This window comes from Hydrogenophaga sp. UC242_50 (genome assembly GCF_042697355.1).
Classification (GTDB): Bacteria; Pseudomonadota; Gammaproteobacteria; order Burkholderiales; family Burkholderiaceae_C; genus Hydrogenophaga.
This window is the reverse complement of record NZ_CP170553.1, coordinates 1,977,284-2,032,130: the sequence shown is the minus strand read 5'-3', so window position 1 is coordinate 2,032,130 and position 54,847 is coordinate 1,977,284. Positions and strand designations below refer to the sequence as shown.

Below are 54,847 nucleotides of genomic sequence, written 5' to 3'. Positions count from 1 at the left end.
CAGCTCGCCGCTGGCGAGGGCGATGTGCGCGAGGTGCCGACCCTGGCGATCAGCCTGGAGCCCAAGGGCGGCGTGCCGAGCGAGCGCGGCCCCACCGGGCCGGTGCTGTTCAAGGGCGCGCTGATCCAGAAGATGCTCTGAACCAGCCGGCTCACTGCCGCGCGGTGCGCACGTTGGCCGGCGGCGATTGCGGGTGGCTGCTGCGCCAGGGGTTGATGTCCAGCCCGCCCCGGCGCGTGTAGCGCGCGTAAACCGTGAGCTTGGCCGGCTTGCAGCGCTGCCAGACATCCATGTAGATGCGCTCGACGCACTGCTCGTGGAATTCGTTGTGGTTGCGAAAGCTCACGATGTACTGCAGCAGGCCGGCCTGGTCGATCTGCGGGCCGCTGTAGCTGATCTGCACGCTGCCCCAGTCGGGCTGGCCGGTCACCAGGCAGTTGCTCTTGAGCAGGTGGCTCACCAGGGTCTCGGTCACGGGCTGCTCATCGAGCGCGGCCGAGAGCAGCTCGGGCGCGGGCTGGTACCGCGTGCACTCCACGTCGAGCCGGTCGATGGACAGGCCGCTGAGTTCGTGCACCGGCTCGCGGTCGAAGTGCTCGGGCAGCAGCAGCTTCACGCCGGCGCTGGCCTGGATCGGGCCGCCGTGCCAGATCGCGGCGCTCACGTCGGCGCGGATGCGGTCGCGCACCGCGTCGGCGCTCGGAAACGGCGTGTTGTTGAAGCTGTTGAGGTAGAGCTTGAACGACTTGCTCTCCACGATGTGCGTGCTCTCGCAGGGCACGGTGATGTGAGCCAGCGCGACCATGGGCTTGCCGCGCGGGTTGAGCCAGCTCAGCTCGAAGGCGGTCCAGAGGTCGGCGCCCAGAAAGGGCACGCTGCCGGTGATGCCGATCTCGCGCCGCTTGGTTTCGCGCGGCAGCGGAAACAGCAGCGAGGCGTCGTACTGGTCGACGTAGGCCGAGGCGCGGCCGAGCTGGGACTGTTCGGGGGTGTTCTGGGACATGAGAGTGTCAGATGAATTCGCGTTCGCGCAGCCACTTGGTGGCGACCCATTTTTCGCCCTCGATCACGGGCGCGCCGCCGTGCAGCGTGCGGGTGGAGGGGTGGGGCCGGTCGTAGCTGAAGAAGACGGCGTTGCCGCGCACCGGCGCCACCTCGAAGCCCACGTCGGGGAAGGTGGTGCCGCCGCCGCGCGCGGGCTCGTTGAGGTACATCACCAGCGTTGCGCAGCGCGCTGGCCGCCGCGCCGCAGGATGGTGGGCGTGCCCGGCTCGGCGGGATCGAAGTAGTCGTAGTGCGGCTTGTACTCGGCGCCGGGCTTGTAGTTGAGCACCTGGAAGCCCTCGCCGTTCTCCAGCGGCCAGTTCAGCAGCCGCGCGATGCGCGCCTCCACGGCGGCCACCTCGGGCGTCTGGCCCCGGGTGAAGAACATGCCGCTGCTGGTGCGGTCGGGGTTGAGCTCTTCGCCGCCGGTCTTGGTTTCCACCGTGAGCGAGCGCGCCAGGTGCGGGCGCGCGGATGCGATCAGCGCCTCGCACTCTTCGGCGCTCAGCAGGTTGCCCAGCACCACCACGCGCGGGTGGTTCAGCGTGGCGATCACGTCCACCAAACGGTCGCCCGCGTCGATCTGGCGCGGGGACTGGCTCAGAGCGAAGTCGGGCACCGGCACGCCCGCCGCGGTGGAAGCCGCATCGGGCTGGGCCGCAGGCGCGACCACCGGGGGCTTGGCGGCCTGGGCGCGCAGGTGCTCGCGCAGCGTACTCTCGAGCGCCGCCACGGCCACCGACTCCTGCCAGCCGGAGGACACCATGGAGGCCAGCACCACCTCGGGGGTGAAGCCGGCGGACGCCTGCTCGATGATCCAGCGGCGCAATTCGGGGGTGATGGTCTGGCTCATGTGTGTGTCGAGGCGGTCAGGCCTTCTGTTCGCGGCGGAACACCAGCCGGTCGGGCAAGGACGCGGCGGGCACGAAACGGTAACCCTCAAGGTCGAAGCCCTTGAGCTGTTCGGGCGTGGTGGCCCGGTGCGTCACAGCGTACCGCACCATCAGGCCGCGCGCGCGTTTGGCCATGAAGCTGATGACCTTATAGCCATCGGCCTTGCGCTCCTCGAAGGCGCAGGTGACCACACGCGGCAGCAGGGCCTTGCGGTCCACGGCCTTGAAGTACTCCTCGCTGGCGAGGTTGATCACCACCGGGCTCAGGTCGGCCTTGGCGCGCTGGTTGAGGTACTCGGCGATCTGGCGGCCCCAGAACTCGTAGAGGTTCTTGCCCCGGGCCGTCTTCAGGCGCGTGCCCATCTCCAGCCGGTAGGGCTGCATCCAGTCGAGCGGGCGCAGCACGCCGTACAGGCCGCTGAGGATGCACAGGTGCTGCTGCAGCCAGTCGAGTTCGGCCTCGCCCAGGGTCTTCGCGTCCAGCCCGCCGTACACGTCGCCGTCGAAGGCGAGCACGGCCTGCTTGGCGTTCTTCGCGGTGAATTTCGGGCGCCAGGCCTGGTAGCGCGCGACGTTCAGGCCCGAGAGCGCGTCCGACAGGTCCATGAGCTCGCCGATCTGCAACGGCGTTTTTTCGCGCAGCACCTCGATGAGTTCGGTCGAGTGTTTCACGAACAGCGGCTGGGTGTGGGTGGGCACGTGCGGGGGCGTCTCGTAGTCGAGCGCCTTGGCGGGCGAGATCAGGAAGAGCATGTCGGGCTGGAGGCGGGCAGGGCCGCAGAGGGAGGCGAACACGGAAGCGGCAAGGCTTCCCGGGGGAAGCCCTGATTATCCCCAACGGGCCGTGTTACTTCAGGTCACCGGCGAGAGACGCCAGCGTTTCCGGGGGCACTTGCAGGTGCGCCGGGTAGTGGGTGTGGTCGCAACCCAGCTTGACGGCCGCGCCGGCCAGCACCGCCGCGCGCATCGGGGCCGTGAGCTCGAAGCGCACGAAGTGCACGGCCGAGGTCTTTTCGTCGTTCTCGCGGTCCAGGTCCTCGTCGGCGATGGCGTACACACGGGCATGGCCCTCGACCTCGACGAACATGCGGTCTTCCACCCCGATGAGCCGCGCGAGTTCGCGCTTGCGCTCGTTGATGTCGATGTACTCGATCATCATCGTGGCCTTCCAGTTCGTGCCATCGGGCACCAGCGGCGCGTAGGCATCGATCTCCTGCTGGATGCCCTCCTCCTCGAAGATCTTCTCGATGCGCAGCATCTCCTGGATCTGGTAGCGCATGGTGGTCTCGCACTCGAACTGCAGGTGCAGGTGTTCGCCCAGCTGCACGCTGCGCAGCCGGCGGTGCGCCATGATCTCGGGCTTGTGCACCTTGCGCCACTTGGTGTAGGCCTCCAGGCTCATGAGGGAGTCGGCGGTGATGCGGCCGGTGAGTTGCATGGTGGGTGCTCCTTGCTTTCTTACTTCAGGCCATAGGCCCGGGCCACCAGGCTCAGCGGGTGCAGCAGTTCCGGCGCACCCAGGCCGTTGACCTCGAAGCCCTGCGCGATGTGGTGACCACCGAGCGGGCAGTCCGAGCTGATGACGTCGGGCTTCGCGCCGTCCTTCATGGTGGCCATGGCCTTGAACACCGGTTTGCCGATCTTCATGGCCTGCTGGTGGTGCGCCTTCTTCACGCCGAAGGTACCGGCGTGGCCGGAGCAGCGCTCGATGGTGTTCACCGTGGTCCCGGGCACCATCTTCAGCATCTCCTCGGTCTTGCGGCCGATGTTCTGCACCCGGCCGTGGCAGGGGATCTGGTAGCTCACGTTGCCCAGCGCTTGCGGGAACTCGGTCTTGAGCAGGCCGTCGCGCTTGCGCGCCATCAGGTACTCGAACGGGTCCCACACGCTCTCCTTCACGAGCTGGGTGTCGGCATCGTCGGGGAACATCAGCGGGATTTCCTGCTTGAACATCAGCGCGCAGCTGGGCACGGCCGCGAGGATCGCGTAGCCGTCCTTCGCGTACTTCGCGAGCACCGGGATGTTGGCCTCCTTGCTTCGCTGCACCGAGTCCAGGTCGCCCAGCTCCAGCTTGGGCATGCCGCAGCATTTTTCCTTCTCGACCAGGGTGTAGGGAATGCCGTTGTGGTCGAGGATCTTGAGCAGGTCCAAGCCGATGCCGGGCTCGTTGTAGTTGATGTAGCAGGTGGCGAAGATCGCGACCTTGCCCGGTGTCTTCTCCCCATCGACCACCTTCGAGGCGTTGGCTTCGGGCGCGCCCGAGCGGAACTTCTTCGTCGCGAGTTCGGGCAGCCAGGCGTCCTGGTCGACGCCGGCCACGCGCTCCATCAGGCCGCGCGCGGTCCTGGTGCGGTTCACCGCGTTGCGCACCTGCACCACGATCGGAATGCCGGCGAACTGGCCGTGCACGTCGGTGGAGGCGAGGAAACGCTCGGCCAGGCCCACCTCGCCCTTCTTGAACTGGATCGCCTTGGCGCGCAGCATGGTGTGCGGAAAATCCAGGTTCCATTCGTGCGGCGGTGTGTAGGGGCACTTGGTCATGTAGCAGAGGTCGCACATGTAGCACTGGTCGACCACCTTCCAGTAGTCCGCCTTGGCCACGCCATCCACCTCCATGGTGCTGCTCTCGTCGACCAGGTCGAACAGCGTGGGGAAGGAGCCGCACAGGCTCACGCAGCGCCGGCAGCCGTGGCAGATGTCGAAGATGCGCTCCATCTCGTGCAGGCACTTGTCCTCGTCGTGGAAGTCGGGGTTCTTCCAGTCGAGCGCGTGCCGCGTCGGTGCCTGCAGATTGCCTTCTGTGGCCATGGGGATGTCTCCTCGTCTGGTGCGAGTCGTTTCGTGGGTTTTTGAAAGGGCTCGGCCAAGCCCTTTCAAAAACGCTGTGCCGGTGGCACAGCGAGGGAATGGGGGCTTGCTCAGTCCACGAGTTCGTTCAGGGCCTTTTGATAGCGGTTGGCGTGCGAGCGCTCGGCCTTGGCCAGGGTCTCGAACCAGTCGGCCACTTCGTCGAAGCCTTCCTCGCGCGCGGTCTTGGCGATGCCCGGGTACATGTCGGTGTACTCGTGGGTTTCGCCGGCCACGGCGGAGGCGAGGTTGTTGCGGGTGGAGCCGATCGGCAGGCCGGTGGCCGGGTCGCCCGATTGCTCCAGGAACTCCAGGTGGCCGTGCGCGTGGCCGGTTTCACCTTCGGCGGTCGAGCGGAACAGGGCCGCCACGTCGTTCTGGCCTTCCACGTCGGCCTTGTTCGCGAAGTACAGGTAGCGGCGATTGGCCTGGGATTCGCCGGCGAAGGCGTCTTTCAGGCACTGCTCGGTTTTCGAGCCTTTCAATGCGGGCATGTGGTATCTCCTTGCTTGCGTGGGTGGAAGAAACGCCCATGAGGCCCGGACAACAGGCGCCGAACCTGACAGGACCTCCGCAACATACGCCCGCCGGTCAGCCAGCGTCCAATAGTTCTGGGCTATGCGGGGAATTGCCCTCGCCTATCCGTGAACGGGCGTTGATATCGGCGCTCAACAGGATCGACACCCTCGGTCGAAAGCATCAAACTGGAGTGCGCCGCAGGCCTATTGAATTACGATAAGAGAAATGCGTTGCATAATGGTGAATCACAGGCCCCGCTTTCGCCCATCCAGGAGACCGACATGCCGACCACCGCCACCCTGCCCCCGCCCGCGCCGATCCAGCAGCTGCACCACTATGCGTACCGTGCGAAGGACGCCGAGGAAACGCGCCGGTTCTACGAGGACATTCTGGGCCTGCCGCTGTACCACATCATCCAGAGCGACCATGTGCCGAGCACGGGCGAGTACTGCCCGTACACGCACTTCTTCTTCCGGCTGCAGGACGGTTCCTTCATCGCCTTCTTCGACCTGGGCGACGACGAGGCCGCGCTGCCCAGCCCGAACACGCCGAAGTGGGTGAACCACATCAGTTTCCGCGTGGACACGGTGGAGGAGCTGGAGAACACCAAGGCGCGCCTGGAAGCCGGCGGCATCGAGGTGCTGGGGGTGACGGACCACCACATCTTCAAGAGCATCTACTTCTTCGACCCGAACGGCATCCGCCTGGAACTCACGGCGCAGCTGGCCGACGAGTTCGAGATGCTCAAGGAGAGCAAGACCGCGCATGCGCGCCTGGCCGAGTGGACGGCGCGCAAGGAGCAGTGGCGCAAGGAACGCGCCGAGGGCAAATCCGCCGCGCCGCTGAAGCCGCAGCAGAACGACCGGCCGGAGGTGGTTGCGCGCGTCAAGGCCTGAGGGTTTTGGCTTTGGCGTTGGCCGGGTCCGGTCGGCGAAGGGTGGGCGAGGGGCTCCGCTCATGTCCCCCGAACCGGCTTCGCCGGTTCTCCTCCTTTACTTCGCTGCGCCCCTCACCCACCCTTCGCCGACCTCCGTGCGCACCAACAACTGCGGGCACTCAACGGTCACTCTGGCGCGGTGATGCCCGGTGCTCTGCGCAGCGGGGTAAAGGAGGAGGCGGCACCAGCCGCCGGGGGACACCCGCGGAGCAGAGTGCCGGGCGTCGCCGGGCCCGCGAGGTCATCGAAAGAGACAAGAAGACATGAAGACAACCCAAACAAGGAGCGATACATGTCACTGACGACATACCGCGAGACAGCCCACACCAACAACTACGAATTCACCAGCGGTGCGGGCTACGTGCTGCCCGAATACGAATTCGTGCCCCCACCCGAACTGAACAGCGAAGCCCGGGTCCGCCACCCCATCGTCATCGTGGGCGGCGGCATCACCGGCCTCACCCTCGCCTGCTCCCTCGCCCGCCTGGGCGTGAAAGCCGTGCTCATCGACGAAGACAACACCGTCGGCGTCAAAGGCGCCTCCTCGCGCGGCATCTGCTACACCCAGAAATCGCTCGAAATCTTCCAGCGCCTGGGCATCTTCGAACGCATCGCCGCCAAAGGCACCCAGTGGAGCGTCGGCCGCACCTTCGCCGGCGACGACGAGGTCTACAACTTCGACCTGCGCCAACAAGGCAACTTCCACCTCTCCAGCCAGCCGCCCTTCATCAACATCCAGCAGTTCTACATCGAAGCCTTCCTCGTCGACCGCGTGCAGGAACTTGGCGCCGTCGAACTGCGCTGGCAGAACCGCCTCACCGCCTTCGAGCAAACCGCCGACGCCGCCACCCTCACCGTGGAAACGCCCGCCGGCAGCTACCGCATCGAAGCCGACCACGTCATCGACGCCACCGGCTCCAACAGCCCGCTGCGCAAATGGCTCAACGTCCCCTTCGACTCGCGCCGGGGCGACGACCGCTGGTGCATCGCCGACGTGCGCTTCACCACCCACCCGCCGGCCGAACGCCACACCTGGATCGAAGCACCGTTCAACGAGAACCGCGCCGTCTGGCAACACCTCATGGCCGACGACGTCTGGCGCATCGACTACCAGATGGCCCCCAACGCCGACCCCGCCTACGTGAGCCGCGAAGACGTGGTGCGCGAGCGCCTGGCGCGCCAGTTCGGGCCCGACGTGGGCGTGGAGATCGTCTGGGTCGGCCCCTACGCCTACCGCAGCGAGTGCGTGCACGCCATGCGCCATGGGCGCGTCTTCCTCATGGGCGACTCGGCCAAGGTGGTCAGCCCCTTCGGCGCGCGCGGCGGCAACACCGGCGTGGCCGACGCCGACAACCTGGCCTGGAAACTCGCCGCCGTGCTGCGCGGCAAGGCCGACGCGGCCCTGCTGCAGAGCTACCAGGACGAGCGCCTGGAAGCCGCGCAGCAGAACGTGTGCGTGACCAACCGCACCGCGCGCTTCCTGCGCCCGGCCGACGGCAGCGAGCGCCTGTTCCGCCAGGCCGCCATCAGCCTGGCCAAGCAGTACCCGTTCGCGCGCAGCCTCATCAACACCGGGCGCATGGCCGTGGCGCAACCCCTACAGCCAGTCCAGCGCGTGCACCTACGCAACCGGCAGCGCGGCCGGCCAGTCGGTGCAGAACGTGCCTTTCCAATGGGCCGACGGCACCCCCGGCCAGGTCAACGACCTGCTGAACTGGGCCCAGGGCGATCTGCTGGTGCTGGTGTTCGGCGACCTCGCGCCCGCCGCGCTGCAGCGCCTGCGCCGACTCTGCCTGGACGCGCCGGTGCGCAGCGTGCAGGTGCTCGGCACCGACGGCGTGCCCGCCCAGGCCCTGGAACACGTGCGCGACCCCAAGGGCCACCTGCAGGGGGCCTGCCATGTGTTCGGCCACGCCTGGGCGCTGGTGCGCCCCGACGGCTACCTCGCCGCCACCGGCGAAACCATCAACGCCCGGCTGGTCACGGCCATCGAGCGTTCCCTTGGCCTGCGCGGAGACAAAACCCCATGAGACAAGACCTGCATTTCCAGGACGCGGACGCGTTCTACGAACAGCTGCTGGACGCCCACGCCGGCCTCAGCCGCGAAGACGCCGAACTGCTCAACGCCCGCCTGATCCTGCTGCTGGCCAACCAGATCGGCGATGCGAAGGTGCTGAAAGCCTGCATCGAAGCAGCGAAGAGAACGCCTAGCTAAAATCAGGGTCCCCCTGCTCTCCCAGACGGCATCCTGCGGGATGCCGTTTTCATTTTTGGCGCGCCCATGACCGACACCCTGAACCAGCCTGGCCTGCAATCCCTGGCGAAATCGTTCGAACCCGCTCCGCTCGAAGCCCGCTGGGGCCCCGAGTGGGAACAGCGCGGCTACGGCGCCGCCGGCTTCCGGGGCACGGGAGTACCGGAGGCCGGCGCGCCTTCGTTCGCGATCCAGCTGCCGCCGCCGAACGTGACCGGCACCCTGCACATGGGCCACGCGTTCAACCAGACCATCATGGACAGCCTCACGCGCTACCACCGCATGGCGGGCGCGAACACGGTCTGGGTGCCCGGCACCGACCACGCCGGCATCGCCACCCAGATCGTGGTGGAGCGCCAGCTGCAGGCCCAGGGCATCAGCCGCCACGACATGGGCCCGACCCCGGCCGAAGCGCGCAAGAACTTCGTCGCCAAGGTCTGGGAGTGGAAGGAGCACAGCGGCAACACCATCACCACCCAGATGCGCCGCATGGGCGACAGCGTGGACTGGGGCCGCGAGTACTTCACCATGGACGACAAGCTCAGCACGGTCGTTACCGAGACCTTCGTGCGCCTGTACGAACAGGGCCTGATCTACCGCGGCAAGCGCCTGGTGAACTGGGACCCGGTGCTCAAGACCGCCGTCTCCGACCTGGAGGTGGAGAGCGAGGAGGAAGACGGTTTCCTCTGGCACATCGCCTACCCGCTGAGCGACGGCAGCGGTTCGCTCACCGTGCGCCACCACCCGCCCCGAGACCATGCTGGGCGACGTGGCCGTGATGGTGCACCCGGAAGACGAGCGCTACACCGCCCTGATCGGCAAGACGGTGAAGCTGCCGCTGTGCGACCGCGAGATCCCGGTGATCGCCGACGCCTACGTGGACCGCGAGTTCGGCACCGGCGTGGTCAAGGTCACGCCCGCGCACGACAACAACGACTACGCCGTCGGCCAGCGCCATGGCCTGCCCCTGATCGGTGTGCTCACGCTGGATGCGGCCATCAACGAGAACGCCCCGGCCAAGTACCGTGGCATGGACCGCTTCGTGGCCCGCAAGGCCGTGGTGGCCGACCTGGAAGCCGCCGGCCTGCTGGTGGAAACCAAGAAGCACAAGCTCATGGTGCCGCGCTGCGCGCGCACCGGCCAGGTGATCGAGCCCATGCTGACGGACCAGTGGTTCGTCGCCATGTCCAAGGTGAGCGAATCCGATCCCACCGGCAAGAGCATCGCGCAGAAGGCGATCGACGCCGTCGCCTCGGGCGAGGTCAGCTTCGTGCCGGAGAACTGGGTCAACACCTACAACCAGTGGATGAACAACATCCAGGACTGGTGCATCAGCCGCCAGCTCTGGTGGGGCCATCAGATTCCGGCCTGGTACGACGAGGCCGGCAACGTGATCGTGGCGCGCAACGAAGCCGAGGCCCAGGCCAAGGCCCCGGGCCGCACGCTCACGCGCGACCCGGACGTGCTCGACACCTGGTACTCCTCGGCCCTGGTGCCCTTCAGCACCATGGGCTGGCCGAACCAGAAGGACGGCGCGACCGAGGACTACAACCTCTACCTGCCCAGCACCGTGCTGGTGACGGGCTACGACATCATCTTCTTCTGGGTCGCCCGGATGATCATGATGACCACGCACTTCACCGGCCGCGTGCCGTTCAAGCACGTCTACATCCACGGCCTGGTGCGCGACGCGCAGGGCCAGAAGATGAGCAAGAGCGAAGGCAACGTGCTCGACCCGGTGGACCTGATCGACGGCGTCGCGCTCGCGCCCCTGCTCGAGAAACGCACCACCGGCCTGCGCAAGCCCGAGACCGCGCCCAAGGTGCGCAAGCAGACCGAGAAGGAATTCCCCGACGGCATTCCCGCCTACGGCGCGGACGCGCTGCGCTTCACCTTCGCGGCGCTGGCCTCGCTGGGCCGCAGCATCAACTTCGACAGCAAGCGCTGCGAGGGCTACCGCAACTTCTGCAACAAGCTCTGGAACGCCACGCGCTTCACGCTGATGAACTGCGAAGGCCACGACTGCGGCCTGCAGGAACACACCAAGGCCGAATGCGCCGTGGGCCAGCCCTTCCACGGCTACCTGAGCTTCAGCCAGGCCGACCGCTGGATCAGCTCGGTGCTGCAGAAGGTGGAGGCCGAGGTCGCCAAGGGCTTTGCCGAGTACCGGCTCGACAACGTCGCCAACGCGATCTACGACTTCGTCTGGAACGAGTTCTGCGACTGGTACCTGGAGATCGCCAAGGTGCAGATCCAGACTGGCGATGCCTCGCAGCAGCGCGCCACGCGGCGCACGCTGATCCGCACGCTCGAAGCCATCCTGCGCCTGGCGCACCCGATCATCCCCTTCATCACCGAAGAACTTTGGCAGAAGGTCGCGCCCGTGGCCGGCCTGCCCGGCGCGTCGGTGAGCATCGCGCGCTACCCCGAGAGCCAGCCGGCCAAGATCGACGAGGCCGCCATCGCGCACGTGGTCAAGCTCAAGGCCCTGGTCGACGCCTGCCGCACGCTGCGCGGCGAGATGAACGTGTCACCCGCCACGCGCCTGCCGCTCTACGTGCTGGGCGATACCGCCTTCATGCAGGCCGCCGGCCCGGTGCTGCAGGCCCTGGCCAAGCTCAACGAGGTGCGCGTGTTCGAAGACGAGGCCGCCTGGGCCGCCGCCGCGCAGGCCGCGCCCGTGGCCGTGGTGGGCGAGGCGCGCATGTGCCTGTTCATGGAGATCGACGTCGCCGCCGAGAAGGCCCGCCTGGGCAAGGAAGCGGCCCGCCTGGAAGGCGAGATCACCAAGGCCAACGGCAAACTCTCGAACGAAGCCTTCGTGGCCAAGGCACCACCGGCCGTGATCGAGCAGGAGAAGAAACGCGTGGGCGACTTCAGCGCCACGCTGGACAAGGTGCGCGAGCAACTGGCCCGTTTGGGCGCCTGAGGTATCGGGTCAAGAGGCACCGCGGAACCGGCTTTGCCGGGCCGCTGGTGCCGCCCCCCTGCCAGGGGGACGCGCGAAGCGCGGCGGGGGGTCAACCCCGATGCATCGCGATCGAACTCCACTGCGACGGTGACACCGCCTGCGGATCGCTCGTCGTGTCCTGGTAGTCGACGTTGTCGAGCGCCGAGAAGTCGCTCACCCGGTTCTCGTTGTGCTGCGCGGACTCCGGCGACAGGGTCTCGTGCATACGGTGCGCCACGTACCAGCTGGCGCGCAGCTTGGCCTCACGGGTGTGCGAACCCAGGCGCGGCGTGAGGTGCAGATTGGGAATGCCGTGCAGCGGCGTGCCTTCGGCCGCGAACTGCGGGTTGGCGCCATCGAGCAGACAGGCGTCGATGCGGCCGTCGCACAGCGCCAGGGCCAGGGCCTCGGCATCGAACAGCGAGCTGCGGCTCACGCCCACCCAGAGCTGGCCGGGCTTGCAGTGGTTGAGCATGCGCTCGTTGATCCAGCCCCGGAAACGCGAGGCGTAGACCATCTGCAGCGAGATCGCGTCCGAATGGGCCAGCAGTTCCTGCAGCGACACGGGTTCGACCTTGAGCTTGTCCCAGATGTCGGCGGCGTGGTGCACGGCCGGGTCGTAGCCCAGCAGGCGCACGCCCAGGCTGCGCAGCATGGGCGCCAGCGTGTGCGCCACCGGTGCCAGGCCCAGCAGTCCGACGGTGCTGCCCGAGAGTTCGCGGCCCATGCGCACCTGGGCGATCTTGCGCCCCAGCAACGCGCTGACCATGCCCCGGCGGTACAGCATCAGCAGGCCGTACAGCAGGTACTCGGCGTTCGAGCGCACCGTGGCGCTGCGCGCCTGCAGCACGCGCACGTTGCGCCGCGCGCAGGCGTTGAGATCGGTGTTGTCGCTGGAGATCTGCATGCGCGCCACGATCTCGAGCTTGGGCGCGAAATCCAGGAATTCGCTGGAGACCACCACGTGCGGCGGCAGCACGATGGCGCGGGTCTTGTAGGTGCTCTTGCGCAGCTCGGCGGGATCGTCGGCCAGCTCGGGCCGGAAACTCACCTCATGGCGTTCCTGCAACCAGGCCAGCGCCTCGGGCACGAGCGGATCAAGCAGCAGAACTTCCATGGTGTGGGCAGGGCGGTGTGGAGGATGAAGAAACCTGATCGCGCCTGCCTGTGCTCAGCGGCGCTTGAGCAGGGTGATGTGGTCGCCGCCCACCGTCTCCTGCTGCATCAGCAGGTTGCCCGTCTGTTTGGCAAAGGCCTGGAAATCGCGCACCGAACCCGCGTCGGTGGAGATCACCTTGAGCGTCTGGCCGCTGAGCATGTCGGCCAATGCCTTCTTCGCTTTGAGGATGGGCAAGGGGCAGTTCAAGCCGCGGGCATCGAGTTCTTTGTCGGCAGTCATGGGGTGGGGGGTATTCCTGGGTTGTCAACATTCTAAGCGGCCCACAGCGCGCGGCGGCCCCCGTGCGGGGCCCAAAGCACGCTAGCCGGCGCCGTCGGCCGGACCCGCGGCGGGTTTCTGTGACAAATCTTCCATGAAGACGGGCTCGTGCCCCTGTTGGCGCAGCCATTGCGCCAGGGCCAGCCCGGTGCCGGCCCGCCAGCAGCGCACCTGTTCGGGCCGCATCAGCTTGTAGTCGACCAGCTCGGGCGAGAGCCGCACCTCGCCGTGCGCGCGCGCGTGGTAGGTGATGATGACCTGGTTCATGCGCTGGAAATCGTGCACGCCCACCAGCTCCAGCGCATCCACCTCCAGCGAGGTTTCCTCGGCGATCTCACGCCGGATGCCCTCTTCGGGCGTCTCACCGGCCTCCATGAAGCCGGTGATGAGGCCGAACATCTTGCCCGGCCAGGCCGCGTTGCGCGCCAGCAGGATGAGCCCGTCCATCTCCACGATGGCCGCGAGCACCGGCGTCGGGTTGTTCCAGTGGGTGAAGCCGCAGGCCGGACAGCGCAGCCGCTGGGTGAAGCCGCCGTCTTCCTCCATGCCGATCAGCGCCAGCGGCGTGGCGCACACGGGGCAGAACCGGAATTCGGTGCTCATGGTCGGCCGCTGGCGCTCAGGCCGGAAAAACGCCGGTGGAGAGGTAGCGGTCGCCCCGGTCGCAGACCACGAAGACGATGGTGGCGTTCTCGACCTGGCTGGCGATCTGCTGCGCCACCCAGCAGGCGCCCGCCGCCGAGATGCCGCCGAAGATGCCCTCTTCGCGCGCCAGCTGGCGGCACATGGCCTCGGCGTCGCCCTGGCCCACGTACACCAGCTCGTCCACCGTGCTCGGGTCGTAGATCTTGGGCAGGTACTCGGTGGGCCACTTGCGGATGCCCGGGATGCGCGAGCCCTCGCTGGGCTGGGCGCCGATGATGCGCACGGCCGGGTTCTTTTCCTTCAGAAAACGCGACACGCCGGTGATGGTGCCGGTGGTGCCCATCGCGCTCACGAAATGGGTGATGCGCCCGCCGGTCTGGGCCCAGATCTCGGGGCCGGTGGTTTCGTAGTGGATGCGCGGGTTGTCGGCGTTGGCGAACTGGTCGAGCACGCGGCCCTTGCCATCGGCCTGCATCTTCTCGGCCAGGTCGCGCGCGGATTCCATGCCGCCGCTCTTGGAGGTGAGGATCAGCTCGGCGCCGAAGGCCTTCATGGTCTGGGCGCGCTCGATGGACAGGTCCTCCGGCATGATCAGCACCATGCGGTAACCCTTGATGGCCGCGGCCATGGCCAGGGCGATGCCGGTGTTGCCCGACGTGGCTTCGATCAGGGTGTCGCCGGGCTTGATGTCGCCCCGTTCCTCGGCGCGCTTGATCATCGAAACGGCGGGCCGGTCTTTCACGGAACCGGCGGGGTTGTTGCCCTCCAGCTTGCCCAGGATCACGTTGCCTCGCGCCTGGTTGGCCGCCGCGCCAATGCGCTGCAGCGCCACCAGCGGCGTGTTGCCGATGGCGTCTTCAATCGTCGGGTAGTTCATCCCACCACTGTGCCATAATTTCGAGTCTCCCTTCTGGCAGCCCGGGTGGTGAAATTGGTAGACGCGCCGGACTCAAAATCCGGTTCCGAAAGGAGTGTCGGTTCGATTCCGACCCCGGGCACCACGACACAATCCCAAGCCGTGCAGGCAAGCCGCACGGCTTTTTTGTTGCCCGCCGCTCAGGCCAGGCCCTGCGCCACCGTGGGGTAGCGCAGGCGCAGGCCCAGCTCGCCCTTGAGGCGCTGGTTGCGCAGCCGGCGCGACTCGCTCATGAAACTCAGCAGCACCAGTGGCAGCTGGTCGCCCGCGCCCTCGCGCGCCAGGCGCGGCGGCCGGGGCAGGCCGTACAGATCGGCCGCGAGGTCGAAGTAGTCGCCCATCTTGAGTTCGGTGTCGTCCACCACGTTCAGGTTGCGCTGCGGCCGACCGCGCCAGAGCGCGAGCACGCAGGCGCGCGCCAGGTCGTCGGCGTGGATGTGGTTGGTGTACACGTCGTCCTCGGCGCGCAGCACCGGCGTGCCGCGCAGCAGGCGCTCGCGCGGCGTGCCACCGGCCCGGTCAGGCGCGTAGATGCCGGGAATGCGCAGCACCGTGGTGCGCACGCCGGTGGCGCGGCCCAGCCAGTGCACGGCGGCCTCGGCGTCCACCCGGCGCCAGGCGCGCGGCGTCTTGGGGTTCGCGGGCGAGGCTTCGTCCATCCAGCGGCCCTGGCCGTCGCCGTAGACGCCGGTGGTCGACCCGTAGACCACCGAGGCGGGCAGCGAACGCTGCGCCAGGACCCGGGTGAGCGCGCGGGTGCGCGGGTCCAGCCGCCAGTCGGCCAGCTCTTCCGAGGGTGGCGGCGCCAGGTGCAGCACGCGCGCTGCGCAGGCCGGCCAGGCGGCGCAGGCTGCGCGGGTCGTCCAGGTTGCCCTGCAGCGGGGTGATGCCCAGGGCCCGCAGCTCGGGGCCGCGCGCGGCGCTGGAGGTGAGGGCCAGCAGGCGCGCGCGGGCACCGCCGCCCAGCACGCGCGCTGCGCGCTGGCCCACGTCGCCACAACCCACGATGAGAACCCGTTCACGCCGGAAGCGTGCGGGCAAAGCGCCGAGAAGGCTCATGCGAAATCCGGATTTGAGACAATGGCGGGTTGCCACACGGGGGGTCGCCCCCGTCGGCCTTTCCCGTTCCAACACGTGCCAGTATGACATTCACCATCACCGTCGAGCCCAGTGGGCGCACCTTCACCGCCGAGCCCGACGAGTCCATGCTCGCCGCCGGCATCCGCCAGGGCATCGGCCTGCCCTACGGCTGCAAGGACGGCGCCTGCGGTTCCTGCAAGTGCAAGCTGGTCTCGGGCAGCGTGACGCATCGCCACCACCAGCCCAAGGCGCTGAGCGCCGACGAGGAAGCCGCCGGCTACGTGCTCACCTGCTGCGGCGTGGCCCACAGCGACGTGGTGCTCGAATCGCGCCAGGTCACCGAGGCGGGCGCCTTCCCGATCAAGAAGATGCCGGTGCGCGTGAGCACCCTGGAGCGCGCCTCGCACGACGTGATCGTGCTGCGCCTGCAGCTGCCGGCGAGCGACGCCTTCCAGTACCACGCGGGCCAGTACGTCGAGTTCCTGCTGCGCGACGGCGACCGCCGCAGCTACTCCATCGCCAACGCACCGCACACGCAGGCCACGGCGCCCGCGCTGGAACTGCACCTGCGCCACATGCCCGGCGGCAAGTTCACCGACCACGTGTTCGGCGCCATGAAGGAAAAGGACATCCTGCGCATCGAAGGGCCCTACGGCAGCTTCTTCCTGCGCGAGGACAGCGACAAGCCTCTCGTGTTCCTCGCCTCGGGCACGGGCTTCGCGCCTATCAAGGCGGTGATCGAGCACATGCAGTTCAAGGGCATCACCCGCCCCGCCACGCTGTACTGGGGCGGCCGCCGCCCGGCCGACCTGTACCAGAGCGCCTGGATCGAGGCGCGCCTGGCCGAGATGCCCAACCTGCGCTACGTGCCCGTGGTGTCCGACGCCCTGCCCGAGGATGCCTGGACCGGCCGCACCGGCTTCGTGCACCAGGCCGTGCTGCAGGACTTCCCCGACCTCTCGGGCCACGAGGTGTACGCCTGCGGCGCGCCCATCGTGGTCGAGTCGGCCCACCGCGACTACGTCGCCCAGGCCGGCCTGCCCGACGAGGCCTTCTTCGCCGACTCGTTCACCAGCGCCGCCGACAAACTGTGACCCACCCCCGTCGCTTGCTCACTGCGTGTAGCCGCATCCCCCCTCTAGGGGGCAGCGCCAGCGGCCCGGCAGAGCCGGTTCCGCGGCGCTTCTGACTGTGCACCCGTTCACTCATAGGAGACAACCATGCTGAACCGCCGCCAACTGATCACCCGCTCCGCCCTGGCTTCGGCCAGCCTCGCCCTGCCGGGGTTCGCCTCGGCGCAGGCCGCCAACACCACGCGCATCGTGGTGCCCTTCGCGGCGGGCGGCCCGATCGACGTGACGGCGCGCATCGTGGCCGAAGCGGTCAAGGGAACGCTGGGCACGGTGATCGTGGAGAACCGGCCCGGCGCGGGCGGCAACATCGGCGTGAGCGCGGTGGCCAAGGCGCCGGCCGACGGCCTCACGCTGGGCATCGCCACCACGGCCTCGCACGGCATCAACCCCTGGCTGTTCAAGCAGCTGCCCTACGACCCGGCCAAGGACTTCGCCGCCATCACGCAGATGCTGCGCGTGCCCAACGTGCTGGTGATGAACGCCGAGACCGCCACGCGCCTGAACATCCACTCGGTCGCCGACCTGATCGCCTACGGCAAGGCCAACCCCGGCAAGCTCAACTACGGCTCGGGCGGCAACGGCAGCGCCGGCCACCTCGCGGGCGAGCTGCTGAAGAACCAGGCCGGCATCTACGCCGTGCACATCCCCTACAACGGCGGCAACCCGGCGCAGCTGGGCCTGCTGTCGGGCCAGGTCGACTTCAACATCGACAACCTCGCCACCGCCGCGGCCAACATCCGCTCGGGCAAGCTCAAGGCCCTGGCCGTGACCACGGCTCAGCGCAGCAGCGTGATGCCCGATGTGCCCACCGTGGCCGCCACCCTGCCCGGCTTCGAGATCGACACCTGGTGGGGCCTGATCGCCCCGGCCGGCACGCCGGCCGAGACGGTGCGCAAGCTCAACACCGCCTTCAACGCCGCGCTGAACTCGGCCGAGGTGAAGACGCGCTTCGCCCAGCTGCTGGCCGAGCCCGCACCCAGCACGCCCGAGCAGTTCGACGAGTTCATGAAGAACGAGCGCGCGAAGTACCAGCGCATGGTGAAGATCTCGGGCGCGACCGTGGACTGACCCCCATCACGTTCACAACGAAAAAGCCCCGCCGAAGCGGGGTTTTTTCGTTGGACGCGCGGCGCCCTTACTTGCGCGCGGCGACAGCCTTCTCGGCCTTGGTCACGAGGTCGGCACCGATCTGGTTCTTCCACTTGTCGTAGACCGGGCGCGTCACCTTGACGAACTCAGCGCGCTGCTCCGGCGTCAGCTCGGTCACGGTCACGCCCATGTCGCTGAGCTGCTTGATCAGCGGCTTGCCCGGCTCGACCAGGCCCTTGCGGGCCAGCGCCTTGCCTTCCTTGCCGGCGTCGATGGCGGCCTGCTTGACGATGGCGCGGTCGGCCTCGGTCCAGCTGGCCCAGATGTCCTTGTTCACCACGAAGATCAGCGGATCGGCCACGTAGCCCCAGAGCGTGAGGTGCTTCTGCTCCACGGTGGGCAGCTTGGCGGCGAGGAACACCGACAGCGGGTTCTCCTGGCCATCCACGGCGCGGCTGGCCATGGCGGGCTGGGCGTCGGCCCAGCTCATCTGCGTGGGGTTGGCGCCCAGCGCGGTGAAGGTGTCCAGGAACAGCGGCGAACCCACCACGCGGATCTTCAGGCCCTTGAGGTCGGCCGGGGTCTTGATGGCGTGCTTCGAGTTGGAGATCTCGCGGTAGCCGTTCTCGCCCCAGGCCAGCGGCACGGCGCCGGCCTTTTCGATGTCCTTGAACAGCTGCGTGCCCACTTCGCCGGTGGTGAGCGCGTCGATGGCCGCGAAGTCGGGCATCAGGAAGGGCATGGAGAACAGGTTGAGCTGGCGCACCTGGGGCGACCAGTTGATGGTCGAGCCTACGGCGAGGTCGATCACGCCCTGGCGCAGGCCACTGAACTCGCGCGTCTGGTCGCCTTGCAGCAGCGACACGCCGGGGTACAGCTTGATGTTGATGCGGCCCTGGGTGCGCTCGCGCACGAGGTTGGACCAGATCTCACCGCTCTTGCCCCAGGGGAAGGCCGTGCCCAGCACCAGCGACATGCGGTACTCGGCCTTGTAGGCGCTGGTGCTCTGGGCAAAGCCCTGCGTGGTCACGGCCAGCGCGGCGGCGGCCAGCGTGGTGGTCAGGAAGGTGCGCAGTTTCATGAGTTTGTCTCCTTGGTTGAAATGGAAAATCAATAGCCCAGTCGGGCAGGCAGCCACAGCGCGAGCTGCGGGAAGGCGATCACCAGCACCATGACGAGGAACATGGCCAGCAGCATGGGCCCGACCCAGCGGATGGTGGACTCCATGCGCACCCCGGCGATGCGGCACGAGACCATGAGGTTCACGGCCAGCGGCGGCGTGAACTGGCCCAGCGCGACCTTGAGCGTGAGGATCACGCCGAACCACACCGGATCCCATTGGTAGTGCTCCATGATGGGCATGAGCAGCGGCACGAAGATCAGGAAGATCGAGATGCCGTCGAGGAACATGCCCACGGTGATGAGCAGCAGGATCAGCAGCGAGAGCACACCGTACTCGCCCAGGCCCGAGTTCACGATGGCGTTGCGCACCGGGTCGATCACGCCCAGCGTGGACAGCGAGAACGCGAAGATGCCCGCCAGCGAGACCACCAGCAGGATGATGCCGGAGAGCTCACCCGCTTCGCGCAGGATGGGGAACAGGTCGCGCACCTGGATCGTGCGGTGGATCACCATGCCCACGAACAGGCCGTAGAACACCGCGACCACGGCCGCTTCGGTCGGCGTGAACCAGCCCGCGCGCATGCCGCCCAGGATCAGCACCGGCGCGGCCAGGCCCCACAGGGCTTCGCGCAGGCTCTTCCAGAACGGCGGGCGTGGCATGGCGGCTTCGAGCGCGCCCATCTTGTGTTTGCGCGCCAGCCACACGGCCGGCACGATCAGCGCGATGCCGGCCAGCACGCCGGGCACCATGCCGGCGGCGAACAGCGCGGGCACCGAGGCGCCAGGCACCAGCACCGAGTAGATGATGAAGGCCACCGAGGGCGGGATCAGGATGTCGGTGGCGGCGGCCGCGCCGACCACGCTGGCCGAGAACGAACCCGGGTACCCCGCGCGCGCCATGGCCGCGATCATCACGCCACCCACCGCCGCCGCGTTGGCCGGACCCGAGCCCGAGATGCCGCCGAGGAACATCGCCACCACGATCGCCACCAGCGGCAGCATGCCCGGGCCGCGCCCGACGATCGCGACCGCGAAGTTCACCAGCCGCAGCGCCACGCCCGAGCGGTCGAAGATGGAGCCGACCAGCACGAACATGGGAATGGCCAGCAGCGGGTACTTGCCCAGGCCGGCGTAGAAGTTCTGCGGCACGGCCAGCAGGCCGAACCACTGGGTGTTGAAGTCGGCCATGGCGATGGCGGCGGCGCCGGCCAGGCCCAGGGCCGCAGCGATGGGCACGCCGGCGAACATGGCGCCGAGGAAGAGCAGGAAGAGCAGCGCGGCGATCATGGCTGTTCTCCGGCGCGGCGCAGGCGGTTGAAGCGGCCCAGCGCGCGCAGCGCGATCGCCAGCGAGAGGATGGGCAGCCACATCGAGTACCACCACTGCGGCAGGCCCAGGCCCGGCGAGACTTCCTCGTAGATGTAGTGGTCCCAGACCATGCGCACGCTCAGGCCCGCCATCAGCAGGAACAGCAGCACCATGGCCATCGCGCCCCACAGCGCCAGCAGGTGGCGCCGGCGCGGGGAGCCGGCGTCGGCGAAGAACTCGATGCGGATGTGGCGGTGCCGCGCCACCGCGGCCGAACTCGCCACCAGCGTGAGCACGATCATGAGGAAGATCGAGAACTCTTCGGTCCAGGCGAAGGACTGGTCGGTGAAGTAGCGCGCGATCACGTTGCCGAAGGTGATCAGGGCCAGCAGCGCCATCGAGATGACGGTCAGCCAGTCTTCGATGCGCAGCGGCACCCGGGTGTTTTCATCGTCCGGGTTGGCGGGCGTGGCGGCATCGGCGTCGTCGGCGCGCGCGTCGCGTGGGGGGTCGGTAGGTGCGGACATGGGATGTGGGAACGGCAGGCCGGCGGCCCGGCGGCCACGGCGAAAGAGCCAGGGATCATAGACGTTTTCCCCTTTTGACCCCTGTCCTGCGGGTGCCACCTCCCCATGAAAAACGGCACCCGAAGGTGCCGTTGCCATCAAAGTTGAAGCGCTCAGCCCAGTGGAACCGGCACGAAGATCTGGCTGCCGTCGCGCTGGATCAGCAGCGCCAGCGACTTGGTGGACTTGCCCAGCATGGCGCGCACCTGCTCCACGCTCTGCACCTTGGCGCCGTTGACCGCGAGCAGCACGTCGCCGGGCTGCACGCCGGCCAGCGCCGCCGGACCCTGGGCGTCTTCGACCACGAGGCCACCGTCCACCCGACTTCGCGCTTCTCCTGCGGCGCCAGCGGGCGCAGCGCCAAGCCCAGGCGGCCCTGGTCGGCCGCCTTTTCATCGCCGGCCGTCTTCACGGCCTTGGCCGCGGCGTCGCCCAGTTGCGCCGTCAAGCTCACCGGCTTGCCCTGGCGCCACACGTCCAGCTTCACCTTTTCGCCGGGCAGGGCCTGGCCAATCAGGGCCGGCAGGTCGCCCGAACTCACGATGGGCTGGCCTTCCATCTGGCGGATCACGTCGCCCACCTGCAGGCCGGCCTTGGCGGCCGGGCTGCCCGGCTCCACGCTGGAGACCAGCGCGCCTTCGGGCTTGTCGAGCTGGAAGGACTCGGCCAGGGTCTGGTTCACCTCCTGCACCGAGACGCCCAGGCGCGCGTGGCTGGCCTTGCCGTGGGCCACGATCTGGTCTTTGACCTTGAGCGCGGTCTCCATGGGGATCGCGAACGACAGGCCTTGGTAACCGCCGGTGTGGCTGTAGATCTGCGAGTTGATGCCCACCACCTCGCCGCGCGCATTGAACAGCGGGCCGCCCGAGTTGCCCGGGTTCACCGCCACGTCGGTCTGGATGAAGGGCACGAAGCTGTCGTCGGGCAGCGAGCGGCCCTTGGCGCTGACCACGCCGGCGGTCACGCTGTTCTCGAAGCCGAACGGCGCGCCGATGGCCAGCACCCACTCGCCCACCTTCAGGTCCTTGGTGCTGCCCAGGGGCACCACGGGCAGGTCCTTGGCGTCGATGCGCAGCACCGCCACGTCGGTCTTGGGGTCCGAGCCCAGCACCTTCGCCACGAACTCGCGGCGGTCGGTGAGCTTGACGGTGACGCGCTGCGCGTTGCGCACCACGTGGGCGTTGGTCAGCACCAGGCCATCGGCGCTGATGATGAAGCCCGAGCCCTGGCCGCGCGAGGGCGCTTCGGGCGCACCACCCTGGCCGGGGCCCTGGAAGCGCTTGAAGAATTCGAAGAAGGGGTCGTTGGGGTCGATACCGGGCGGCAGGCGGTTCTGCGCCTGCTGGCCGTCTTCCGCGCCGGCCTTGCCGATCACGCTGATGTTGACCACGGCCGCGCCGTGGCGCTGCGCGATCTGCGAGAAGTCGGGCACGGCGGCGGCCGTCACCAGGGGCGCGGACTGGGTGACGACCGGTGTGGCCGCCGTGGCATGGGTACCGGAGACCAGCCCCACGCTGGCGCCGCCGACGATGCCCGCGGCCGCCAGGGACAGCACCAGGCGCGTCGCGGTGAGAGACAAGGTTTTCATGAGAGCTCCTTCAGCAAGGACAGGTTGAACATGTCCTTGAATATGGGCCCTCAGAGTTAGACGGTTCTTAAAGGCAGCCGCACCGCGATGCGCAGGCCGCCGAGGCGGGGCGAGCGGTCCAGCGCCAGCGCGGTGCCGTGCAGTTGCGCGATGGCGTTCGCGATCGCCAGACCCAACCCGCTGCCGGTGGCGGTCGAGCCCGGCACGCGGTAGAAGCGGTCGAGCACGCGCGCACGGTCGGCCTCGGGGATGCCGGGGCCGCTGTCTTCCACCAGCAGCACCAGCTGGTCTTGGTCGCGCCGCACCGCCACGTCCACCGTGCCGCCTTCGGGCGTGTACTTCAGCGCGTTGTCCACCAGGTTGCCGAGCAGGATGCGCAGGGGCTCGGCGTGGCCGTTCACCGGCCCTTTGTCGGCCTCGCCCAGGCCGAGGTCGATGCGGCGCGTGGCCGCCAGCGGCGCCGCGTCGGCCACCACCTGGGCCGCGAGTTCGGCCAGCGACACGGGCTGCGCCGGCTCACCGCTGGAGGGCTGGGCCTGCTGGCGCGCGAGCACCAGCAGCTGCTCCACCAGCCGCGTGGCGCGGTCGATGCCGGCCAGCAGGCGCTCCGTCGCCAGTTGGCGCGTGGCGTCGTCGGGCGCGCGCTGCAGGCCCTGCACCTGCAGGCGCAGCGCGGCCAGTGGTGAACGCAGCTCGTGCGCGGCCTCGGCCACGAAGTTCTTCTGCGCGTCGAAGGCCTGGCGCACGCGGCCGAACAGCAGGTTGAGCTCGTGCACCAGCGGGCGGATCTCGTCGGGCAGGCCGGCTTCGCTCACCTCGGCCAGCTCATCGGCCTCGCGCGCGGCCACCTGGCGCCGCACCCGGGCCACGGGCGCGAGCGAGGCGCTCACCACCGCCCAGGCCACCAGCATCAGCAGCGGTGCCATCCAGGCGATGGGCAGCACGGTGCGCCAGGCCAGCGCGCGCGCCATGGTCTGGCGCGGCCGCAGGTCCTGCGCCACCTGGATCACCTGCGTGCGCGACTGCATGGAGTAGACACGGTAGGGCTTGCCGTCGACCTCGATGTTGGAGAAGCCCAGCACCGCGCGCTGCGGCAGCGCCGCGCCCGTGCCGGACTGGAACACGCGCAGACCTTCCTGCGTCCAGACCTGCACGAAGAAGTCGAACGCCTCGGCCGGCAGCGGTGGGTCGTCGCCCGGCGGCGCGGGCAGACCCGGGGGCATCACACCGGCGCGCAGGGCCTGCGCCATCTGCTCCATGTGGTAGTCGAAGATGCCGTCGGCCTCGGCGCGCGCCTGGCGGTACACCACCGCCACCTGCAGGCCCGCCGCGAGCACGATGGCCAGCAGCAGCAGGCCGATCAGGCGCGCGCGCAGCGAATGCGTCGGCCAGGCGCTGAAGGTTCATGCCTTGGGCACCATGTAGCCCACGCCGCGCACGTTCTGGATCAGGCCGGCGCCGAGCTTCTTGCGCACGCCGTGGATGTAGACCTCGACCGCGTTGCTGCTCACGTCGTCCTTCCAGCCATAGAGCTTTTCCTCCAGCTGCGCGCGCGAGAGCACGCGGCCGGGCCGCGCGATCAGCGGTTCGAGCACGGCCCATTCGCGCGCCGAGAGCACCACCGGCTCGCCCTGCGCCGTCACCTCGCGCGTGGCGGTGTTGATGCTCACGCCCAGGTGCTCGTAGACCGGCTCGGCCCGCCCCGAGGCGCGGCGCAGCAGCGCGCGGATGCGCGCGAGCAGCTCGTCGAGGTCGTAGGGCTTGAGGATGTAGTCGTCGGCACCGGCGTCCAGGCCCTGCACGCGCTGCTGCACCGAGTCGCGCGCGGTGGCGATGAGCACCGGCACGCGGTTCTTGCGGGCCCGCAGTTCGCGCAGCACCTCCAGGCCGTCGCGGCGCGGCAGGCCGAGGTCGAGCAGGATGAGGTCGTAGCTCTCGGCCTGCGCCGCCGTGGCGGCCATCTCGCCGTCGCGCACCCAGTCGACCGCGTAGTGCTCCGCCCGCAGCAGGTCCAGCACCGCTTCGCCAATCATGGTGTCGTCTTCGACCAGCAACAGCCTCATGGCAATGCACTCTCCAGGTCCGTGGGTTGTCGAACACCCCGGCGGGGCGCCCCGCGTCCATGGTGCGGGGCTTGGCTTAGGCCGATCTTAGGCGCCCGCGAGCAGCTTCTTCAGATCGCCCGCCAGCGCGGCCGCGCCGCTGCCGTAGCGGTTGTACAGGCGGATGCGGCCCTGCGGGTCGTACACGTAGCTGCCGGCCGAGTGGTCCATGGTGTAGCTCGTGGGCGTGGGGCCTTCGACTTTCTTGTAGTAGATCTTGTAGCTCTTGGCCAGCGCGGGCAGTTCGCCGGGGGCCGCGTAGAGGGCGAGGAAGCTCGGGTCGAAGCTGGCAGCGTACCTGCTTCATGACCTCGGGCGTGTCGCGCTCCGGGTCCACGCTGACGAACAGGCCTTGCAGGCGCTCACCGTCGGCGCCGAGCAGGCGCCTGGCCTCGGCCAGCTCGGTCATGGAGGTGGGGCAGACGTCGGGGCACTGGGTGAAGCCGAAGAAGATCACGACCGCCTTGCCCTTGAAATCGGCGAGGGTGCGCGGCTGGCCGTTGTGGTCGGTGAGCGAGAAACCGGTGGCGTAGTCGGCGCCGGTGATGTCGATGCCGGTGAACGCGGCCGGCGCGTCGGCCTTGTCGCTGCAGGCGGTGAGGGCCACGGTGCCCAGGCTCAGGGCGAGAAGTTGTCGACGGTTCATGGCTCGGGACTCAGACATAGTGATCGATCAGCAGCGCGGCGAAGAGCACCGCGAGATGAATGAGGGAGAAACGGAAGGTTTTGCGCGCGAGCGCATCGGAGTAGTTGCGCCAGAGCGCGAAGGCATAGCCGCAGAAACCGATGCTCAGCACCACTGCGACCACGAGGTAGATCCAGCCGCTCATGCGCATCACGAAAGGCATGAGGCAGGCGGCGAACAGCACGAAGGTGTAGAGCAGGATCTGCAGGCGCGTGAACTCGGAGCCGTGCGTGACCGGCAGCATGGGCAGGCCGGACTTGCGGTAGTCCTCCACCCGGTACAGGGCCAGCGCCCAGAAGTGCGGCGGTGTCCAGAGGAAGATGATGAGGAACAGGATCAGCGCCTCGGGCGACACCACGCCGGTCATCGCGGCCCAGCCCAGCACCGGCGGCATGGCGCCCGAGGCGCCACCGATCACGATGTTCTGCGGCGTGAGCGGCTTGAGGATCACGGTGTAGACCACCGCGTAACCCACGAAGGTGGCGAAGGTGAGCCACATGGTCAGCGGGTTGACCCAGAGGTAGAGCACGGCCGAACCGGCGACGCACAACACGGCCGAGAAGGTGAGTGTCTTGCCGTTGGTGAGCTGGCCCTTGGCGGTGGGGCGCCAGGCGGTGCGCTTCATCTTCGCGTCGATGTGCTGCTCGACCACGCAGTTGAAGGCCGCGGCGGCACCTGCCACCAGCCAGATGCCGAAGCAGGCGATGGCCGCGAGCCGCACCTGGGCCCAAGTGGGCGCGCCGGGAACGGCCAGCACCATGCCGATGAGGGCGCAGAACACGATGAGCTGGATCACGCGCGGCTTGGTCAGCGCGTGGTACTGGCGCCAGACCGAGGGCAGCGCGGCGGCAATAGGAGGGGTGGGCGCGGTGCTCATCGGATCGGTGTGGACAGGTGCAGGGAAGTGGCGGACGAAGCGGCATCGCGCTGGCTGGCGCGGCGCGTGCCGCAGAGCGCGCCGGTGAGCACGATCACCAGCGCGGCCGCGCCGCCGGTGTGGCCCACGGCGGCCAGCAGCGGCCAGTCGAGCACCACGTTGGTCAGGCCGCTGGCGAACTGCCAGGCGGCCAGCAGGAGCAGCGCGCGCGCGGCGGGTCGCATGCCGTCCACCGACCACAGGCGCCAGCCCAGCCAGAGCATGGCGGCCAGCACGAGGTAGGCCATGAGGCGGTGCACGTAGTGGATGGCGGTCAGCGCGGGGAAGGTAATGAGTTCGCCGGTGTGGTTCTGGCCCAGCTCGCGCCAGAGCGTGAAGCCCTCGCGGAAGTTCATCGCCGGCCACCAGCTGCCCTGGCAGGTGGGGAACTCGCCGCACACCAGCACGGCGTAATTGGTGCTGACCCAGCCACCGAGGGCGATCTGCAGCCACAGCAACACGAACACCGCGCCCAGCGCCCAGCGCAGGCGGCCCGGCAGCGGCACGGGCCCGGCGTGGCCCGGCTCGGCCAGCGCGTAGCCCACCGACTGCGCGCGCAACAGCGCGAGCAGACCGAGGCCGCCGAGCAGGTGCAGCGTGACGATGGCGGGGAACAGCTTCATGGTCACGGTCAACGCGCCGAACGCGCCCTGCAGGCAGACCCACACCAGCGTGACCAGCGGCCACACGTAGGACACGCTCAGGCGCCTGCGCTCGACCCAGCTGACCATGGAGAGCACCAGGATCAGCACGCCCACGGCGGTGGCGAGGTAGCGGTGGATCATCTCGATCCAGGCCTTGGAGAAGGTGACCGGGCCGTGCGGCATGGCTTCCTGCGCGGCCGCGATCGAGGTGCTCGCGCCCACCGGGCTTACGCTGCCGTAGCAACCTGGCCAATCGGGACAGCCCAGGCCGGAGTCGGTGAGGCGCGTGAAGGCACCGAACAGCACGAGGTCGAAGGTGAGGAACAGCGTGATGAGCGTGAGCACCCGCAAGCGGTGCGCGGGCGGCGCATGGCGGTTGCGCAGCCACACCCAGGCCAGCGGCCCGAGCGCGATCACCACGCCCAGAAGCATCAGGCGCGCCACCGGCGCGAGGTCGTACAGGGGTTGGGCGTCCATGTCAGTTCGCGGGGCGACCTTCCTTGTCCCAGGACGAGGAGGCGCGCAGCAGGCGGTCCAGGTCGCGCTTGGCCTGCTTGGGGTCGAGCTTGGCGGGGAAACGCATCATCCAGTTGCCCAGCGGATCGACGACGTACAGGTGGTCCTCGATCTTCTGACCGGGCGCGGGCTGAAGCCAGCCGGCCACGGCCTGCGGGTCCACCTGCAGCACGACGGCGGGGGCCGTGGCCTTCTGCAGTGGCTCGGGCAGCGCGGCGTCCCCGGTGCGCAGCCAGACCCAGTCCAGCCGGTCCTTTTCGCGGCCCAGGGTTTCGCGCAGCTGGCGCTGCAGGTACAGGTGCTCCACGCAGGCGTCGTTGCAGGCGCTGTCGGCCACGCTCACGAGCAGCCACTGGTCCTTGAGGCTGCTCATGGGGACGGCGCGGCCTTGTGCGTCGGTGCCGGTCCAGGCCGGCAGCGGGCGCTGGGGATCGATCAGCTCGCCGTAGTTCTGCCGGCCTTCGGGGCGCACCACGTAGTACATGAAGTACGACGCGATGACCGGCGCGGCGCACACCAGCATCAGGCCCAGCATCTTCCAGCGGCCCTTGCGCGTGCTGGCCGCCGCGTCCGCGCTGGCCTGGTCCAGTTGCGGCAGGCTGTGCACGGTCAGGGTCAGGGGTTCATCGGGCGTCTGTGCCATGGGATCTGCGCTTTCGGCGGGGGGAGAGGATTTGGAACCAGAGATAGAGGAAGCCCGCGAGGGCACACAGGGCGAACCACTGGAAGGCATAGCCGTGGTGCTTCTGCACGTCGATCGCGACGCGCGGCCACTCGCGCAGCAGGCCATCGGCGGCGGCATCGGTCTGCAGCACGGACACCGCCAGCAAGGGCAGCCCGGTTTCCTGCGCGAACGCCGCAAGGTCGATATTTTGCCGGATCACCCCCGTGCCCGCCGCGCCGAGCTCGTATAGCTTGCCGGGCGGGGGGGCCAATCGGCCTTCCAGCCGCACCAGGCCCGCCGGGGTGGGGACCTCGGGCACGCGGTTGCGGTCGGTGAAATCGCGCGGCACCCAGCCGCGCTGCACCAGCACCACGCGCTCGCTGCCTTCGAGCCGCAGCGGCGTCACCACGAAGAAGCCCACCCGCGTGTTCATCTGCCGGTTGTCCAGGAACACGGTGCGCCCGGGCACCCAGGTGCCGCTCAGGCGCACGGGGCGGTGCACGCCAGCCGTGGCATCGGCGGAATCCAGAAGTTCTTGCGTGTCCCAGGCGGCCAACCCGCCGCGCTCGTTGATCTGCGCCTGCAAGGCCAGTTTCTGCGCCGCGCGATCGAGCTGCCACAGGCCCAGCGAGGCCGTGGCCGCCATGGTGAGCGCGGTCGCGGCGGTCACAATCCAGAAACGCCAGGTGGAGCGCCGCATGGTCAAGCCACCCTGGCCCGGGCACGGATAATGGAGCGCATGAAGTACCTGGTCATCGCGGCATTCGTTGCCATCATTGGAAGTCTCGCCGCCGCCCTGGTGTACATGATGCGCGGCGGCAGCGACACCGAGGAGGACGGCACGCCGCGCAAGAACCACATGGCGCGCGCGCTGGCGTTTCGGGTCGGTTTTTCCATCCTGCTCTTCGTCGTGGTGCTCATCAGCTACCTGATGGGCTGGATCCAGCCCACCGGCCTGCCGCTGCGCGGCTAGAACCGTCGGGCCCCTTCAGCAAAAAAGCGCCGGAAGGCGCTTTTTTGTGGCAGTTGCCCGAGGAAGGTGGACGCACCACCCGACCCAATCACATCCAGTAGACGAGGATGTACAGGCCCAGCCACACCACGTCCACGAAGTGCCAGTACCAGGCCGCGCCTTCGAAGCCGAAGTGGCGCTGGGCCGTGAAGTGACCCTTCTGCAGGCGCAGGGTGATGAACAAGAGCATCAGCATGCCGACGAACACGTGGAAGCCGTGAAAACCGGTGAGCATGAAGAAGGTGGAGCCGAACACGCCCGAGGAGAGCTTGAGGTTCAGGTCGGCATAGGCGTGGGCGTACTCATAGCCCTGCACGAACAGGAAGACGATGCCCAGCAGCACGGTCACCCACATGAAGGCGATGGTCTTGCCACGGTTGCCGACCTGCAGCGCGTGGTGGGCAATGGTCAGCGTCACGCCCGAGGTCAGCAGCAGCGCGGTGTTGATGGTGGGCAGCCAGAACGGGCCCATGGTCTGGAAAGGCTCGACGATGCCACCGGGCGACGCGGTGGCGCCGGCCTGCAGGCTGGGCCAGACGGCCGAGAAGTCGGGCCAGATCAGCGCGTTCTCGATGTTGCCCAGCGCCGGCACGGAGTGCGTGCGCGTCCACCACAGGGCGGTGAAGAAGGCGCCGAAGAACATCACCTCCGAGAAGATGAACCAGCTCATGCTCCAGCGGTACGACAGGTCGATCTTGTCGGCCATACATGCCGCTTTCGCTTTCACGCACCGACTCGCTGAACCACTGGAACAGCACGAACAGCCAGAACACCAGGCCGAACGCCAGCGAATACGCGCCCCAGCCGTGGCCGTTGATCCACTGCCCGGCACCCAGGATGACGAAGAAAAGGCCGATGGCGGCCATCACCGGATGGCGCGAGGGTCCAGGGACGAAGTAGTAGGGCGTCGTGCCGTGGGTTGCTGCTGACATGCTCACTCCTGTTGTGCTTTCGCTTGTATCTAATGTCAAAAATCAAAAATCGTATCGGGTCGCCGTGTCTCAGCCGACGACCCAGTTCACCACCACGATCAGCACCGCCACGAACAGGATCGCCATGCCCACGCCCACCGCCATCAAGTGCAGCGGATTGAGCTTGGCGATGTCCTTCTGGTAGTCGGCGTTGCGGCGCACGCCGAGAAAGCCCCAGGCCACGGCCTTGACCGTGTCGATGAAAGAGCCCTTGCGTTGATGAGCAGGTGTGGGTGTGGTCATACGTCCCCCGTGGGTTTGAGCGTGGCCGGGCTTTGGGCCTGCGGCGCGTCATCGGTCGGCGCGGCCGGCACCTTGCCGCCCACCTCGAAGAAGGTGTACGACAGGGTGATGGTGGACACGTCCTTGGACAGCCGGGGATCGATGACGAAGGCCACCGGCCATTCTTTCTTCTCTCCGGCCTGCAGGGTGTACTGCGTGAAGCAGAAGCACTCGAGCTTGTTGAAGTGCGCGGCCGCCTGTTTGGGGGCATAGCTGGGCACCGCCTGTGCCGCCATCGTGCGGTTCTGGATGTTCTGGAACTCGTACATCACCGTGGTGAGCTCGCCCGGATGCACCTGCAGCGAGCGCACGGCCGGCTTGAAGTGCCAGGGGCCGCGGGCGTTCGTGTCGAATTCGACGGTGATGGTGCGCGTGCGGTCCACCTGCGTGTTCGCAGGCAGGCTCGCGGCACCGGGCACACGCAGTTCCGACACCGCCAGCACGTTGATGCCCAGGGCCTCGCAGATATGCCGGTAGATCGGCACCAGCGCGTAGCCGAACGCGAACATGCCCAGCGCGATCACGCAGAGCTTGCCCACCATCTTGAGGTTTTCGCGCTGAACGGCCATGGTCAGAAGCCCAGCAGGAAGCGTTTGCCCACGAAGCCGAGGAAGAACACCACGGCCACGGACGCGAGGATCAGGCCCAGGCGGCGGTTGTTCTTCTTCTGTTCGGGTGTCATGGCGTTGGCAGACATGGCGTGAAAAGGCTTAGCCGATCACCTTGGTGGCGGTCGCGTCGAGCTTGGGCGGGTTTTCGAAGGTGTGGAACGGTGCCGGCGACGGCACTTCCCACTCCAGGCCCACGGCGCCTTCCCAGGGGTTCTGGGGGGCCTTCTCGCCCTTGCCGCGCATGGCGGGCACGACCACGGCCAGGAAGAAGTACACCTGCGCCAGACCGAAGCCGAACGCGCCCACCGAGGCGATCGCGTTGAAGTCGGCGAACTGCATCGGGTAGTCGGCATAGCGGCGGGGCATGCCGGCCAGACCCAGGAAGTGCATCGGGAAGAAGGTGATGTTGAACGAGATCATCGACCACCAGAAGTGGATCTTGCCGCGCGTTTCGCTGTACATCACACCGGTCCATTTGGGCAGCCAGTAGTAGATGCCCGAGAACATGGCGAACAGCGAGCCGGCCACCAGCACGTAGTGGAAGTGGGCCACCACGTAGTAGGTGTCCTGCATCTGGATGTCGATCGGCGCGACCGACAGGATCAGGCCGGTGAAGCCACCGATGGTGAACACGAAGATGAAGCCGACGGCCCACAGCATGGGGGTCTCGAAGGTCATCGAGCCCTTCCACATGGTGGCGATCCAGTTGAAGATCTTCACGCCCGTGGGCACGGCGATCAGCATGGTGGAGTACATGAAGAACAGCTGGCCCGTCACCGGCATGCCGGTGGTGAACATGTGGTGGGCCCACACGACGAAGGACAGGATGGCGATGGAGCCGGTGGCGTACACCATGGAGGCGTAGCCGAACAGCTTTTTTGCGCGCGAAGGCGGGCACGACCTGGCTCACGATGCCGAAGGCCGGCAGGATCATGATGTAGACCTCGGGGTGGCCGAAGAACCAGAAGATGTGCTGGTACATGACCGGGTCGCCGCCGCCGGCGGGGTTGAAGAAGCTGGTGCCGAAGTGGCGGTCGGTCAGCGTCATGGTGATGGCGCCGGCCAGCACGGGCATCACGGCGATCAGCAGGTAGGCGGTGATGAGCCAGGTCCAGCAGAACATGGGCATCTTCATCAGCGTCATGCCGGGTGCGCGCATGTTCAGGATGGTCACGATGATGTTGATCGAGCCCATGATCGAGGACGCGCCCAGGATGTGCATGGCGAAGATGCCGGCGTCCATCGAGGGGCCCATCTGCAGCGTCAGCGGCGCGTACAGCGTCCAGCCGGCGGCGGGTGCGCCCCCGGGCATGAAGAACGAGGCCACGAGCATGATGGCCGCGGGAATCATCAGCCAGAAGCTGAAGTTGTTCATCCGCGCGAAGGCCATGTCGGACGCGCCGATCTGCAGCGGGATCATCCAGTTCGCGAAGCCCACGAAGGCCGGCATGATGGCGCCGAACACCATGATCAGGCCGTGCATGGTGGTGAGCTGGTTGAACAGTTCGGGGTTCACCAGCTGCAGGCCGGGCTGGAACAGCTCGGCGCGGATCAGCAGGGCCAGCACGCCGCCCACCATCAGCATGGTGAAGGCGAACAGCAGGTACAGCGTGCCGATGTCCTTGTGGTTGGTGGCGTAGACCCAGCGGCGCCAGCCCGTGGGGGCATGGTGGTCGTGGTGATCGTCGTGGCCGTGTGCGTCGTGGTGGTCAAGAACTGCACTCATGGTCGATTCCTTTGAGACTCAATGTTTTTCTGTCAACAGATCACTTGCGGGCGGCCAGCACTTCGGCCGGCTGCACGATCTGTTCGGTCTTGTTCGACCAGTTGTTCTTGGCGTAGGTCATGACCGCGGCCAGTTCGGTGTCGGACAGCTGCTTCCAGGCCGGCATGGCGCCGCCTGCCGCACCGTGCAGCAGCACATTGATCATCTTGGCGTGGTCGGTGTCGGTCACGATCGCGGAGCCATCGAGGGGCTTGATCGGGCCGGCGCCCTTGCCGTTGGCCTGGTGGCAGGCCGCGCAGTTGGCGGCGTAGACGGACTCGCCGCGCTTGACCAGGTCGGCCAGCGTCCAGACCTTGCTCGGGTCATCGGCGGCAGCGCCCATGGCCTTCTGGCGCTCGGTCACCCAGGCGGTGTATTCCTCGGCCGACACCACCTTCACGTGGATCGGCATGTAGGCGTGTTCCTTGCCGCAGAGTTCGGCGCACTGGCCGTAGAAGTCGCCGGTCTTCTCGGCGCGGAACCAGGTGTCGCGCACGAAGCCGGGAATCGCATCCTGCTTGACGCCGAAGGCCGGCACCATCCAGGCGTGGATCACGTCGTTGGCGGTCGTGATGATGCGCACCTTCTTGTTCACGGGCACCACGAGCGGGTTGTCCACCTTGAGCAGGTAGTCGTCCGTGGCTTCGGGCTTGCCGCTGTTGGACATCACGCGCTGGTTGTTGTCCAGGGTGGAGAGGAAACCGATGCCCTCGCCCTCGCCCTTGATGTAGTCGTAGCCCCACTTCCACTGCATGCCCGTGGCCTTGATGGTCAGGTCGCTGTTGGTGGTGTCCTTCTGGGCCACCAGCACCTTGGTGGCGGGCAGGGCCATGCCGATGACGATGAGCAGCGGGACGATGGTCCAACCCAGCTCCACCCAGATCGGCTCCGGCAGCTCCTGGGCCTTGTGCCCGGCCGCCTTGCGGTGCTTCAGGATGGAATAGAACATCACGCCGAAGACGATGACGAAGATGACGGCGCACAGGACCATCATGAACCAGTGCAGCCAGTGCTGCTCCTCGGCGATGCGGGTCACCGGGGGGTGGAAGTTCAGCTGGTTGACCGCCGGGCCGCCAGCGAGGTCCTTGACCGCCTGAGCAGCGACCGTGGACCAGGCGCCTGCGCCCAAGGCCAGCGTGGTTGCCACGGCGCGGATCGTGGCCCACCGGTTTCGCAGGGAATGCACCTTTTTATTCGTCGTACTCACTTTAAGCGCCTCAAATATAAGTATTGATTTATATCAATGCCGATTAGAACAAATTTTCCGGGCACACCTACCCAAAACCCCACCATCACGCGCCACGCAAGGCCTGGCGTATCTCCCGCGCCAGCACCGGCCGCAGTTCGGGGCGCAGAAAGCGCCCCACCCTCACCGACTGGCCGCCGCAGCGGAGTTCGACCATCTGGTCGTCTTCTCCCCGCGGCTCCACCTGCACCCACTCACGGGCGAACTCGCACCGCTTCGTCCGTCCCGCCATCTCCTGCTCCACCACCAGCCGGCCTTCCAGCAAGCGGATGCGTTCGCCGTCGGTGGCGTGGCGGGCATAGGCCAGAAAGGCCACCGCCACCACGATCAACTCCAGCACCGCGAAAGGCAGCACCAGCGTTGCACCTTGCGACCAGAAGAATCCGGCCACACCCAACGACACGACACACATGGAGGCATAGAGCCATCCCAGTTGTGCGGGCGTGACCGAACAGTTGCGCTTCAGCGACCACTCCATGCCTTGTTCAGACTCGGTCGCGAAACGATGAGCGTTGCAGGTAAGGTTCACCACCCACCACCGGTTCAAGCCGCGCTGCGCCCGAAGGCGCGCGCGTTAACGCAGGGAAAATCCCCTTGAAACTTGGATCGCCTCCAATTGTAGCGGCGAGAAGGGTGCCGCCCGGCTGCAAAGCCGCCCCATCCGACTCGGACAATGCGGTATCTCCAGGCGAGAAACGGCCCGCCGCCAGCCCGGCTCAGCCCCTGCGGCCCCGCAGCATGGCACGCATGTCTTCCATCGGCACCGTCGTCGCAGGCCCCATGGGCACTCGCGGCGTGGGCTTGAAGGCGTGGCCGTAGATGATTTCGAAGGTCAGCAGCAGCCGGCCGTCGGCCGCGCGCGGCAGGCCCGTTTCGATCGCCTCGCACAGCCGCGCACGCCAGCCCCGCGACCGACAGGCGGCAAACCGGCCCGAATGAAGGTTGCGGCCCAGGCTGCGCAGCTCGGCCAGCAAGGGTTCCGCCCCACTGTACGAGAGGGTGATGCGCTCCATGTCCATCACCGGCTCGGCAAACCCGCTGTGCACCAGCATGTCGCCCCAGTCGTGCATGTCGGTGAAGGCGTGGGCCGGCTCGGGCCAGCCTTGTGCCGCGTACACCACGCGCAGTTCGCGCAGGCTGTCCGGCCCCAGGCAGGAAAACATCAGGAAGCCGTTGGTCTCGATGTGTGCGTTCCAGCGCTTGAGCAGCGTTTGCGGCCGTGGCTCGGTGTGCAAGGCCATGTTGGCCCAGAGCATGCCCACCCGGGTGTCGGCGTTCGCCGCCTGCGGGCCTCGGCTGCGCCCCCAGTTCAGGGGGTTCCAGCCCGGCCCGCCCCCTTCCCGGGTGGCCTGCAAGGCCTCGGGCAGGCGCTGTGCGGCCACGTGGCAGGGCGCGTCGGGCAACTGAGACCGGAGCTGCTGGTGCGCGAGCAGCCCGCCGCCCACGGGCTCCCAGTGCATCCAGCTGGCGGGCGGCTCGCGGAACCATTTCAGGCGTTCGGCCATGCGCGAGGCCACCTCTTCGTGCAGCCACGGACTGGTCGTCGCGGCGCGTTGCTGCCAGCGCAGGGCCGCGACCGGGTCCATGTCGGGCACGGGGGTTTCAGTGGGGGTGGAGGTGTTCAAACGGGATGCCGGCGGGCGGGACAACAAGGCCGCGCCAGTATCTGGCCCCATGCTCAACCCCTGGCGCACGCTCTGGAATTCCCTGCCCGGCACCTGCCAGGTCTGCGGCGCCTGGCCATCGAGCGCGGTGTGCGAGGCCTGCGCGGCGCGGTTCCAGGACGAGGCGCCCCGCTGCACGGCGTGTGCCGACCGCGTGCCCGTGGACGTGCCGCTGTGTGGGGCCTGTCTCACCCGGCCCACGCCGGCCGCGCTGCACGCCTGCGCGGCGGCTGTGGACTATGCCTACCCTTGGGACGGCCTGATCGCCCGCTTCAAGTTCCGCCAGGAGCCTGGCTGGGCCGGGCCTTTCGCGCGGCGGATGCTGCAGGCACCGCAGGCCGGCGCCCTGCTCTCGTCATGCAACCTCCTCGCCCCTGTGCCACTCACCCCGGCGCGCCTGGCCGGGCGCGGCTACAACCAGGCCTGGGAGCTGGTGAAAGCCCTGCGGCGCGCGAGCACGCCTGCCGCCCGGGCGCCGGCCCTGGCCGAGGCGCTGGTCCGCCTGACCGAGACCCCCGACCAGCACAGCCTGCCCCGTGAGCAGCGCCTGCGCAACCTGCAAGGCGTGTTCGCCGCCCACCCGTTGCACGCGCCCCGGCTGCACGGCCGGCACGTGCTGCTGGTGGACGACGTGACCACCACCGGCGCCACGCTGCAGGCAGCGGCCCAGGCCTTGCTGCAGGCAGGGGCGGTCCGGGTCAGCGCGCTGGTGTTCGCGCGCACGCCAGCGCGGTAAGCTCGCCCGCCACCATGTTCCACATCGTCCTCGTCCAACCTGAAATCCCGCCCAACACCGGCAACGTGATCCGGCTCAGCGCGAACACCGGGTGCACCCTGCACCTCATCGAGCCCCTGGGCTTCTCCATGGATGACCGCCACATGCGCCGCGCGGGGCTCGACTACCACGAGTACGCCGATCTGCGCCGCCACGCGGACTGGGCCAGCTTCCTGCAGACCGAAGCACCGGACCCGCAGCGCATGTTCGCCTTCACCACCCGGGGCAGCCACAGCGTGTTCGACAACACCTTCCAGGCCGGCGACTGGCTGGTGTTCGGCTCCGAGACGCGGGGGCTGCCCGACGCGCTGCGCGAGTCCTTTGCGCCCACGCAGCGCCTGCGGCTGCCCATGGTGCCTGGCCAGCGCAGCCTCAACCTGTCGAACGCCGTGGCGGTGACCGTGTTCGAGGCCTGGCGCCAGCGGCAGTTTGCGATGCCGGTTCCGTGACGCAGGTCACGCAAGTGGCGCACGGCATAGATCACATCGCGCGCGAAACGCGCAACATAGGCTTGCCAACCTGATCGGGACCGCGCGGCTCCACACCCTGTGGGCGGCGGCCCGATCGCCACTCTGCGCATCACGGACCGCCTGCATGGAGACCGCCCTGATTTCTGTCCTCACCCGGATCTTCCGCGTGAACCTCGCGTCTCGACAGCGCGCGCCCAAGAGCCCCAGCCTCAAGGAGTTGGCGCGCATCCGGCGCCATCTCGAGCGCAGCATCGAGGACTGCCCCGGCACACCCGCGATCCGGCTGCGCAAACAGATCGATCAGGCCCACACGCCGCAGGAACTCTGGCTGCTGCGCAACGACGCGTACCAGCTCATCTCGCAGCGGCACAACCAGTCGGTCGCCGCCGAGCGCATCAACCGGCTGATTCAGTACTTCGAAGGCTGGCTCGAGCCCAAGCAGCTCATCCGCATCAAGTAGGCCGGCCTGCCCGCGCGCTCAGGGGTACTGGCGCACCAGCGATTCGGCGAAGCACACCGGCTTGTCGGCCCCCTCGCGCTCCACCACCACGCCCCAGGTCATCTGCTGCCCACCCTGTTCGATGGACTCGATGGCCTGCAGCGTCAGGCGCGCGCGCAAACGGCTGCCCACCGGCACCGGCGCGGTGAAGCGCACGCGGTTCAGGCCGTAGTTCACCCCCATGCGCGTGTTCCGGATATCGAAAGAGGACTCGAAGAACACCGGCAGCAAGGACAGCGTGAGAAAGCCGTGCGCGATCGGCCCACCGAACGGCCCGGCCTTGGCGCGTTCCACGTCCACGTGGATCCATTGGTGGTCGCCAGTGGCCTCGGCGAAGCGGTTGACCTGCTCCTGGGTGATCACCACCCATTCGCTGACGGCCACTTCCTGGCCCACGCAAGCCGCCAGATCGGCCAGGGATTCAAAGGTTTTCATGCGAGCCACTGTATCGCCGGCCCCGCGCCGCGCATGTCGGGCCGGCGACACGGCACCGCCGGGTGTCAGCGATCAAGCCACTCGCAGATGCCCTGCCACTGCTTGAGGTCCTTCTCGACCCGGCTGGGCGTGACGTCGAACAGCGTGAGCCCGCGCGCCGCGAGGTGCACGTAGTTCTGCGTGTCGCGCAAGGCGCCCAGCACGGGCAGGCCCAGCCCGGTCACGAACTCGCCGAGCTTGTCGGCCGCGATGGTGCGCATGTCCACCCGCATGCCGACGATGCCCACCTGCAGCTGGCCCGCACGGCGGGACTCGGCCAACTCATCGATGAAGGCGCGCGTGGCGTAGATGTCGAAGATGCTGGGCTGCAACGGCACCAGCACCTTGTCGGCGATCTTGAGCACGTCCTTGAAGCGCCAGCCATGCAAACCAGCGGGGGTATCGAGCACCACGTGGGTGACGTCCTTGGGCGGCCGCGCGATCAGGTCCTGCGAAACCTCCCAGGTCTGGATCGGCCGGGCCTCGGGTGGGCGCAGGCGCAGCCAGAGGGCCGACGACTGCTGGCGATCGGCATCGCCCAGCATGACCGAGTGACCCTGGCGGGCAAAGTAGCCGGCGACGTTGGTCGACAGCGTGGACTTGCCAACGCCTCCTTTGGGATTCGCAACCACCACGATGGGCATGAAAAGCTCCTTTGTGTGCGGGACGCCCCACACGGACAGCGTGATGGGGAGGGGGGTATCGGGCGCTATGTTATCGCCACCGCGTCCCACACCAGTTTGCAACCGGTCAGGAACATCCCCACATAGATGAGCCGGTAGAACAGCTGAGGCTCGATGCGCTTGGCAATGTAGACCCCGAGCCAGACCCCGAACGGGGCGAACGGCAGCAGCGCCAGCGAGGTCGCCATGTTGCGCAGATCGAGCAGACCGAGCCAGGCGTACGGCACCCATTTGGCGAGGTTGACGAAGAAGAACAGGTAGGCCAGCGTGCCGGTGAAGACCGCTGGCGACAGACGCATCGGGATCACGTAGGCGTTGAGCGGCGGCCCACCGGCGTGCGCCACGAAGCTCGTGAAACCCGAGGTCACCGTGAGCAGCGCACCCACCCAGCGCGGCGGCGGCGCGCTGTCGGGGCGCGGCGGAAACAGCAGGCGCTGCGCCAGGAACACCAGGGTGAACACGCCCACCATGCCCGCCACCACGCGAGAATCGAGCCATTTGAAAAGCAAGGCCCCGACCACGAGGCCGACCAGGCTGCAGGGCACGAGGAACATCAGCAGGCGGCGGTCGAAGTTCTTGCGGAAGGCCGCCATGCCCAGCAGGTCCATCAGCAGCAGCACCGGCATCAGGATGGCGGCGGCCTGCGGCACCGTGACCGCCAGCGCCATCAAGGGCACGGCCAGGGAACCAAAGCCGGCGCCAAAGCCGCTCTTGCTGATGCCCAGCAGGAGCACCGCGGGAATCGCGACGAGGTAGAACGAGGGATCGGTGATGAGCGGGAAGTTCAAGCGCGCGATTGTCGCCGCAGGCGAATGCCCTTGCCTCCCGCCCGGCGAGAATCGGCGCATGCACAACATTCAGTTCTGGGGCGAGACCCTGCGCCTGCTGGTCGAGCTGGCGGCCACGGTGGCCTTTGCACTCTCCGGCATCCTCATGGGCGCGCGCATGCGGCTGGACGCCGTGGGCGTGGCGGTGGTGGGCTTCCTGGCCGCCTTCGGCGGCGGCACCCTGCGCGACCTGTTGCTCGATCAGCGCCCGTTCTTCTGGGTGCGCCACGTCGAGCTGCTCTGGGGCGTGCTCGGGCTGTGCGTGCTCGCCATGGTGTTCCTGCGCGGGCGCCACATGAAGCTCACCGAGCGCGCCATCCAGTGGCCCGATGCGCTGGGCCTGGGCCTGTTCACCGCCACCGGCGTGCACCAGGCCTTGCTGCTGAACATGCCGGCGCTGGTGGCCGTGCTCATGGGCCTGATCACCGGCGTGTTCGGTGGCGTGCTGCGCGACGTGGTCTGCAACGAGATCCCCACCGCCTTCAAGGACCACCGCCCCTATGCGCTCTGCGCCTTCGCCGGTGGCTGGCTTTACGTGGGACTGTGGGAGATCGAGGCCCCGGGCTGGATCGCCCTGGTGGCCTGCGTGGTGTTCACGGCCGGCCTGCGAGGCCTGGCCCTGTGGCGCAACTGGCAGCTTCCCGCGTGGAAGTTGTAGGCCCCCACGCTCCGCCGCTGCGCGGGTCGCAGCCCCCCGAGGGGGCTGAGCCCGGCCTTGGGGCGGCCCGGCGGCGGGCTCGCCCTCAGACCTTTTCGATCACGAGCGCGATGCCCTGGCCCACGCCAATGCACATGGTGCACAGCGCGTAGCGGCCACCGGTGGCGTGCAGGCGGTTGACCGCCGTGGTCGCCAGCCGCGCGCCGCTGGCGCCCAGCGGGTGGCCCAATGCGATCGCACCGCCCCAGGCGTTCACGCGCTCGTCGTCGTCCTTGAGCCCCAGCATGCGCAGCACCGCCAGGCCCTGCGCGGCAAAGGCCTCGTTGAGCTCGATCACGTCCAGCTGCTCCAGCTTCAGCCCGGTGAGCGCCAGCACCTTCTGTGTGGCCGGCGCCGGGCCAATGCCCATCACGCGCGGCGCCACGCCGGCCGTGGCCATGCCCACGATGCGCGCCTTGGGCGTCAGGCCGTTCTTCGCCGCCGTGGCCTCGTCGGCCAGCAGCAGCGCGCAGGCGCCGTCGTTCACGCCACTGGCGTTGCCTGCCGTCACCGTGCCATCGGGGCGCACCACGCCCTTGAGCTTGGCCAGCGCTTCCAGGCTGGTCTCGCGCGGGTGTTCGTCCTTGTCCACCACCAGCGGATCGCCCTTCTTCTGCGCGATGGTCACCGGCGTGATCTCGCGCGCGAGGTGGCCCGCCTTCTGCGCGGCCACGGCCTTGAGCTGGCTGGCCAGCGCCATGCGGTCCTGCGCCTCGCGCTCGATCTTGTAATCGGTCGCCACGTTCTCGGCCGTCTCGGGCATGGAGTCCACGCCGTACTGGGCCTTCATGAGCTTGTTGACGAAGCGCCAGCCGATGGTGGTGTCGTAGACCGCGTTGGCGCGGCTGAAGGCGCTCTCGGCCTTGGGCATCACGAAGGGCGCGCGGCTCATGCTCTCCACGCCGCCGGCGATCATCAGGCCGGCTTCACCGGCCTTGATGGTGCGCGCGGCCGAGCCCACGGCGTCCAGGCCGGAGCCGCACAGGCGGTTGATGGTGGCGCCGGGCAGCTCCAGCGGCAGGCCGGCGAGCAGGCCGGCCATGCGCGCGACGTTGCGGTTGTCTTCGCCGGCCTGGTTGGCGCAGCCAAAGAGGATGTCGGCCACGGCGGCCCAGTCCACGCCGGGGTTGCGCTGCATCAGCGCCTTGAGCGGGATCGCACCGAGGTCGTCGGCACGCACGCTGGAGAGGGCGCCGCCGTAGCGGCCGAAGGGGGTGCGAATCGCGTCGCAGATGAAGGCTTGGTTCATGTGTGTTCTCCTCAGGTCAACCTGCGACTGTACCCAAGCCGGGCGCAGGGGTGCGCGGCATGCGGGAGAATCCCCGCACCATGTTCAGCCCATCCCAAGCCGACGTGCGGCGCTTCTTCTGCGCCGTTCACCAGAAACAGTTGCTGCAACAACCCATGGAGGCCATCGAAACCCTGGCCGGCCAATGGATCGCCGAGCACAGCGAGTACCACGCCGAACTGTCCGACGTGGACGCGGCCCTGGCGCGCCTGGGCGAGCCCGACAGCGGCCGCGACAACCCCTTCCTGCACCTGTCCATGCACCTGTCCATCAGCGAGCAATGCAGCATCGACCAGCCCCCGGGCATCCGCCAGGCGGTGGAGCTGCTGGCCGCGCGGCGCGGCGACCTGCATGTGGCGCACCACGAGGTGATGGAGTGCCTGGGCAGCATGCTCTGGGAAAGCCAGCGCGCGGGCCGGCCACCCGACGGGCAGGCCTACATCGACGCGGTGCGGCGCAGGGCCACGCGGGACTGACCACAAAAAAAGCCGCTCGATGAGCGGCTTTCTTGATGGGTGGCGGCAGGTCAGCGGAAGCGCGATTGCGGCACGACCTTGAGTTCACCGTCCACCGTGGACAGGTACTTGGCGATCTCGCGCATTTCGGCCGGGGTGTACTGCTTGGCGATGCCGGCCATGATGCCGTTGGAGCGGCCGATCATGTTGTTGCCTTCGACCGTGTAGGCCTTGAGCGCGAAGAACAGGTAGTCGGCGTGCTGGCCGCCGATCTTGGGGTAGCTCGGGTCGATCGGCTTGCTGAAGTTGGCGCCGTGGCAGGAGGCGCAGGCGCCCTTCTCGATCAGCGCGGCGGCCGCGGTGCTGGCGGTGCGGGGCGCTTCGGGGGCGGCCTTGTCGGCCTGCGACGCGTAGTAGGCGCCCAGATCGGCCATGTCCTGCTCGCTCAGCGAGCCCGCGATGCCGCGCATGGTGGGGTGCTTGCGGTCGCCCTTCTTGTAGGCGTGGAGCGCCGCCACGATGTACTTGTCCGACTGGCCCGAGATCTTGGGGACCTTGTGGATCTCGGGGAAGCTGTTCTGGTAGCCGACGATGCCGTGGCAACCGATGCACATTTCGGCCTTCTTGTGGCCGGCTTGCACATCACCCGTGACGCCCTGGGCCTGGGCAGCGAGAGCGACGGAGAGGGTCGCAGCGGCGACAAGGGTGCGGGCGATCGTGGACAACATTGGAATCATTTTGCAAGCACAATGAATGGAACCGGCTGAGAAAATCAACCCCTGATTATATAGACTGGTCCTCAGCCCCGGCCACACCCCCGCCAACCTTCGCACAAGGCGCTTTTTCATGAAATTCCAAGGTTCCGAGAATTACGTTGCCACGCAAGACCTGATGCTGGCGGTGAACGCCGCCATCACCCTCAAGCGCCCGCTGCTCGTCAAGGGCGAGCCTGGCACCGGCAAGACCATGCTCGCCGAGGAAGTGGCCGGGGCGCTCGAGCTGCCGCTGCTGCAGTGGCACATCAAGAGCACCACCAAGGCGCAACAGGGCCTGTACGAGTACGACGCGGTGAGCCGCCTGCGCGATTCGCAGCTGGGCGACGAGCGCGTGAAGGACATCCACAACTACATCGTCAAGGGCGTGCTGTGGCAGGCCTTCACGGCGGACGAGCCGGTCGCGCTGCTGATCGACGAAATCGACAAGGCCGACATCGAGTTCCCCAACGACCTGCTGCGCGAACTCGACCGCATGGAGTTCTACTGCTACGAGACGCACGAGATGATCCGCGCCAAGCACCGCCCGCTGGTGTTCATCACCTCCAACAACGAGAAGGAACTGCCCGACGCCTTCCTGCGCCGCTGCTTCTTCCACTACATCAAGTTCCCCGACGCCGAGACCATGCAGCGCATCGTGGACGTGCACTTCCCCAAGCTCAAGAAGGAACTGCTGGCCGCGGCCATGAAGACCTTCTACGACGTGCGCAACCTGCCCGGTCTGAAGAAGAAGCCCAGCACCTCCGAGCTGCTGGACTGGCTCAAGCTCCTGATGGCAGAGGACATCCCGCTCGAAGCCCTGCAGAGCGCCGACAGCAAGGTCAGCGTGCCGCCGCTGGTGGGCGCGCTGCTCAAGAACGAGCAGGACACCACGCTCTTCGAGAAGCTGGTCTTCATGAACCAGCGCAACCGCTGAGCCCACCATGGACAAGCAGACCCGCAATGCATTCAAGGAAGGCCTGGCCGATGCGTCGGGCTTCGTCATCGGCTCGCTGGCCGGCTGGGCCCTGGGCAAGCAGCTGGGCCTGGACTTCTTCGCCGCGCCCGATGCCTTCGGCTGGCGCGAGATGGCCGGCCTGGGCCTGATCGCCCTGGGCTGCGGCGTCGGCAAGCTGGTGGCACGGCGCCTGATCGCGCCGCCACCGCCTCCCTCACCCTGATGTCCACGCCATGGCCTTCGTCGAACCCCTCACCCTGCGCGCCAACGGCCTTGCCCTGGTGCCGCTCGCGCTGGACCACGAGCAGGGGCTGCGCGCGGCCGCCGCCGACGGCGAGCTCTGGAAGCTGCGCATCACCTCGGTGCCCGAGCCCGGGCAGACGCGCGCCTACATCGAAACCGCGCTGCAGATGCGCGCCGAGGGCCACCGCTTTGCCTTCGCCGTGACCGACGAGGCCAGCGGCCGGGTGCTGGGCAGCACCAGCTACCACGACATCCTGCCGGCGGTGAAGCGGGTGGAGATCGGCTACACCTGGTACGCCCAGAGCGTGCAGCGCACCCACGTGAACACCACGTGCAAGCTGCTCATGATGGGCCACGCCTTCGACACGCTGGGCTGCCACGTGGTGGGCTGGCGCACCGACAATTACAACTTCGCCTCGCAGCGCGCGATCGAGCGGCTGGGCGCGAAAAAGGACGGCGTCATCCGCGGCCACGCCCTGCGCCGCGACGGCACCATCCGCGACACGGTGATGTACAGCATGCGGTCGGGCGAATGGCCCGAGGCCAAGGCCCAGCTGCTGTACCTGCGGGACATGCACGCCTGACGAACCCGGGAGATCGCCATGCTGATCGATTTCTTCTACACCCTGCGTTCGGCCAAGCTGCCGGTCTCCGTCAAAGAGTACCTGACGCTGCTCGAAGCGCTGCAGGCCGACGTGGTGGGACCGCGCAACCCCGAGGCCTGCTCCATGGACGACTTCTACTTCCTGGCGCGCACCGCGCTGGTGAAGGACGAGAAGCACTACGACAAATTCGACCGCGCCTTCGCCGCCTACTTCAAGGGCGTGGAGATGATCGCGGACTTCACCAAGCCGATCCCGGCCGACTGGCTGCGCCAGGAGATGGAGCGCATCCTCTCCGAAGAGCAGAAGGCCAACGCGCCCAAGATGGACTGGGACGAGCTCATGGAGACGCTGCGCAAGCGCCTCGAAGAGCAGAAGGAACGCCACGAGGGTGGCAGCAAGTGGATCGGCACCGGCGGCACCTCGCCGTTCGGCCACAGCGGGCAGAACCCGCAGGGCATCCGCATCGGTGGCAAGGGCGGCAACAAGACCGCCGTGAAGGTGTGGGAGCAGCGAGCCTACCGCGACTACGACGACACGCAGGAACTGGGCACGCGCAACATCAAGGTGGCGCTGCGCCGCCTGCGCAAGTTCGCGCGCGAAGGCAACGACCTCGAGCTGGACCTGCCCGACACCATCCGCGCCACCGCCGCGAACGCCGGCTACCTGGACATCAAGATGATCCCGGAGCGGCACAACAACGTGAAGGTGCTGCTGCTCATGGACGTGGGCGGCACCATGGACGAACACATCCAGCGCGTGGAGGAGCTGTTCTCGGCGGTCAAGAGCGAGTTCAAGCACCTGGAGTTCTACTACTTCCACAACTGCGTCTACGACTTCATGTGGAAGAACAACCGCCGCCGCTACGCGGAGAAGTTCCCGACCTGGGACATCATCCGCAAGTACAACAAGGACTACAAACTCATCTTCGTCGGCGATGCCACGATGAGTCCTTACGAAATATTGCAACCTGGCGGCAGCGTGGAATACAACAACGAGGAGGCCGGCGCCGAGTGGCTGCAGCGCCTCACGCACGCGTTTCCGAAGTTTGCGTGGATCAACCCGGAACCCCAAGGGGTGTGGCAGTATCGACAGAGCATCAGCGTGATTCAGCAACTGATGGGCCAGCGCATGTACCCGCTGACCTTGAAGGGGCTCGAAGACACGATGCGCCTGCTCTCGAAATAACGGCCGAATGACTTTTTCCTTTCCTGGCCATGCCCGCCGGGCATGGCCTTTCCTGCTGTGCGCGACCCTGCTGTGGCCGCTCGCCACCCGCGCCCAGGACGACACGGATGCCGACGTGCCGCGTCCGCCGCGCGAGGCGCGCACGCCAGCCGGCGCGCGCTTCGAGATCGACATGCAGGCGCCCAGCGAGGCCATGCGCGACTTCCTGTTGCGCCACATGGAGGTGCAGCGCTACCGCGAACTGCGCAGCCTCGAAGCCAACGAACTGAGCCGCCTGCTGGCCCAGGCACCGGCCAACGTGCGCGAACTGCTGGCCACGCTCGGCCATTTCTCGCCCCAGGTCGAGGTGATCCCGCCCCCCGGGCTGGGCGAGGTGGCCGCCGCCACGAGCGATGGTGATCGCACCACCAGCCCCGCCTCGCTGGGCACCATCACCGTGAAGGTCGATCCCGGCCCGGTCACGCAGGTGGCCTCGGTCACGGTGTCCTTCGTGGGCGACATCGCCACCGCGCCCGAGGCCGAGGCGCAGCGCGCCGACATCGAACGCGAGGCCGGCCTGATCACCGGCCTGCCCTTCTCGCAGGCCGACTGGGACCGCGCCAAGACCGCCGCGCTGCGGCGGCTGATCGCCCAGCGCTACCCCTCGGGCCGGATGCAGAACAGCCTGGCCGACATCGACACCCAGGCGCACCAGGCCCGGCTCTACATCGAACTCGATTCGGGCAAACCCATGCGCATGGGCGAGGTGGTGGTGCAAGGGGCCGAGCGCTACGACGCCGTGACCGCCGAGCGCCTGGTGCGCCTGACCGGCCTCACGCCCGGTAGCGACTACGACCTCGAGAAACTGCAGGACGCGCAACGCCGCATCGCCGAGAGCGGCTACTACGACTCGGTTTTCGTCTACGCCGAGACCTCGACCGACGGACAGACCCTGCCGGTGATGGTGCAGCTGCGCGAGAGCAAGCGGCAGAAGGTCGTGATCGGCATTGGCGGCAGCACCGACAACGGCGCTCGCCTGTCGCTGGAACACACGCACAACAGCGTGCCCGGCATCGGCTGGCGCGCGGTCAGCAAGCTGCAGCTGGAGCGCGACGACCAGCTCGCCAGCACCGACTGGAGCTCGATCCCGAACGACGACGGCTGGCGCAAGATCGCCGGCGCGCAGCTGGCCAAACAGCTCGACGACTTCACCACCACCAGCAGCCAGCGCCTGCGCGTGGGCCAGACGCAGCTGGGCGTCGAATACGACCGCAGCTTCTACCTGCAGTACGACCGCGCCCATGTGAAGAGCAGCCTGCTGTCCGCCGCGGCGCAGCAGGAAGCCAGGTCCGCCGTCAGCGCCAACTACGCGTGGACGCGGCGCCGCTTTGACGACCAGGTGTTTCCCAACCGCGGCTATGGCCTCGCGGTGGAACTGGGGGTGGGCTACACGCTGGGCAGCAGCCGCCAGCCCTTCACCCGCACGCAGGCGCGCTGGCTCACCTACTGGCAACTCGGTGCGATCGCCCGGGCCGCCGACCCGGTGCCCGGCCAGCCGCGCGACGTGAGCACGCCGTCGCGGCGCACGCAGCTGGGCCGCCTGGCCTTGCGCGTGGAAGGCGGTGCGGTGGTGGCGCGCGACTCGGCCCCCATTCCGGACACGCAGCTGTTCATCACCGGCGGCGACAACACCGTGCGCGGCTACGGCCTGCGCGACATCGGTGTGCCGCGCGCCGACGGCAGCATTGGGCCCGGCCGCTACAAAGGGGTGGTGAGCCTGGAGTGGCAGCGCCCCATCTTCAACGCCGACCAACGCTCCAACTGGGAAAACGTGCTCTTCATCGACGGCGGCGCCATCGCCAACAAGGCCGGCGACCTCAAGCCGGTGTGGGGTGTGGGCACCGGCATCCGCTACAACAGCCCGGTCGGCCCGCTCCAGCTGGACCTGGCCTATGGCCTGGAGGTCAGGCGTTTCCGCATCCACCTCAATGTGGGCTTCACGTTCTGATCGGCGCATGAACAGCGACAACGATCCCGACCGCATCGCCCCCCCGCCCTCGCGCATCGGCCGCGTGGTGCGCTGGGTGTTCGGCGGCCTGGCGGTGCTGGTGTTGCTGGTCCTGCTCGGCGTCGGCCTGTGGGCCGCCTCGCCCGGCTCGCTGGCCCAGGCCATCGGCTGGGGTCAATCGTTCATGGCCCGGCAGGGGCCGCAGGCCGGCACGCTGGAAGTGGCCGGTGTGCAGGGCAGCCTGCTGCGAGGCGGCCAGATCACGCAGTTGCAATGGGCGCGCGACGGCCTGAGCGTGCAGGCCAGCGACACGCGCATCGGCCTGAGCAACTGGTTCTGGGCCGACGCCGTGCTCGGGCGCGGCGTGCGCCTGTCGCAGCTCGACATCGGCCGCCTGCAGATCGACGACCAGCGCCCGCCCACGCCATCGGCCCCACCCGAGCCTCTGCAACCCATTACCCTGCCCCTGCCGGTCACCCTGCCCTGGTCGATCGGTGAACTGGTGCTGGCTGGCGAATCGCCGCTCACCCTCAGCGGCCTGAAAGGCCAGTACCGCTACCGCACGGCCGACCGCGCCTGGAACCTCGGCGTGACCGACGCGCACCAGTTCGACCTGGACAGCGTGGAGGTGGCCGGCGGCCGCTACCAGGCCAAGGCGGTGCTGGGCGCGCAAGCCCCGATGCCCCTGCGCGTGGACGCCAGCGGTGAGGTGCGCACCACCGTGCCGGGCGGTGAGCCCGTGACGCTGCAGGTCATCGCCAAGCTCACCGGCGTGCTGCGCCGACCACCGACGCCGCGCTCGACGCCAGCGCCAGCGTCAAGGCCACCGGAGGCATCGACCCGGCCCAGGCCCCCACGCTGGATGCCCAGGCCCGCCTGCGCCCATGGTGGCCGCAGCCGATCGAGACCGCCGACGCCACCATGGCCCGCATCGACCTCGCCGCCTTCTGGCCGCAGGCGCCGGTGACGCTGCTCAGCGGCACGGTGAAGGCCCAGCCCCAGGGCGAGGCCTGGCGCGCCGAGCTGAAGCTCACCAACGCCGCCAGCGGGCCGGCCGACCGGCAGCGCCTGCCGCTCGACCGGATCGAGGCCGCGCTCGAACAGCGCGGTGCGCGCTGGACGCTGACGCAACTGGACGCGCAGCTCGGCGGCGGCCGTGTGCAGGGCCAGGGCCAGTGGGAACCCGCCAGCGGCGCGCAGCCCTCGCCGCTGGGCCAGTGGCAGGGCGAGATCCAGGCCCGCCGCATCAACCCGGCCCAGCTCTGGAGCAGCATCGCCCCCGCCGCGCTCGACGGCACCGTCACGGCGCGCACGGTCGACACCGCCATCGACCTGGGCGCGCGCATCCAGCCGTCGGGCACGCAACCCCGGGGCGGCGCCCTGGCCGGCCTGCGGCTGCGCGAACTCGATGTGAAAGGCCGCTGGCGCCCCAGCGCCGACAGCGCCACGCAAGGCGTGCTCGACCTGCGCCAGGCCCGCCTGGGCGTGGCCGACGCCACGCTGGACGGCCAGGGCACGCTCGATACCCTGGCACGCAGCTTCGACGGCCAGTTCGCGCTGCAGCTGCCCGGTGCGCAGGCCCGCTGGAAGGGCAAGGCCGCGCACGCCCAAAGCAGCGGCGACCTGGACCTCAACCTGGACGACGCCAGCCGCGTGCTGGCCTGGGTGAGCAGCCTGCAGACCCTGCCCATCGTGGGCCCGTCGATCCGCACCGCGCTGGACGGCCAGCCGGGCCTGCAGGCCGAAGGCAGCGCCCGGCTCAACGCCGACTGGCAAGGTGGTCTGGGCGTGCTGGGCTACCCGCCGCCGGCGGCCGGCGCCACCCAGGCCGCCCCGCTGCGCCTGCAGCTCGGCCTGGACGCGCCGCGCCTGCGCATCGCGCGCGAGGTGCGCACCGGCGATCCGGCCAACCCCACCAGGGCGCAGGACATCCTTCTCAGCGCGCTCCAGCTGCAGGCCAACGGCCCGCCCGAGCGCCTGGCCCTCACCCTGGCCGGCCGGGCCGAACAAGGCCCCTGGCGCGCCGCCCTCGACACCCAGGGCGTGCTGCAACTGGGCAACGCCCGCCAGCCCGACATCGACACCGGCCGCCTGGAACTCAGCCGGCTGAAACTGCAGGCCACCGACAGCGCGCGGCCCGACCGCACCGTGGAATGGACGCTGGAGAGCACCAACGCGCTGGGCGTGCAATGGCAGGGCGCGCGCGGCGATACGCTGCAGGTGCAGGCCGACGCCGGCCAGCTGCGGCTGCAGCCCGTGTTCCGCCGCCGCGCGGCGCCCGCGTCCCCGGTGGCCGTGTCGGCCGCTGCCGCGGCCGCGGCCGCCGCCACGCCCACCGTCACCACCCCCATGACGCTGGCCTGGGAACGCATCACCTGGCGGGCCGGCGCGCTCGACACGCGCGGCCAGCTCAGCCACCTGCCGCTGTCCTGGGTGGATGCCCTCGCCACGCCCGAGGGCGCGCGCCACGGCCCGCTGAGCGAATCCGGCCTGGGCGGCGACGTGGTGTTCGACGGCTCATGGGACCTCACCCTGCCGGCCGACCCCAGCGCACCGCCCCGCCTGGCGGCGCAGCTGCGCCGGCGCAGCGGCGACCTCTCGGTGCAGACCGACGGCGCCTTCGACGAGAACACCGCCTCCACCCAGCGCCTGCAGACCGGCATCCGCGAAGCCCAGCTGGACGTGGAAACCCAGGGCAGCAATGTGCTGGCGCGCCTGCGCTGGGACAGCGAGCGCCTGGGCCAGGCCAGCGCCGACGTGAGCACCACGCTGAGCCCGCCCAACGCCGCCGAGCCCGCCTGGCACTGGGCCGAGCAGGCGCCCTTGCGCGGCACTCTCAAGGCCAGCCTGCCTCAGGTGGGCGTGTGGTCCGCGCTGGCGCCGCCCGGCTGGCGCGTGCGCGGCTCCCTGGGCGCCGATCTCACGCTGGGCGGCACGCGCGACAAACCCCTGCTCAACGGCTCGCTCAACGCCGACGACCTGGCCCTGCGCTCGCTGGTCAATGGCATCGCCTTCTCGCGCGGGCAGCTGCGCGCCACGCTCGCGGGCGAACGCATCACCATCGACCGTTTTTACCTGCAGGGCCTGGGTGGCGTGCAGAACGGCGGCACGCTGCTGGCCACCGGCAGCACCGAGTGGCGCACCGTCACGGTGAACGGCCAGCCGCGCCGCCAGCCCTACATCAGCCTGCAGGCCACCGCCACGAAACTGCGCGTGTCCACCCGCGCCGACCGCATGCTCACGCTCTCGGGCCAGTTGCAGGCCGAGCTGGCGGGCACGACGCTGCAGCTGCGCGGCCAGCTCACGGCCGATGAGGCCCGTTTCGTGCTGCCCGACGAGTCCACCCCCAGCCTCGGCGCGGACGTGGTGGTGCGTGGCACCGAGCGGCCGCTGGAAGACCCGAACGCCTTCCGTGTGCAACCCGATGTGCTGGTGGACCTGAACCTGGGCAACAACTTCGAGGTGCGCGGCCAGGGCCTGCAGACGCGCCTGACCGGCCAGCTCAATGTGCGCAGCACCCCCACTTCGCCCGCGCCGCGCGTGCTGGGCGAGGTGCGCACGGAGCGCGGTACCTACCGGGCCTACGGCCAGCGGCTCGACATCGAAACCGGCGTGTTGCGCTTCAACGGGCCTTACGACAACCCCACGCTGGACATCTCCGCCGTGCGCCCCAACACCACGCAGCGCGTGGGTGTGCTCATCAGCGGCTCGGCGCAGTTGCCGCGCGTGCGCCTGTTCTCCGACCCCGAACTGCCCGACAGCGAGAAGCTCGCCTGGCTGGTGCTGGGGCGCCCGGCCAGCGGCGCCGGGGCCGAAGCCGCCGTGCTGCAGCAGGCCGCGCTGGCCCTGCTCTCGCGCAACGGTGGCAACCTGGACGGCGGCCTGGCCAGCGCCTTCGGTCTGGACGAGCTGTCCTTTGCCGGCAGCTCCACCAACGCCGATGGCACCACCTCGTCGGCCGCGCTCACGCTGGGCAAGCGCCTGTCCAACAAGCTCTACCTGACCTACGAAGCCAGCCTGGCCGGGGCCATGGGCACGGTCTCGATGTTCTACGACCTCTCGCGGCGCGTCACGGTGCGCGCGCGGGCGGGTGAAGAGAACGCCATCGACCTGATCTTCACGACGACATTTGACTGACCCCCGCGCCGCGCCGTGGGCGCGTCCCCCCTTTCAGGGGGCAACACCTGCGGCCTGGCAGAGCCAGCTCCGCGGTGTTCCGGACTTCATCACTTCGCGCCGGAAAGGCCTCAGGCGACCTTGCGCCACCGCCGGCTGGTTGGCGGCTTCCGCAACGTGCGCGCGGATCTCGCTCTCGGCCGTCGCCAGACCCTGGGCCTTGGCATCCGGGCCCATCGCCACACCTTCGGCGCGCACGAAGCGCACATCGGTGATGCCGAAGAAGCCCAGCACCGTCTGCAGGTAGGTTTCCTGGTGCTCCATGGCGCGGCCCCCTTCGCTGGTGGAGTACACGCCGCCGCGGCTGAGCACCACGATCACCGTCTTGCCACCGGCCAGGCCCACCGGGCCCTGCTCGGTGTACTTGAAGGTGCGGCCACCCTGGGCCACGCGGTCGATCCAGGCCTTGAGCTGGGTCGGGATGGTGAAGTTGTACAGAGGGGCACCGATCACCACCACGTCGGCCGCCAGAAACTGGCTCACCAGCGCTTCGGAGACGGCGTTTTCCTGGCGTTGCGCCTCGGTGGCGGCGGCCTGGCCGGTGCGAAAGCCCAGCGCGTCGGCGCTCAGGTGGGCCGGCGCGTTGACCGCCAGATCCAGGTGCTGCACTTGCGTGCCGGGATGGGCCGCCACCCAGGTCGCCACGGTCTGGGCGGTCAGTTGACGGGAAACCGACTGGTCGCCGGTGATCGCGGAATCGATGTGAAGCAGTTGCATGGAAATCTCCTGAAAAAGTTGAAAGCCACGCCAGGTGACCATGGATAGATTGTGATTTCGATGCCAATACTTGATAAGACGGCATTCTTACGACATATCGTTCCATAATCAGGACAATCAACGGGAAACGCCATGCAAGACCTGAATGACATGATCCTGTTCGCCGAGGTGGTGGAACACGGCGGTTTCGCGGCCGCCGGCCGCGCGCTGGGCCTGCCCAAGTCGCGCCTGTCGCGCCGCATCGCCGGGCTGGAGGCGCAGTTGGGCGTGCGGCTGTTGCAACGCACCACGCGCAAGCTCTCGCTGACCGATGTGGGCGAGACCTACCTGCGCCACTGCCAGGTCCTGCGCGAATCCGCCCAGGCCGCCGCCGACGCCGTGGCCCACGCGCAAACCGAGCCGCGCGGCACCATCCGCGTGGTCTGCCCCGTCACGCTGGCGCAGACCGTGCTGGGCGGCGTGATGCCGATCTACCTCGCGCGGCACCCGCAGGTGCGCGTGGAGATGGAGGTCAACAACCGCGTGGTCGATCTCGTGAAGGACGGCGTGGACGTGGCGCTGCGCGTGCGACTCACGCTGGAGGAAAGCGGCAGCCTGATCGTCAAGCGGCTGGACGACGCGCGCTCGGTGCTGGTGGCCAGCCCGGCGCTGCTGGCGCGCCAGGGCACGCCCACCACGCTGGAGGAAGCCGGCCGGCTCGACAGCGTCGGCCATGTCCGCCACCGAGGGCAAGACCAGCATCCGCCTGACCAGCCCCGAAGGGCGCGAGGCCGTGCTGCAGTTCACCCCCCGCTACATCGCCGACGACCTGCTCACCCTCAAGCTCGCCGTGCTCGGCGGCAGCGGCATGTGCTGGCTGCCCGACTACATGTGCGAGGACGAACTGCGCAGCGGCCAGCTGGTGCGCCTGCTGCCCGACTGGTCCACGCCGGTGGGTGTGGTGCATGCGGTGTTTCCCTCGCGCCGGGGCCTCTCGCCCGCGGTGCGCAGCTTTCTCGATTTCCTGGCCGAATACGTGCCCGTGTGCGGCAAGCTGCAGCGCCGCGAGGGGGCGTCCCGGCTGCAGCCCGCCCCGTACAATGCGGGCTCTTTTTCGCCGCCATAGTTCAATGGATAGAACGAGCGCCTCCTAAGCGCTAGATACAGGTTCGATTCCTGTTGGTGGTACCACCTCGAGCCACCATGTCCGAACCGCTGCCCGGCGGCGAACTCGTCCATCAGCTGCGCCGCCTGGGCCTGGCCGCGGGCGACGTGGTCATGGTGCACGCCTCGCTCAAGGCCATCGGGCCGGTGGCCGGCGGCGCCCCGCAGGTCGTGCGGGCGCTGCAGGAGAGCATCGGCCCGGGCGGCACGCTCATGGCCTATGTGTCCTGGGACCGCTCCCCCTACGAAGAGACCCTGAACGGCGCCACGCTGGGCGCCGCCGCGCGCGAGGCCTGGCCGGCATTCGACCCGGCCAGCGCCGGCACCGAACGCAGTTTCGGCCTGCTCAATGCCTTCATCTGCCACACACCCGGCGTGCGGCGCAGCGCGCACCCCGACGCCAACATGGCCGCCCTGGGCGCGAAGGCGGACGAGTTGGTCGCGCCCCATTCGCTCCAGGAGGGCTACGGACCCGGTTCACCGCTGGACCGCTTCGTGCAACTGGGCGGCCAGGTGCTGCTGCTCGGTGCGCCCCTGGACGCGGTGACGGTGCTGCACCACGCCGAGACCCTGGCCGACATCCCGAACAAGCGCCGCGTGCGCTACGAACAACCGGTGCTCGACGACCAAGGCCGCAAGGTCTGGCGCGCGGCCGAGGAGTTCGACACCAACGGCATCCTGGACGGCTTCGCGCAAGACGGCGCCCTGGACGCGGTGGAGACCATCGCGCGGGCCTACGTGGCCGAAGGCCGCCACCGCACGGGCCGTGTGGGCCAGGCCGACTGCCACCTGTTCGATGCACGGGACCTCGTGCGCTTCGGCAAGGCCTGGCTCGAACAGCGCTTTGGCGAGCAGGCTCAGCGCAGCATGAGGTAACCCACGCCGATCGCGGCGGCCAGCCCCACCGCATCGGCGAACAGCGCACAGGCCAGCGCGTGCCGCGCGTGCTGGATGCCCACGCTGCCGAAGTACACCGCGAGCACGTAGAAGGTGGTTTCGGTCGAGCCCTGCACGATGGCCGCGAGCCGGCCCGCGAACGAGTCCACGCCGTGCGTCTGCATCACGTCGATCATCAGCCCGCGCGCGCCCGCGCCCGACAGCACCTTCATCAGGCCCACCGGCAGCGCGGGCAGGAAGTCGGTGTTCCAGCCCATCGCGGCCACCATCGCGCCGATGCCCGAGAGCAGGAAGTCCATGCAACCGGCGGCGCGGAACACGCCGATGGCGATCAGGATCGCGATGAGGTAGGGCACGATCTGGATCGCCACGCCAAAGCCTTCCTTGGCACCGTCGATGAAGGCGTCGTACACGTTCAGGCGCTTCCAGGCCCCGGCCAGCACGAACAGCATCACCACGCTCAGGATCACCGCCGCGCCGGTGGTGCCGGCCACGCGCGCGGCCTGTTCGGCCGGCAGGCGGGCCAGCGCGGTCACGGCCGCCGCGAGCAGGCCGGCCACCGCCAGCACCGGCAGCAGGAACCGCGCGCGCCACAGCGGCAGGCGCTGG

General features: G+C 68.5%; 49 protein-coding genes, 2 tRNA genes and 9 pseudogenes (2 of these 60 cut by a window edge). 23 read left to right on the top strand and 37 right to left on the bottom strand.

Translation table 11 applies throughout. From position 1 onward, the window contains the following. Positions 1–141 carry the 3' portion of an anti-sigma factor domain-containing protein gene (locus tag ACFJGX_RS10430; RefSeq protein ID WP_382321515.1) on the top strand. It extends 636 nt beyond the left edge of the window, so the window shows 141 of its 777 coding nt (coding positions 637–777); its start codon lies beyond the left edge, outside the window; the stop codon is at positions 139–141. Between the two features lie 10 nt (positions 142–151). Here ACFJGX_RS10430 and queF read toward each other — a convergent pair whose 3' ends face one another. The 6 genes and pseudogenes from queF to ACFJGX_RS10400 all read right to left on the bottom strand — a co-directional run bounded on the left by queF (position 152) and on the right by ACFJGX_RS10400 (position 5,278). Continuing rightward, on the bottom strand, positions 152–1,003 hold the full coding sequence (gene queF, locus ACFJGX_RS10425; protein ID WP_382321517.1) for an NADPH-dependent 7-cyano-7-deazaguanine reductase QueF: 852 nt from the start codon (positions 1,001–1,003) through the stop codon (positions 152–154). Positions 1,004–1,010: 7 nt separating this feature from the next. Continuing rightward, positions 1,011–1,897 (bottom strand): annotated as a pseudogene (locus ACFJGX_RS10420) (2OG-Fe(II) oxygenase). A gap of 16 nt (positions 1,898–1,913) precedes the next feature. After that, positions 1,914–2,690: a peroxide stress protein YaaA gene (yaaA, locus tag ACFJGX_RS10415; RefSeq protein WP_382325707.1), complete on the bottom strand. Its 777-nt coding sequence runs from the start codon at positions 2,688–2,690 to the stop codon at positions 1,914–1,916. A gap of 94 nt (positions 2,691–2,784) precedes the next feature. Next, entirely contained in the window at positions 2,785–3,375 is a 591-nt protein-coding gene (locus tag ACFJGX_RS10410; RefSeq protein ID WP_382321519.1) for a DUF3501 family protein, read from the bottom strand. Positions 3,376–3,395: 20 nt separating this feature from the next. Then, positions 3,396–4,745, bottom strand: coding sequence for a (Fe-S)-binding protein (locus tag ACFJGX_RS10405; RefSeq protein WP_382328349.1), 1,350 nt, complete (start codon positions 4,743–4,745; stop codon positions 3,396–3,398). 110 nt (positions 4,746–4,855) lie between these two features. Then, positions 4,856–5,278: a rubrerythrin family protein gene (locus ACFJGX_RS10400; RefSeq protein ID WP_382321521.1), complete on the bottom strand. Its 423-nt coding sequence runs from the start codon at positions 5,276–5,278 to the stop codon at positions 4,856–4,858. Between the two features lie 306 nt (positions 5,279–5,584). Here ACFJGX_RS10400 and ACFJGX_RS10395 point away from each other — a divergent pair, with 306 nt between their 5' ends. The 3 genes and pseudogenes from ACFJGX_RS10395 (at position 5,585) to ACFJGX_RS10385 (ending at position 11,423) form a co-directional block, all read left to right on the top strand. Continuing rightward, entirely contained in the window at positions 5,585–6,199 is a 615-nt protein-coding gene (locus ACFJGX_RS10395) for a VOC family protein (RefSeq protein ID WP_382154998.1), read from the top strand. 333 nt (positions 6,200–6,532) lie between these two features. Continuing rightward, a complete protein-coding gene (locus ACFJGX_RS10390) occupies positions 6,533–8,455 on the top strand; it encodes an FAD-dependent oxidoreductase (protein ID WP_382328347.1) in 1,923 nt (640 codons plus the stop codon). Positions 8,456–8,521: 66 nt separating this feature from the next. After that, a pseudogene (locus tag ACFJGX_RS10385) lies at positions 8,522–11,423 on the top strand (valine--tRNA ligase). Between the two features lie 91 nt (positions 11,424–11,514). Here the strand turns inward: ACFJGX_RS10385 and ACFJGX_RS10380 are convergent. The 4 genes from ACFJGX_RS10380 to cysM form a co-directional block, all read right to left on the bottom strand. Then, positions 11,515–12,561 (bottom strand): D-isomer specific 2-hydroxyacid dehydrogenase family protein, encoded by a 1,047-nt coding sequence (locus ACFJGX_RS10380; RefSeq protein WP_291121549.1) that lies wholly within the window; start codon positions 12,559–12,561, stop codon positions 11,515–11,517. A gap of 54 nt (positions 12,562–12,615) precedes the next feature. Continuing rightward, complete coding sequence (locus tag ACFJGX_RS10375; protein ID WP_382154986.1) at positions 12,616–12,843, bottom strand: sulfurtransferase TusA family protein; 228 nt, start codon at positions 12,841–12,843, stop codon at positions 12,616–12,618. An 81-nt stretch (positions 12,844–12,924) separates the two neighbouring features. Beyond that, complete coding sequence (locus tag ACFJGX_RS10370; RefSeq protein WP_382321529.1) at positions 12,925–13,485, bottom strand: NUDIX domain-containing protein; 561 nt, start codon at positions 13,483–13,485, stop codon at positions 12,925–12,927. Between the two features lie 16 nt (positions 13,486–13,501). Next, positions 13,502–14,404 carry a cysteine synthase CysM gene (gene cysM, locus ACFJGX_RS10365; protein WP_382154980.1) on the bottom strand — a complete coding sequence of 301 codons (903 nt, stop codon included), beginning with the start codon at positions 14,402–14,404 and terminating at the stop codon, positions 13,502–13,504. 39 nt (positions 14,405–14,443) lie between these two features. Here cysM and ACFJGX_RS10360 point away from each other — a divergent pair. Then, positions 14,444–14,528: transfer RNA gene (locus tag ACFJGX_RS10360), tRNA-Leu, on the top strand. A 55-nt stretch (positions 14,529–14,583) separates the two neighbouring features. On the opposite strand, the pseudogene ACFJGX_RS10355 reads toward ACFJGX_RS10360, so the two are convergent. After that, positions 14,584–15,502: pseudogene (locus tag ACFJGX_RS10355) on the bottom strand (SDR family oxidoreductase). 83 nt (positions 15,503–15,585) lie between these two features. Between ACFJGX_RS10355 and ACFJGX_RS10350 the strand changes: the two are divergent. Both ACFJGX_RS10350 and ACFJGX_RS10345 read left to right on the top strand, forming a co-directional pair. Beyond that, positions 15,586–16,617, top strand: coding sequence for a CDP-6-deoxy-delta-3,4-glucoseen reductase (locus tag ACFJGX_RS10350; RefSeq protein WP_382328345.1), 1,032 nt, complete (start codon positions 15,586–15,588; stop codon positions 16,615–16,617). A 126-nt stretch (positions 16,618–16,743) separates the two neighbouring features. Continuing rightward, positions 16,744–17,724: a tripartite tricarboxylate transporter substrate binding protein gene (locus ACFJGX_RS10345; RefSeq protein ID WP_382321533.1), complete on the top strand. Its 981-nt coding sequence runs from the start codon at positions 16,744–16,746 to the stop codon at positions 17,722–17,724. A 67-nt stretch (positions 17,725–17,791) separates the two neighbouring features. Here the strand turns inward: ACFJGX_RS10345 and ACFJGX_RS10340 are convergent, their stop codons facing one another. The 11 genes and pseudogenes from ACFJGX_RS10340 to ACFJGX_RS10290 form a co-directional block, all read right to left on the bottom strand. Beyond that, positions 17,792–18,826, bottom strand: coding sequence for a DctP family TRAP transporter solute-binding subunit (locus ACFJGX_RS10340; protein ID WP_382321535.1), 1,035 nt, complete (start codon positions 18,824–18,826; stop codon positions 17,792–17,794). Positions 18,827–18,855: 29 nt separating this feature from the next. After that, the gene (locus tag ACFJGX_RS10335) at positions 18,856–20,154 is read right to left on the bottom strand and encodes a TRAP transporter large permease (protein WP_382328343.1); all 1,299 of its coding nucleotides are present in this window, start codon (positions 20,152–20,154) and stop codon (positions 18,856–18,858) included. Beyond that, positions 20,151–20,702: a TRAP transporter small permease gene (locus tag ACFJGX_RS10330; RefSeq protein WP_382321537.1), complete on the bottom strand. Its 552-nt coding sequence runs from the start codon at positions 20,700–20,702 to the stop codon at positions 20,151–20,153. The genes ACFJGX_RS10335 and ACFJGX_RS10330 overlap by 4 nt, the downstream gene beginning before the upstream one ends. Before the next feature lie 152 nt (positions 20,703–20,854). Further along, positions 20,855–22,329: pseudogene (locus ACFJGX_RS10325) on the bottom strand (DegQ family serine endoprotease). 56 nt (positions 22,330–22,385) lie between these two features. Further along, complete coding sequence (locus ACFJGX_RS10320; RefSeq protein ID WP_382325709.1) at positions 22,386–23,669, bottom strand: ATP-binding protein; 1,284 nt, start codon at positions 23,667–23,669, stop codon at positions 22,386–22,388. A gap of 63 nt (positions 23,670–23,732) precedes the next feature. Next, entirely contained in the window at positions 23,733–24,392 is a 660-nt protein-coding gene (locus ACFJGX_RS10315; protein ID WP_291121563.1) for a response regulator transcription factor, read from the bottom strand. 87 nt (positions 24,393–24,479) lie between these two features. Beyond that, positions 24,480–25,077 (bottom strand): annotated as a pseudogene (locus tag ACFJGX_RS10310) (SCO family protein). 10 nt (positions 25,078–25,087) lie between these two features. Beyond that, a complete protein-coding gene (gene cyoE, locus ACFJGX_RS10305) occupies positions 25,088–25,993 on the bottom strand; it encodes a heme o synthase (protein WP_382321542.1) in 906 nt (301 codons plus the stop codon). Continuing rightward, positions 25,990–27,153, bottom strand: a complete 1,164-nt coding sequence (locus ACFJGX_RS10300; RefSeq protein WP_382321544.1) for a heme A synthase — start codon at positions 27,151–27,153, stop codon at positions 25,990–25,992. The genes cyoE and ACFJGX_RS10300 overlap by 4 nt, the downstream gene beginning before the upstream one ends. A 1-nt stretch (position 27,154) precedes the next feature. Continuing rightward, a complete protein-coding gene (locus tag ACFJGX_RS10295) occupies positions 27,155–27,835 on the bottom strand; it encodes an SCO family protein (protein WP_382321547.1) in 681 nt (226 codons plus the stop codon). Then, on the bottom strand, positions 27,816–28,556 hold the full coding sequence (locus ACFJGX_RS10290) for an SURF1 family protein (protein WP_382321549.1): 741 nt from the start codon (positions 28,554–28,556) through the stop codon (positions 27,816–27,818). The genes ACFJGX_RS10295 and ACFJGX_RS10290 overlap by 20 nt, the downstream gene beginning before the upstream one ends. Positions 28,557–28,595: 39 nt before the next feature. On the opposite strand from ACFJGX_RS10290, the gene ACFJGX_RS10285 reads away from it, so the two are divergent. Then, complete coding sequence (locus ACFJGX_RS10285) at positions 28,596–28,829, top strand: twin transmembrane helix small protein (RefSeq protein WP_137922029.1); 234 nt, start codon at positions 28,596–28,598, stop codon at positions 28,827–28,829. An 88-nt stretch (positions 28,830–28,917) separates the two neighbouring features. On the opposite strand, the pseudogene ACFJGX_RS10280 reads toward ACFJGX_RS10285, so the two are convergent. From ACFJGX_RS10280 to ACFJGX_RS10245, 8 genes and pseudogenes are all read right to left on the bottom strand, one after another. After that, positions 28,918–29,800, bottom strand: a pseudogene (locus ACFJGX_RS10280) (cytochrome c oxidase subunit 3). A 69-nt stretch (positions 29,801–29,869) separates the two neighbouring features. Beyond that, a complete protein-coding gene (locus ACFJGX_RS10275; RefSeq protein ID WP_291121574.1) occupies positions 29,870–30,082 on the bottom strand; it encodes a DUF2970 domain-containing protein in 213 nt (70 codons plus the stop codon). Further along, positions 30,079–30,690 (bottom strand): cytochrome c oxidase assembly protein, encoded by a 612-nt coding sequence (locus ACFJGX_RS10270; RefSeq protein WP_366834034.1) that lies wholly within the window; start codon positions 30,688–30,690, stop codon positions 30,079–30,081. Before ACFJGX_RS10270 ends, ACFJGX_RS10275 begins: the two co-directional genes overlap by 4 nt. Before the next feature lie 2 nt (positions 30,691–30,692). After that, the gene (locus ACFJGX_RS10265; RefSeq protein WP_366834041.1) at positions 30,693–30,803 is read right to left on the bottom strand and encodes a cytochrome oxidase small assembly protein; all 111 of its coding nucleotides are present in this window, start codon (positions 30,801–30,803) and stop codon (positions 30,693–30,695) included. Between the two features lie 28 nt (positions 30,804–30,831). Beyond that, positions 30,832–32,458: pseudogene (gene ctaD, locus ACFJGX_RS10260) on the bottom strand (cytochrome c oxidase subunit I). Between the two features lie 40 nt (positions 32,459–32,498). Beyond that, positions 32,499–33,653 carry a cytochrome c oxidase subunit II gene (gene coxB / locus ACFJGX_RS10255; RefSeq protein ID WP_382325711.1) on the bottom strand — a complete coding sequence of 385 codons (1,155 nt, stop codon included), beginning with the start codon at positions 33,651–33,653 and terminating at the stop codon, positions 32,499–32,501. Positions 33,654–33,789: 136 nt separating this feature from the next. Continuing rightward, positions 33,790–34,221, bottom strand: coding sequence for a DUF2244 domain-containing protein (locus ACFJGX_RS10250; protein WP_382321551.1), 432 nt, complete (start codon positions 34,219–34,221; stop codon positions 33,790–33,792). Between the two features lie 238 nt (positions 34,222–34,459). Then, positions 34,460–35,329 carry a biotin synthase gene (locus ACFJGX_RS10245; protein ID WP_382325713.1) on the bottom strand — a complete coding sequence of 290 codons (870 nt, stop codon included), beginning with the start codon at positions 35,327–35,329 and terminating at the stop codon, positions 34,460–34,462. 31 nt (positions 35,330–35,360) lie between these two features. On the opposite strand from ACFJGX_RS10245, the gene ACFJGX_RS10240 reads away from it, so the two are divergent. The 3 genes from ACFJGX_RS10240 (at position 35,361) to ACFJGX_RS10230 (ending at position 37,112) form a co-directional block, all read left to right on the top strand. After that, positions 35,361–36,143 (top strand): ComF family protein, encoded by a 783-nt coding sequence (locus ACFJGX_RS10240; RefSeq protein ID WP_382328341.1) that lies wholly within the window; start codon positions 35,361–35,363, stop codon positions 36,141–36,143. Between the two features lie 14 nt (positions 36,144–36,157). Next, positions 36,158–36,631 carry a tRNA (uridine(34)/cytosine(34)/5-carboxymethylaminomethyluridine(34)-2'-O)-methyltransferase TrmL gene (gene trmL / locus ACFJGX_RS10235; RefSeq protein ID WP_382321555.1) on the top strand — a complete coding sequence of 158 codons (474 nt, stop codon included), beginning with the start codon at positions 36,158–36,160 and terminating at the stop codon, positions 36,629–36,631. A 145-nt stretch (positions 36,632–36,776) separates the two neighbouring features. After that, positions 36,777–37,112, top strand: a complete 336-nt coding sequence (locus ACFJGX_RS10230; protein WP_382321557.1) for a hypothetical protein — start codon at positions 36,777–36,779, stop codon at positions 37,110–37,112. Positions 37,113–37,130: 18 nt separating this feature from the next. Here the strand turns inward: ACFJGX_RS10230 and ACFJGX_RS10225 are convergent, their stop codons facing one another. The 3 genes from ACFJGX_RS10225 to ACFJGX_RS10215 form a co-directional block, all read right to left on the bottom strand. Next, positions 37,131–37,586 carry a MaoC family dehydratase gene (locus ACFJGX_RS10225; protein ID WP_382321559.1) on the bottom strand — a complete coding sequence of 152 codons (456 nt, stop codon included), beginning with the start codon at positions 37,584–37,586 and terminating at the stop codon, positions 37,131–37,133. Between the two features lie 65 nt (positions 37,587–37,651). Further along, positions 37,652–38,269, bottom strand: coding sequence for a ParA family protein (locus ACFJGX_RS10220; RefSeq protein ID WP_291121582.1), 618 nt, complete (start codon positions 38,267–38,269; stop codon positions 37,652–37,654). A 65-nt stretch (positions 38,270–38,334) separates the two neighbouring features. Beyond that, positions 38,335–39,096: a sulfite exporter TauE/SafE family protein gene (locus tag ACFJGX_RS10215; RefSeq protein WP_291121583.1), complete on the bottom strand. Its 762-nt coding sequence runs from the start codon at positions 39,094–39,096 to the stop codon at positions 38,335–38,337. Positions 39,097–39,154: 58 nt separating this feature from the next. Between ACFJGX_RS10215 and ACFJGX_RS10210 the strand changes: the two genes are divergently transcribed. Then, complete coding sequence (locus tag ACFJGX_RS10210; protein ID WP_382321561.1) at positions 39,155–39,793, top strand: trimeric intracellular cation channel family protein; 639 nt, start codon at positions 39,155–39,157, stop codon at positions 39,791–39,793. An 85-nt stretch (positions 39,794–39,878) separates the two neighbouring features. Here ACFJGX_RS10210 and pcaF read toward each other — a convergent pair whose 3' ends face one another. Beyond that, positions 39,879–41,081: a 3-oxoadipyl-CoA thiolase gene (gene pcaF / locus ACFJGX_RS10205; protein WP_382328339.1), complete on the bottom strand. Its 1,203-nt coding sequence runs from the start codon at positions 41,079–41,081 to the stop codon at positions 39,879–39,881. A gap of 80 nt (positions 41,082–41,161) precedes the next feature. Between pcaF and ACFJGX_RS10200 the strand changes: the two genes are divergently transcribed. After that, positions 41,162–41,596 (top strand): DUF1841 family protein, encoded by a 435-nt coding sequence (locus ACFJGX_RS10200; protein ID WP_382154903.1) that lies wholly within the window; start codon positions 41,162–41,164, stop codon positions 41,594–41,596. A gap of 50 nt (positions 41,597–41,646) precedes the next feature. Here the strand turns inward: ACFJGX_RS10200 and ACFJGX_RS10195 are convergent, their stop codons facing one another. After that, positions 41,647–42,303, bottom strand: a complete 657-nt coding sequence (locus ACFJGX_RS10195; protein WP_382154900.1) for a c-type cytochrome — start codon at positions 42,301–42,303, stop codon at positions 41,647–41,649. 118 nt (positions 42,304–42,421) lie between these two features. On the opposite strand from ACFJGX_RS10195, the gene ACFJGX_RS10190 reads away from it, so the two are divergent. The 7 genes from ACFJGX_RS10190 to ACFJGX_RS10160 are packed head-to-tail and all read left to right on the top strand — an operon-like array spanning position 42,422 to position 51,442. Then, the gene (locus ACFJGX_RS10190) at positions 42,422–43,264 is read left to right on the top strand and encodes an AAA family ATPase (RefSeq protein WP_382328337.1); all 843 of its coding nucleotides are present in this window, start codon (positions 42,422–42,424) and stop codon (positions 43,262–43,264) included. Positions 43,265–43,271: 7 nt separating this feature from the next. Next, complete coding sequence (locus ACFJGX_RS10185; RefSeq protein ID WP_382154894.1) at positions 43,272–43,508, top strand: hypothetical protein; 237 nt, start codon at positions 43,272–43,274, stop codon at positions 43,506–43,508. A gap of 10 nt (positions 43,509–43,518) precedes the next feature. After that, complete coding sequence (locus ACFJGX_RS10180; RefSeq protein ID WP_382154891.1) at positions 43,519–44,112, top strand: GNAT family N-acetyltransferase; 594 nt, start codon at positions 43,519–43,521, stop codon at positions 44,110–44,112. A gap of 18 nt (positions 44,113–44,130) precedes the next feature. Continuing rightward, entirely contained in the window at positions 44,131–45,318 is a 1,188-nt protein-coding gene (locus ACFJGX_RS10175) for a VWA domain-containing protein (protein WP_382321565.1), read from the top strand. 7 nt (positions 45,319–45,325) lie between these two features. Further along, positions 45,326–47,305 (top strand): autotransporter assembly complex family protein, encoded by a 1,980-nt coding sequence (locus ACFJGX_RS10170; RefSeq protein ID WP_382328335.1) that lies wholly within the window; start codon positions 45,326–45,328, stop codon positions 47,303–47,305. A gap of 7 nt (positions 47,306–47,312) precedes the next feature. After that, complete coding sequence (locus ACFJGX_RS10165; protein ID WP_382328333.1) at positions 47,313–48,272, top strand: hypothetical protein; 960 nt, start codon at positions 47,313–47,315, stop codon at positions 48,270–48,272. After that, the gene (locus ACFJGX_RS10160) at positions 48,227–51,442 is read left to right on the top strand and encodes a translocation/assembly module TamB domain-containing protein (RefSeq protein WP_382328331.1); all 3,216 of its coding nucleotides are present in this window, start codon (positions 48,227–48,229) and stop codon (positions 51,440–51,442) included. The genes ACFJGX_RS10165 and ACFJGX_RS10160 overlap by 46 nt, the downstream gene beginning before the upstream one ends. 120 nt (positions 51,443–51,562) lie before the next feature. Here the strand turns inward: ACFJGX_RS10160 and ACFJGX_RS10155 are convergent. Next, positions 51,563–52,198: pseudogene (locus ACFJGX_RS10155) on the bottom strand (FMN-dependent NADH-azoreductase); the annotation flags it as partial. A gap of 132 nt (positions 52,199–52,330) precedes the next feature. On the opposite strand from ACFJGX_RS10155, the pseudogene ACFJGX_RS10150 reads away from it, so the two are divergent. The 3 genes and pseudogenes from ACFJGX_RS10150 (at position 52,331) to aac(3) (ending at position 54,217) form a co-directional block, all read left to right on the top strand. Next, positions 52,331–53,303 (top strand): annotated as a pseudogene (locus ACFJGX_RS10150) (LysR substrate-binding domain-containing protein). Next, positions 53,294–53,368 (top strand) — tRNA-Arg (locus ACFJGX_RS10145). Before ACFJGX_RS10150 ends, ACFJGX_RS10145 begins: the two are co-directional and overlap by 10 nt. Positions 53,369–53,380: 12 nt before the next feature. Continuing rightward, positions 53,381–54,217: an aminoglycoside 3-N-acetyltransferase gene (gene aac(3) / locus ACFJGX_RS10140; RefSeq protein WP_382321574.1), complete on the top strand. Its 837-nt coding sequence runs from the start codon at positions 53,381–53,383 to the stop codon at positions 54,215–54,217. Here aac(3) and ACFJGX_RS10135 read toward each other — a convergent pair. Further along, positions 54,199–54,847, bottom strand: partial view of a nucleoside recognition domain-containing protein gene (locus ACFJGX_RS10135; protein WP_382321576.1) — the 3' portion only. It continues 605 nt past the right edge of the window; only the last 649 of its 1,254 coding nucleotides appear in the window; its start codon lies beyond the right edge, outside the window; it ends in the stop codon at positions 54,199–54,201. The genes aac(3) and ACFJGX_RS10135 overlap by 19 nt on opposite strands.

Bases quoted from the DNA above. Each gene is read 5' to 3' on its own strand.
- queF (WP_382321517.1), bottom strand. From the start codon at position 1,003: ATGTCCCAGAACACCCCCGAACAGTCCCAGCTCGGCCGCGCCTCGGCC.
- yaaA (WP_382325707.1), bottom strand. From the start codon at position 2,690: ATGCTCTTCCTGATCTCGCCCGCCAAGGCGCTCGACTACGAGACGCCC.
- ACFJGX_RS10410 (WP_382321519.1), bottom strand. From the start codon at position 3,375: ATGCAACTCACCGGCCGCATCACCGCCGACTCCCTCATGAGCCTGGAG.
- ACFJGX_RS10405 (WP_382328349.1), bottom strand. From the start codon at position 4,745: ATGGCCACAGAAGGCAATCTGCAGGCACCGACGCGGCACGCGCTCGAC.
- ACFJGX_RS10400 (WP_382321521.1), bottom strand. From the start codon at position 5,278: ATGCCCGCATTGAAAGGCTCGAAAACCGAGCAGTGCCTGAAAGACGCC.
- ACFJGX_RS10395 (WP_382154998.1), top strand. From the start codon at position 5,585: ATGCCGACCACCGCCACCCTGCCCCCGCCCGCGCCGATCCAGCAGCTG.
- ACFJGX_RS10390 (WP_382328347.1), top strand. From the start codon at position 6,533: ATGTCACTGACGACATACCGCGAGACAGCCCACACCAACAACTACGAA.
- ACFJGX_RS10380 (WP_291121549.1), bottom strand. From the start codon at position 12,561: ATGGAAGTTCTGCTGCTTGATCCGCTCGTGCCCGAGGCGCTGGCCTGG.
- ACFJGX_RS10375 (WP_382154986.1), bottom strand. From the start codon at position 12,843: ATGACTGCCGACAAAGAACTCGATGCCCGCGGCTTGAACTGCCCCTTG.
- ACFJGX_RS10370 (WP_382321529.1), bottom strand. From the start codon at position 13,485: ATGAGCACCGAATTCCGGTTCTGCCCCGTGTGCGCCACGCCGCTGGCG.
- cysM (WP_382154980.1), bottom strand. From the start codon at position 14,404: ATGAACTACCCGACGATTGAAGACGCCATCGGCAACACGCCGCTGGTG.
- ACFJGX_RS10350 (WP_382328345.1), top strand. From the start codon at position 15,586: ATGACATTCACCATCACCGTCGAGCCCAGTGGGCGCACCTTCACCGCC.
- ACFJGX_RS10345 (WP_382321533.1), top strand. From the start codon at position 16,744: ATGCTGAACCGCCGCCAACTGATCACCCGCTCCGCCCTGGCTTCGGCC.
- ACFJGX_RS10340 (WP_382321535.1), bottom strand. From the start codon at position 18,826: ATGAAACTGCGCACCTTCCTGACCACCACGCTGGCCGCCGCCGCGCTG.
- ACFJGX_RS10335 (WP_382328343.1), bottom strand. From the start codon at position 20,154: ATGATCGCCGCGCTGCTCTTCCTGCTCTTCCTCGGCGCCATGTTCGCC.
- ACFJGX_RS10330 (WP_382321537.1), bottom strand. From the start codon at position 20,702: ATGTCCGCACCTACCGACCCCCCACGCGACGCGCGCGCCGACGACGCC.
- ACFJGX_RS10315 (WP_291121563.1), bottom strand. From the start codon at position 24,392: ATGAGGCTGTTGCTGGTCGAAGACGACACCATGATTGGCGAAGCGGTG.
- cyoE (WP_382321542.1), bottom strand. From the start codon at position 25,993: ATGAGCACCGCGCCCACCCCTCCTATTGCCGCCGCGCTGCCCTCGGTC.
- ACFJGX_RS10300 (WP_382321544.1), bottom strand. From the start codon at position 27,153: ATGGACGCCCAACCCCTGTACGACCTCGCGCCGGTGGCGCGCCTGATG.
- ACFJGX_RS10295 (WP_382321547.1), bottom strand. From the start codon at position 27,835: ATGGCACAGACGCCCGATGAACCCCTGACCCTGACCGTGCACAGCCTG.
- ACFJGX_RS10290 (WP_382321549.1), bottom strand. From the start codon at position 28,556: ATGCGGCGCTCCACCTGGCGTTTCTGGATTGTGACCGCCGCGACCGCG.
- ACFJGX_RS10285 (WP_137922029.1), top strand. From the start codon at position 28,596: ATGAAGTACCTGGTCATCGCGGCATTCGTTGCCATCATTGGAAGTCTC.
- ACFJGX_RS10275 (WP_291121574.1), bottom strand. From the start codon at position 30,082: ATGACCACACCCACACCTGCTCATCAACGCAAGGGCTCTTTCATCGAC.
- ACFJGX_RS10270 (WP_366834034.1), bottom strand. From the start codon at position 30,690: ATGGCCGTTCAGCGCGAAAACCTCAAGATGGTGGGCAAGCTCTGCGTG.
- ACFJGX_RS10265 (WP_366834041.1), bottom strand. From the start codon at position 30,803: ATGACACCCGAACAGAAGAAGAACAACCGCCGCCTGGGCCTGATCCTC.
- ACFJGX_RS10250 (WP_382321551.1), bottom strand. From the start codon at position 34,221: ATGGAGTGGTCGCTGAAGCGCAACTGTTCGGTCACGCCCGCACAACTG.
- ACFJGX_RS10245 (WP_382325713.1), bottom strand. From the start codon at position 35,329: ATGGACCCGGTCGCGGCCCTGCGCTGGCAGCAACGCGCCGCGACGACC.
- trmL (WP_382321555.1), top strand. From the start codon at position 36,158: ATGTTCCACATCGTCCTCGTCCAACCTGAAATCCCGCCCAACACCGGC.
- ACFJGX_RS10230 (WP_382321557.1), top strand. From the start codon at position 36,777: ATGGAGACCGCCCTGATTTCTGTCCTCACCCGGATCTTCCGCGTGAAC.
- ACFJGX_RS10225 (WP_382321559.1), bottom strand. From the start codon at position 37,586: ATGAAAACCTTTGAATCCCTGGCCGATCTGGCGGCTTGCGTGGGCCAG.
- ACFJGX_RS10220 (WP_291121582.1), bottom strand. From the start codon at position 38,269: ATGCCCATCGTGGTGGTTGCGAATCCCAAAGGAGGCGTTGGCAAGTCC.
- ACFJGX_RS10210 (WP_382321561.1), top strand. From the start codon at position 39,155: ATGCACAACATTCAGTTCTGGGGCGAGACCCTGCGCCTGCTGGTCGAG.
- pcaF (WP_382328339.1), bottom strand. From the start codon at position 41,081: ATGAACCAAGCCTTCATCTGCGACGCGATTCGCACCCCCTTCGGCCGC.
- ACFJGX_RS10200 (WP_382154903.1), top strand. From the start codon at position 41,162: ATGTTCAGCCCATCCCAAGCCGACGTGCGGCGCTTCTTCTGCGCCGTT.
- ACFJGX_RS10195 (WP_382154900.1), bottom strand. From the start codon at position 42,303: ATGTTGTCCACGATCGCCCGCACCCTTGTCGCCGCTGCGACCCTCTCC.
- ACFJGX_RS10190 (WP_382328337.1), top strand. From the start codon at position 42,422: ATGAAATTCCAAGGTTCCGAGAATTACGTTGCCACGCAAGACCTGATG.
- ACFJGX_RS10185 (WP_382154894.1), top strand. From the start codon at position 43,272: ATGGACAAGCAGACCCGCAATGCATTCAAGGAAGGCCTGGCCGATGCG.
- ACFJGX_RS10180 (WP_382154891.1), top strand. From the start codon at position 43,519: ATGGCCTTCGTCGAACCCCTCACCCTGCGCGCCAACGGCCTTGCCCTG.
- ACFJGX_RS10175 (WP_382321565.1), top strand. From the start codon at position 44,131: ATGCTGATCGATTTCTTCTACACCCTGCGTTCGGCCAAGCTGCCGGTC.
- ACFJGX_RS10170 (WP_382328335.1), top strand. From the start codon at position 45,326: ATGACTTTTTCCTTTCCTGGCCATGCCCGCCGGGCATGGCCTTTCCTG.
- ACFJGX_RS10165 (WP_382328333.1), top strand. From the start codon at position 47,313: ATGAACAGCGACAACGATCCCGACCGCATCGCCCCCCCGCCCTCGCGC.
- ACFJGX_RS10160 (WP_382328331.1), top strand. From the start codon at position 48,227: ATGGCCCGCATCGACCTCGCCGCCTTCTGGCCGCAGGCGCCGGTGACG.